Annotated in this window: 55 protein-coding genes; 21 read left to right on the top strand and 34 right to left on the bottom strand. The window is 62.8% G+C overall.

Annotated elements, in window-relative coordinates:
- Positions 1-253: 253 nt before the first annotated feature.
- The 3 genes from A39O_RS41080 to A39O_RS42800 all read right to left on the bottom strand — a co-directional run bounded on the left by A39O_RS41080 (position 254) and on the right by A39O_RS42800 (position 1,141).
- Positions 254-700 (bottom strand): hypothetical protein, encoded by a 447-nt coding sequence (locus A39O_RS41080; protein WP_020506608.1) that lies wholly within the window; start codon positions 698-700, stop codon positions 254-256.
- Positions 701-833: 133 nt separating this feature from the next.
- Complete coding sequence (locus A39O_RS0120825) at positions 834-1,061, bottom strand: hypothetical protein (RefSeq protein WP_020506607.1); 228 nt, start codon at positions 1,059-1,061, stop codon at positions 834-836.
- On the bottom strand, positions 1,058-1,141 hold the full coding sequence (locus tag A39O_RS42800; protein WP_245561947.1) for a type II toxin-antitoxin system HigB family toxin: 84 nt from the start codon (positions 1,139-1,141) through the stop codon (positions 1,058-1,060). Before A39O_RS42800 ends, A39O_RS0120825 begins: the two co-directional genes overlap by 4 nt.
- A 431-nt stretch (positions 1,142-1,572) precedes the next feature.
- On the opposite strand from A39O_RS42800, the gene A39O_RS38940 reads away from it, so the two are divergent.
- On the top strand, positions 1,573-2,076 hold the full coding sequence (locus A39O_RS38940; protein WP_211211657.1) for a DUF6399 domain-containing protein: 504 nt from the start codon (positions 1,573-1,575) through the stop codon (positions 2,074-2,076).
- Here the strand turns inward: A39O_RS38940 and A39O_RS0120815 are convergent.
- The 6 genes from A39O_RS0120815 to A39O_RS0120800 all read right to left on the bottom strand — a co-directional run bounded on the left by A39O_RS0120815 (position 2,052) and on the right by A39O_RS0120800 (position 9,344).
- The gene (locus tag A39O_RS0120815) at positions 2,052-2,777 is read right to left on the bottom strand and encodes a hypothetical protein (RefSeq protein ID WP_040528324.1); all 726 of its coding nucleotides are present in this window, start codon (positions 2,775-2,777) and stop codon (positions 2,052-2,054) included. The genes A39O_RS38940 and A39O_RS0120815 overlap by 25 nt on opposite strands.
- Before the next feature lies 1 nt (position 2,778).
- The gene (locus A39O_RS0120810; protein ID WP_020506604.1) at positions 2,779-3,489 is read right to left on the bottom strand and encodes a hypothetical protein; all 711 of its coding nucleotides are present in this window, start codon (positions 3,487-3,489) and stop codon (positions 2,779-2,781) included.
- A 342-nt stretch (positions 3,490-3,831) separates the two neighbouring features.
- Positions 3,832-4,515, bottom strand: coding sequence for a hypothetical protein (locus tag A39O_RS41075; RefSeq protein ID WP_157640306.1), 684 nt, complete (start codon positions 4,513-4,515; stop codon positions 3,832-3,834).
- On the bottom strand, positions 4,505-5,500 hold the full coding sequence (locus tag A39O_RS41070) for a hypothetical protein (protein ID WP_157640305.1): 996 nt from the start codon (positions 5,498-5,500) through the stop codon (positions 4,505-4,507). Before A39O_RS41070 ends, A39O_RS41075 begins: the two co-directional genes overlap by 11 nt.
- Before the next feature lie 551 nt (positions 5,501-6,051).
- Positions 6,052-8,181, bottom strand: a complete 2,130-nt coding sequence (locus tag A39O_RS0120805; RefSeq protein WP_157640304.1) for a vWA domain-containing protein — start codon at positions 8,179-8,181, stop codon at positions 6,052-6,054.
- Positions 8,181-9,344: a hypothetical protein gene (locus tag A39O_RS0120800; protein ID WP_020506602.1), complete on the bottom strand. Its 1,164-nt coding sequence runs from the start codon at positions 9,342-9,344 to the stop codon at positions 8,181-8,183. The genes A39O_RS0120805 and A39O_RS0120800 overlap by 1 nt, the downstream gene beginning before the upstream one ends.
- 661 nt (positions 9,345-10,005) lie before the next feature.
- Here A39O_RS0120800 and A39O_RS0120795 point away from each other — a divergent pair.
- Positions 10,006-12,435: a vWA domain-containing protein gene (locus A39O_RS0120795; RefSeq protein ID WP_020506601.1), complete on the top strand. Its 2,430-nt coding sequence runs from the start codon at positions 10,006-10,008 to the stop codon at positions 12,433-12,435.
- Positions 12,432-14,819, top strand: a complete 2,388-nt coding sequence (locus A39O_RS0120790) for a vWA domain-containing protein (protein WP_020506600.1) — start codon at positions 12,432-12,434, stop codon at positions 14,817-14,819. The genes A39O_RS0120795 and A39O_RS0120790 overlap by 4 nt, the downstream gene beginning before the upstream one ends.
- A gap of 190 nt (positions 14,820-15,009) precedes the next feature.
- On the opposite strand, the gene A39O_RS36905 is transcribed toward A39O_RS0120790, so the two are convergent.
- Positions 15,010-17,100 carry a pentapeptide repeat-containing protein gene (locus A39O_RS36905; RefSeq protein WP_020506599.1) on the bottom strand — a complete coding sequence of 697 codons (2,091 nt, stop codon included), beginning with the start codon at positions 17,098-17,100 and terminating at the stop codon, positions 15,010-15,012.
- 351 nt (positions 17,101-17,451) lie between these two features.
- Entirely contained in the window at positions 17,452-18,111 is a 660-nt protein-coding gene (locus tag A39O_RS0120780) for a hypothetical protein (protein WP_085954711.1), read from the bottom strand.
- A 428-nt stretch (positions 18,112-18,539) separates the two neighbouring features.
- On the opposite strand from A39O_RS0120780, the gene A39O_RS0120775 reads away from it, so the two are divergent.
- The 4 genes from A39O_RS0120775 (at position 18,540) to A39O_RS0120760 (ending at position 21,917) form a co-directional block, all read left to right on the top strand.
- Complete coding sequence (locus A39O_RS0120775) at positions 18,540-19,457, top strand: YkgJ family cysteine cluster protein (RefSeq protein WP_020506597.1); 918 nt, start codon at positions 18,540-18,542, stop codon at positions 19,455-19,457.
- A gap of 13 nt (positions 19,458-19,470) precedes the next feature.
- Complete coding sequence (locus A39O_RS0120770) at positions 19,471-20,076, top strand: D-sedoheptulose-7-phosphate isomerase (RefSeq protein ID WP_020506596.1); 606 nt, start codon at positions 19,471-19,473, stop codon at positions 20,074-20,076.
- 313 nt (positions 20,077-20,389) lie between these two features.
- Positions 20,390-21,106: a hypothetical protein gene (locus tag A39O_RS0120765; protein ID WP_020506595.1), complete on the top strand. Its 717-nt coding sequence runs from the start codon at positions 20,390-20,392 to the stop codon at positions 21,104-21,106.
- A 4-nt stretch (positions 21,107-21,110) separates the two neighbouring features.
- Entirely contained in the window at positions 21,111-21,917 is an 807-nt protein-coding gene (locus tag A39O_RS0120760; RefSeq protein WP_020506594.1) for a DnaJ domain-containing protein, read from the top strand.
- 501 nt (positions 21,918-22,418) lie between these two features.
- On the opposite strand, the gene A39O_RS0120755 is transcribed toward A39O_RS0120760, so the two are convergent.
- The 11 genes from A39O_RS0120755 to A39O_RS0120705 all read right to left on the bottom strand — a co-directional run bounded on the left by A39O_RS0120755 (position 22,419) and on the right by A39O_RS0120705 (position 32,036).
- Positions 22,419-23,027, bottom strand: coding sequence for a V-type ATP synthase subunit D (locus tag A39O_RS0120755; protein ID WP_020506593.1), 609 nt, complete (start codon positions 23,025-23,027; stop codon positions 22,419-22,421).
- A gap of 32 nt (positions 23,028-23,059) precedes the next feature.
- Complete coding sequence (locus A39O_RS0120750) at positions 23,060-24,460, bottom strand: V-type ATP synthase subunit B (protein ID WP_020506592.1); 1,401 nt, start codon at positions 24,458-24,460, stop codon at positions 23,060-23,062.
- Entirely contained in the window at positions 24,445-26,232 is a 1,788-nt protein-coding gene (locus A39O_RS0120745; protein ID WP_020506591.1) for a V-type ATP synthase subunit A, read from the bottom strand. The genes A39O_RS0120750 and A39O_RS0120745 overlap by 16 nt, the downstream gene beginning before the upstream one ends.
- A complete protein-coding gene (locus A39O_RS0120740; RefSeq protein WP_020506590.1) occupies positions 26,229-26,861 on the bottom strand; it encodes a hypothetical protein in 633 nt (210 codons plus the stop codon). The genes A39O_RS0120745 and A39O_RS0120740 overlap by 4 nt, the downstream gene beginning before the upstream one ends.
- Positions 26,858-27,166 carry a V-type ATP synthase subunit F gene (locus tag A39O_RS0120735; protein WP_020506589.1) on the bottom strand — a complete coding sequence of 103 codons (309 nt, stop codon included), beginning with the start codon at positions 27,164-27,166 and terminating at the stop codon, positions 26,858-26,860. Before A39O_RS0120735 ends, A39O_RS0120740 begins: the two co-directional genes overlap by 4 nt.
- Before the next feature lie 11 nt (positions 27,167-27,177).
- A complete protein-coding gene (locus A39O_RS0120730; protein WP_020506588.1) occupies positions 27,178-27,534 on the bottom strand; it encodes an ATP synthase subunit C in 357 nt (118 codons plus the stop codon).
- 59 nt (positions 27,535-27,593) lie between these two features.
- Positions 27,594-29,411, bottom strand: a complete 1,818-nt coding sequence (locus tag A39O_RS0120725; RefSeq protein WP_020506587.1) for a V-type ATP synthase subunit I — start codon at positions 29,409-29,411, stop codon at positions 27,594-27,596.
- Positions 29,411-30,196, bottom strand: coding sequence for a hypothetical protein (locus tag A39O_RS0120720; RefSeq protein WP_020506586.1), 786 nt, complete (start codon positions 30,194-30,196; stop codon positions 29,411-29,413). The genes A39O_RS0120725 and A39O_RS0120720 overlap by 1 nt, the downstream gene beginning before the upstream one ends.
- Positions 30,187-30,546, bottom strand: a complete 360-nt coding sequence (locus A39O_RS0120715) for a hypothetical protein (RefSeq protein ID WP_020506585.1) — start codon at positions 30,544-30,546, stop codon at positions 30,187-30,189. Before A39O_RS0120715 ends, A39O_RS0120720 begins: the two co-directional genes overlap by 10 nt.
- A gap of 111 nt (positions 30,547-30,657) precedes the next feature.
- Positions 30,658-31,098, bottom strand: a complete 441-nt coding sequence (locus A39O_RS34425; RefSeq protein ID WP_020506584.1) for a hypothetical protein — start codon at positions 31,096-31,098, stop codon at positions 30,658-30,660.
- Positions 31,099-31,130: 32 nt separating this feature from the next.
- A complete protein-coding gene (locus tag A39O_RS0120705; RefSeq protein WP_020506583.1) occupies positions 31,131-32,036 on the bottom strand; it encodes a selenium metabolism-associated LysR family transcriptional regulator in 906 nt (301 codons plus the stop codon).
- A 401-nt stretch (positions 32,037-32,437) separates the two neighbouring features.
- On the opposite strand from A39O_RS0120705, the gene A39O_RS0120700 reads away from it, so the two are divergent.
- Entirely contained in the window at positions 32,438-33,727 is a 1,290-nt protein-coding gene (locus A39O_RS0120700; RefSeq protein WP_020506582.1) for an OmpP1/FadL family transporter, read from the top strand.
- Between the two features lie 165 nt (positions 33,728-33,892).
- Here A39O_RS0120700 and dsrE2 read toward each other — a convergent pair whose 3' ends face one another.
- From dsrE2 to phaE, 4 genes are all read right to left on the bottom strand, one after another.
- Positions 33,893-34,372, bottom strand: a complete 480-nt coding sequence (gene dsrE2 / locus A39O_RS0120695; protein WP_020506581.1) for a sulfur carrier protein DsrE2 — start codon at positions 34,370-34,372, stop codon at positions 33,893-33,895.
- Between the two features lie 139 nt (positions 34,373-34,511).
- On the bottom strand, positions 34,512-34,739 hold the full coding sequence (locus tag A39O_RS0120690) for a sulfurtransferase TusA family protein (RefSeq protein WP_020506580.1): 228 nt from the start codon (positions 34,737-34,739) through the stop codon (positions 34,512-34,514).
- A gap of 287 nt (positions 34,740-35,026) precedes the next feature.
- Positions 35,027-36,100: a class III poly(R)-hydroxyalkanoic acid synthase subunit PhaC gene (locus A39O_RS0120685; RefSeq protein ID WP_020506579.1), complete on the bottom strand. Its 1,074-nt coding sequence runs from the start codon at positions 36,098-36,100 to the stop codon at positions 35,027-35,029.
- A gap of 72 nt (positions 36,101-36,172) precedes the next feature.
- Complete coding sequence (gene phaE, locus A39O_RS0120680) at positions 36,173-37,246, bottom strand: class III poly(R)-hydroxyalkanoic acid synthase subunit PhaE (protein ID WP_026199589.1); 1,074 nt, start codon at positions 37,244-37,246, stop codon at positions 36,173-36,175.
- Positions 37,247-37,479: 233 nt separating this feature from the next.
- Between phaE and A39O_RS0120675 the strand changes: the two genes are divergently transcribed.
- The 4 genes from A39O_RS0120675 to phbB all read left to right on the top strand — a co-directional run bounded on the left by A39O_RS0120675 (position 37,480) and on the right by phbB (position 40,668).
- Positions 37,480-38,664, top strand: a complete 1,185-nt coding sequence (locus A39O_RS0120675) for an acetyl-CoA C-acetyltransferase (RefSeq protein WP_020506577.1) — start codon at positions 37,480-37,482, stop codon at positions 38,662-38,664.
- Positions 38,665-38,817: 153 nt separating this feature from the next.
- Positions 38,818-39,282 carry a polyhydroxyalkanoate synthesis repressor PhaR gene (gene phaR / locus A39O_RS0120670; RefSeq protein WP_020506576.1) on the top strand — a complete coding sequence of 155 codons (465 nt, stop codon included), beginning with the start codon at positions 38,818-38,820 and terminating at the stop codon, positions 39,280-39,282.
- Positions 39,283-39,381: 99 nt separating this feature from the next.
- Positions 39,382-39,747, top strand: coding sequence for a phasin family protein (locus tag A39O_RS0120665; RefSeq protein ID WP_020506575.1), 366 nt, complete (start codon positions 39,382-39,384; stop codon positions 39,745-39,747).
- 180 nt (positions 39,748-39,927) lie between these two features.
- Positions 39,928-40,668 (top strand): acetoacetyl-CoA reductase, encoded by a 741-nt coding sequence (gene phbB, locus A39O_RS0120660; RefSeq protein ID WP_020506574.1) that lies wholly within the window; start codon positions 39,928-39,930, stop codon positions 40,666-40,668.
- A gap of 227 nt (positions 40,669-40,895) precedes the next feature.
- Here phbB and A39O_RS0120655 read toward each other — a convergent pair whose 3' ends face one another.
- The 3 genes from A39O_RS0120655 to A39O_RS0120645 all read right to left on the bottom strand — a co-directional run bounded on the left by A39O_RS0120655 (position 40,896) and on the right by A39O_RS0120645 (position 43,661).
- Positions 40,896-41,543 carry a L,D-transpeptidase gene (locus A39O_RS0120655; RefSeq protein ID WP_020506573.1) on the bottom strand — a complete coding sequence of 216 codons (648 nt, stop codon included), beginning with the start codon at positions 41,541-41,543 and terminating at the stop codon, positions 40,896-40,898.
- Between the two features lie 54 nt (positions 41,544-41,597).
- On the bottom strand, positions 41,598-42,176 hold the full coding sequence (locus A39O_RS0120650) for a DUF302 domain-containing protein (protein WP_020506572.1): 579 nt from the start codon (positions 42,174-42,176) through the stop codon (positions 41,598-41,600).
- A gap of 360 nt (positions 42,177-42,536) precedes the next feature.
- Complete coding sequence (locus A39O_RS0120645) at positions 42,537-43,661, bottom strand: S1C family serine protease (protein WP_020506571.1); 1,125 nt, start codon at positions 43,659-43,661, stop codon at positions 42,537-42,539.
- Between the two features lie 48 nt (positions 43,662-43,709).
- Here A39O_RS0120645 and A39O_RS0120640 point away from each other — a divergent pair, with 48 nt between their 5' ends.
- The 6 genes from A39O_RS0120640 to A39O_RS0120615 all read left to right on the top strand — a co-directional run bounded on the left by A39O_RS0120640 (position 43,710) and on the right by A39O_RS0120615 (position 48,862).
- On the top strand, positions 43,710-44,462 hold the full coding sequence (locus A39O_RS0120640; RefSeq protein WP_020506570.1) for a Nif3-like dinuclear metal center hexameric protein: 753 nt from the start codon (positions 43,710-43,712) through the stop codon (positions 44,460-44,462).
- A gap of 406 nt (positions 44,463-44,868) precedes the next feature.
- The gene (gene petA, locus A39O_RS0120635; protein WP_026199588.1) at positions 44,869-45,462 is read left to right on the top strand and encodes a ubiquinol-cytochrome c reductase iron-sulfur subunit; all 594 of its coding nucleotides are present in this window, start codon (positions 44,869-44,871) and stop codon (positions 45,460-45,462) included.
- Positions 45,463-46,716, top strand: a complete 1,254-nt coding sequence (locus A39O_RS0120630; RefSeq protein WP_020506568.1) for a cytochrome b — start codon at positions 45,463-45,465, stop codon at positions 46,714-46,716.
- Positions 46,713-47,438, top strand: a complete 726-nt coding sequence (locus A39O_RS0120625; RefSeq protein WP_020506567.1) for a cytochrome c1 — start codon at positions 46,713-46,715, stop codon at positions 47,436-47,438. Before A39O_RS0120630 ends, A39O_RS0120625 begins: the two co-directional genes overlap by 4 nt.
- A gap of 288 nt (positions 47,439-47,726) precedes the next feature.
- Positions 47,727-48,329 carry a glutathione S-transferase N-terminal domain-containing protein gene (locus A39O_RS0120620; RefSeq protein WP_026199587.1) on the top strand — a complete coding sequence of 201 codons (603 nt, stop codon included), beginning with the start codon at positions 47,727-47,729 and terminating at the stop codon, positions 48,327-48,329.
- Positions 48,330-48,370: 41 nt separating this feature from the next.
- Positions 48,371-48,862: a ClpXP protease specificity-enhancing factor gene (locus tag A39O_RS0120615; protein WP_026199586.1), complete on the top strand. Its 492-nt coding sequence runs from the start codon at positions 48,371-48,373 to the stop codon at positions 48,860-48,862.
- A gap of 45 nt (positions 48,863-48,907) precedes the next feature.
- Here A39O_RS0120615 and A39O_RS0120610 read toward each other — a convergent pair whose 3' ends face one another.
- Both A39O_RS0120610 and A39O_RS0120605 read right to left on the bottom strand, forming a co-directional pair.
- The gene (locus A39O_RS0120610; protein ID WP_020506564.1) at positions 48,908-49,222 is read right to left on the bottom strand and encodes a DUF3301 domain-containing protein; all 315 of its coding nucleotides are present in this window, start codon (positions 49,220-49,222) and stop codon (positions 48,908-48,910) included.
- Positions 49,219-50,793, bottom strand: coding sequence for a bifunctional aminoglycoside phosphotransferase/ATP-binding protein (locus A39O_RS0120605; RefSeq protein WP_020506563.1), 1,575 nt, complete (start codon positions 50,791-50,793; stop codon positions 49,219-49,221). The genes A39O_RS0120610 and A39O_RS0120605 overlap by 4 nt, the downstream gene beginning before the upstream one ends.
- 98 nt (positions 50,794-50,891) lie before the next feature.
- Between A39O_RS0120605 and A39O_RS0120600 the strand changes: the two genes are divergently transcribed.
- Entirely contained in the window at positions 50,892-51,092 is a 201-nt protein-coding gene (locus A39O_RS0120600) for a YgaP family membrane protein (RefSeq protein WP_020506562.1), read from the top strand.
- 98 nt (positions 51,093-51,190) lie between these two features.
- Here the strand turns inward: A39O_RS0120600 and A39O_RS0120595 are convergent, their stop codons facing one another.
- Positions 51,191-51,613, bottom strand: a complete 423-nt coding sequence (locus A39O_RS0120595) for a universal stress protein (protein ID WP_040528321.1) — start codon at positions 51,611-51,613, stop codon at positions 51,191-51,193.
- A gap of 5 nt (positions 51,614-51,618) precedes the next feature.
- On the bottom strand, positions 51,619-53,070 hold the full coding sequence (locus tag A39O_RS34420; RefSeq protein ID WP_211211655.1) for a citrate transporter: 1,452 nt from the start codon (positions 53,068-53,070) through the stop codon (positions 51,619-51,621).
- 448 nt (positions 53,071-53,518) lie between these two features.
- Here A39O_RS34420 and A39O_RS41065 point away from each other — a divergent pair, with 448 nt between their 5' ends.
- Together A39O_RS41065 and A39O_RS38925 are read left to right on the top strand one after the other, a co-directional pair.
- Complete coding sequence (locus A39O_RS41065) at positions 53,519-53,743, top strand: addiction module protein (RefSeq protein WP_026199584.1); 225 nt, start codon at positions 53,519-53,521, stop codon at positions 53,741-53,743.
- Positions 53,740-54,033: a type II toxin-antitoxin system RelE/ParE family toxin gene (locus A39O_RS38925; RefSeq protein ID WP_020506558.1), complete on the top strand. Its 294-nt coding sequence runs from the start codon at positions 53,740-53,742 to the stop codon at positions 54,031-54,033. The genes A39O_RS41065 and A39O_RS38925 overlap by 4 nt, the downstream gene beginning before the upstream one ends.
- A 349-nt stretch (positions 54,034-54,382) precedes the next feature.
- On the opposite strand, the gene A39O_RS0120575 is transcribed toward A39O_RS38925, so the two are convergent.
- Positions 54,383-55,075 carry a dynamin family protein gene (locus tag A39O_RS0120575; RefSeq protein ID WP_020506557.1) on the bottom strand — a complete coding sequence of 231 codons (693 nt, stop codon included), beginning with the start codon at positions 55,073-55,075 and terminating at the stop codon, positions 54,383-54,385.
- Between the last annotated feature and the right edge of the window lie 306 nt (positions 55,076-55,381).

Raw genomic sequence — 55,381 nt, 5'->3', positions numbered from 1 at the left:
GCGCAGCGCCGATTGTTGCCTACCGGCGGGACAAAACCGTCGGCACTCACCAACCAAAACTTTCGGGGCTCAACACCTTCAGGGTCGGCATCACCCGTTCCCTTTGCACCTCGCCTGCTTTCGTGCCGACGCATCGACGTACCCGTTACCGGTCACGCCGCAAGGCTCGATACGGGGCTCGCGGCTCACGATGACCCAGGCGGGACTCTCACCCGCTAGAACACGCGGCCTTGCCAGACCGCACTGTTTCCTATTATTCCTTTACCCCATTATTCAATTTCAAATTCTGCGTCACCCGCGGTGCCGGTTCACCACTGCGTTCGGCGATTGCTGGGATGGGGGCAACTAAATCGCCTGCGGCAATTTCGATTGCCAGCAGCGAAGGGTTTTCGTCAGCCGTCGCGTCCAGTCGCAGCCATGGATTGCCGGTGATGCCGTGCTGCCGAAACACGTCGATCACATCTTTTCCGGTTAAGGGGTTTGTATAATCAATGCCATACAAGATGGCAAAGTTGCTGGCCAAGCCGTGCAAGGTGGTGTGCGGTTGGCATGACAGCGTACTCTTGGAGCGATCCAACATCGCCAACCAGACAGCCAAAATGTATACGTCACCCGGAAAGTGAATCCGAATATTTTTGAAGGCACTGACATCTATCTCTTCATTGAGGAGGCGGCGCTTCTGCGTTGTCGTTCGTTTCATTTCATCGTATCCGAAAGGGAGGCGGGGACACACGATAAAAGTGCGGCCGTCATTTAAACGATCTTGGATAAGAAGCCATTCGTTCCCTATTATTCTTCTTCCAAGTTTTCCTTAGTCGCCTTGACCGACCTGACTAAATTGGCTCATGATCGATTTCATATGCCTCTACGAGATCGCCAACCACGGAAACGAGTGAGTAAAGAGGGTGTCCGGCATCGTCTCGGACAACATCTAGCAAGTTATGGAGGAAAGCCGTGATCTGCTCATAATCAAGTTCTGACTCAATATGAGAAATTGGTGCCGCCGACCTGAGCGCTTGCCAGGCGGGAACGAGCTTTTCAACATCAAGCGCCGCGTTCATTTCTGTCTCCAGTCATTTCTGTCGTACTCCGCATGGGTCATGACTTGGTGAACATAAAGCCGCCGCTTATCATAGTGAATGACAGTAACGATTCGCTACTTGTTGCCACCCACATCGAACACTGTGAATCCATCCACTTAATCTGCGGAGCGGAATGATTGCCGCAGCTCGGGATAAAGACTCTGCTGCGAGTTGACCGGCTTTTCTAAACCACTCATCCAAAGCGGGTCGAGACTCCGGATGACGTTCCCAGAATTCACTTATGGGCTTCTTTGAGATGACGCGCATAGTTATTCCTGAAGAAAAAAGGCTCTCATCCCTTCTCCATTAAGTAAACTGTCACCGGAACTCCTCACGAGTACCCAGGCGGGACTCTCACCCGCTAGAACACGCGGCGCAATGACCCCTTTACCCCTTTATGCGTTTCTTGGTTCTGGAATTAAGTAATTAGCGCATTTAGTAAGCTGTCACCGTAATTCCCACCTTGCAGGCCCGCGTCGAGGCCTTGGACATGGCGCCCGAGGTGGAGGAAGCGGTGCTCACCCAACTGATTCCGGCCCTGTATCTGGACCGGGTGGCGGCGCGCAGTCCCCAGGCCGAGCCCCGTCACCGACTGGCGGCGCTCAGTGCGCAGTGCCTCGAACCGTTACGCCAGCCGACCCATCCACTCCAGGCCCTGCCGCCCGCCACCCGAGCCCACATCGAAGCGGTCGCGACCGGCTGCGCTGATCTGTTCCAACGCAGCAGTTCCTGCGTGGAAGGTCGTAACGGCCAGATCTCTCTCTATCATCACGGCTGTCATCGGCTCAGTGACCGCAAGCTCGCGGCCCTGACCGCCATTCACAACTATCATATCCGCCGTCCCGACGGCACTACCGCTGCCGAACGCTTTTTCGGTCGCAGCCACCCGCCATTGTTCGAGTTGGTGCTGGCCCGTGTCTCCCGGCTCCCACCCGCGCGGCGCCGACGACCGCGTGTCCCCAAGCCCGCCTACCTGACGCCGCTGGCGGCGTGACCGGGGTGGGCGGATTTATGATCAAGGCCGAAGAAATCCACCAAGCCCTCGACGACCGTTTCCGCCAACGACAGGGTGCCGATAATGGGGATGAACCGCCCGGCGATACCGACCAAAGCCTTTTTGCTGAGCTGGGTTGCTGCTACCCGCAGCTTCGCGCTTGCCCCGCGAGCGGCCGCCACGCGCTGGCGAAGCTTGTTGTACTCGTAAGCATCGGCGGCCAAGCCAGCCGCGTTCCGCATGGCCGCAAATTCGTCATAAGAAAGGTCCGCCGCATTGGCGGCCTTATCCACAAGGCTGGCGTAGGCGCTCAGCTTTGTGGCAATCAGACCCATATTTCGCTCCAGCGTCCCCAGGTCGCCCTCTGCCTGGCGCTCCGCCGACTGCATATTCTCAAGCTGGCCATGCAACTCGGCCTGCAATCCCTGAATCTTGCGATACTGGGTACGTAAATCCGCAAGCCTCTGCCTTGCATTGGCGAGGCGCTGCCGATTGTCGCGTATCTCCGCCTTAAGATCCCGTTCGTGGCTTCGCTCTTGCTCCAGTTCGTCGCGAAGGCGATTTTCGCGTCGATCATACTCGTCGGAGCAAACGAAAAAGTCGAGAAATCCGGCGGTCTCCGGATTGCATCGCGCCACCGCAGCCGGGGTGCAGAAGAGGGTAAGTGCCGTTGCCAGGGCACGTATGAAGCCAGACCCCATCTCAGGTATCCTCCCGCCCATTGGACAGATCCTCAAGCCGACTTTCCAATTGCGCAATCTTCCCTTCAACTGCGTCCAAGCGCCCGAGGGTCTCCTCGATCTGCCCCGCGAGTTCCGAGGCGCCGCGATCGCGGGCGAACTGCAATTCCTCCTGTCCTCTGTCTCGCGCCCTGGCAATCTTGCCCTTCAGTCTCTCAAGACTGCGGGTCTTCCGGGTAATGTGCCTGGAAGTGAGCCGCACATCCGATCGAGTTATCTCGATTTGTTCCTGTTGGCGGGCAATCGCAACCTCCGTCTCCCTGATGTCCGCGTCCAACTTGGAGTTGATGGCAACCAGATCTCGATTCGTGTCCTGTAGGTCGCGAATTTGCCGCGCAAGCGCCTTCTCGTTCTCGGCCTTCTCGGTTTGCGCTTCATCCGCGAACGCGGAGGCAACCACGCCCAAAACCGCCCCGGCGGCAATATAGGGTGCGGCCCGCACACCCACGGCCACCGCGACCAAGCCACCGGCCGCAGCCCCTACAACGGTTCCTTCTACGTAGGTCCGCGTCGTCCCAGCCCGGTTTCCGCACCCGGCGAGCAGCAGGCCAAAGCAAGCCAGCGCAAGGAAGCGAGCACTCTGACGCGCCGCGAATCTTCGTGCCAGCTTATAAGTACTTAAACTGAAATATTTGTAGGCGTCAATAATTGCAACACTCTGAATCTTAGACAAATGTCAATTCTTAGCGGCTTATAGCATATATATTGATGTACTTACATGGTCGCCGAGCCTTTCCATATCCAGGTATGTTGTCGCACTCGAATCTGGGAATCTGGGGCGGGAATCTTGGGACAGTTTATTCGATTCCGTTGCCACAGCCAGCCAATAGATAAGTAAACTGTCCCCGGAACTGCGGAACTGCGGAACTGCCGGAACTGCCACAAGTGACTGCTTGTCGAACTGTCTGTAACCCGCTGATTTATAGATGTCTCGGCTTAAGTCCGTGCCATTCGAGCCTAGCCCCTTTCCCGCACCTGAATTACGGCAATTAAGTAAACTGTCCCCGGAATTCCGTTAGCTTGCATTATATAGTAACCACGATATGAGTTTACTTCTGTTGATTAGGTACGGGAAGTGACCTGTGAAGCCTCCATTTGTGAAGGTGGCTGCAATGCCCTTACTCGCAAAATTGGAGGTAAAAGTCTTTTGTTTTTGTATTCCGCCGGAAATAAAGTCCAATCTTCCACTATAAATGTGGACTTTTTTGCAATTTACCGCTTTGCAAATGAGATCAGAGTAGTTTTCACTAATCAGTTCTAGTAGAGGATTCTGAGGATTAGAAAATATTTTTCCTCGTAAGAACAGCGGAAAGAATGAGCGATTACGAGAACTTAATAACTTATGGAGAAAGAATGCGATATTTTTTCTTACTCTTATAAGGCTTGGAGCATTAATTAAAGGAGTAGAGACTAAAAATAGCTCAATTTCGTAATTTTTACTTAAGCGCTCACTCGTGGTTAAAGCTGCTATAGCGCCAAGTGAAAAACCAACCAAGCGTATATGAGTTCCATGTTCCACATGATTTTCTATCAGATAATGAAAATCTTTGTATTGATCCAAATGTAGTAGTAAGCATGAATACCCTTCTTTTGATTGTAACTCGTCTATGACATAGCTCCATGCCCACGGTGAGTCATATGCGCCATGTATAAATGTATAGACAATATTCTTGTTTCCTGATGATAGGTTAAAGATCATTTCGTTTCAAATGCGTATAGATGCTTATAGGAGAAGTTACCATTACAACCAATATAAAACTTGGCATTATCCACGAGTGCTTTGCATATGAAGTGGTTGCGAATCTAACTTTCGATAAGCGTTTTGAAAGCATCGAAAATGAGGAAAGAAAGGTGACTATATTGAATTTTAGTCCATTGATTTTGAATAATTTATGGTGTTTTCCTAACTCTACTAAAAAGCAATTTTTTCCAACATCTTCTTTTGTCCAATAGTAGTCCATCCAGTCGTCAATTACATTTCCGGAAAAGGCAAAGTTGTACAGGTTGTTTCTTACGTTGTGGTTGTCGATTTTCTTCTTGTATATAAAATAATTAATTGTTTCGTACAGTACTACTGTGACTCTTGATATTCTGTATAGTGATTGCCAAGAGCCAACCAAAGAAGCGGATGATTTCGCTTCTGAAAGATATGCATTTTTCACTAAGTTTATAGACTTTGAGAGTTCCTCTTTGTACTCAATTTTCCATAGATCTATGTATTCATCCACAAAATAAGCGATTTCCAAGTTGAATTCTGACGATATTTTTATTTCTGAGTGTTGTCTAGGATTTAATATTAATTTTTCAATATTCTTGAAGGTGGTATTAATTTTATTTTCTTGATCAGTTTGATCGTTTCCATCTATAAAGTTGTCTGTTATTACAACTAAAAAATAAAGATCGATTATTGCCACAAACTCACGCCTGGAACATAAGTCAGATGCGCTATTGTTAATAATGTCAGACAATAGCTTTGCAGTTAAAGATGCATATGTTGTTGCTATGAGAAGTTTTGCATATGATTGTTTTTTATATGTATGAGGACTTCTTTTGATTTGAAAATCGAGTCTTTTTTTGACAATTTTCTTTATTATAAAATAATTGTTCAAATAAACTCCGCCTTTATATAAAACAATAAAAGGGTGAATAAGTAGATAATAAATTGTAATAGTTATGAGTTTCACCTAGTTTCCCCTTCTTCCTAAGTTAATGTGTTCTTGATCGCAGCGGGCCAGTTGCCTGTTACCCAGCCACGGACCACTAGGATATTAGATTGAATTCCGCAGATTGGCTAAGCACCTCAAATCCCCTCGCGCTCCTTGGCCGCCGCCCCACATGGACGCGGCCAAGCGCTTCCCCGCTGTACGGCGGTGCGGGTTTTTCCTGGGACGCGGGATTCGCCTTGCGGCTAAACCCTGTCATTCCGTGTCTATATTCTTCGACGCGTGACTGTTTTGCAAGGTAGCCTTTGTGATCTGGATCACGGTTTTGTACAAAAAGTGGATGCGGACGGTCGATGTCCGCTGAACGCACCCCCATCTGGACGTGCTGCCGCACTGTACTCGGTCGGGCGCCAGAACGGCACGGGCCGTTTGTGAACTAGACTGGATCGGGCCGTTTGTGAACTGGACTGACACGGGCCACTTATGGATTAAACCGAATTCTGTCGAAGACTTGCGTCAGCCCTTGGTCAGTGTGCTCCGCGCCTCTCCCGGTCGGCCCAGCGCGCCGCTCCTCACGGCAAATCACCAAGCGGAATAGGATAAACCTGCTCAGCAGGATCCGCCGCAGCCCGCTGAGCCAGATCAACCCAGCGCCCCTGATCCGCATAATAAACGCTGTAACGCCGAATCTTCTTCTTCAACTGGTCGATGAATTCGACCTGCCGCATGGTGCCCCAGCGGGTCCAGGTGTCTTGGGTCAGGGTGAGCACGTCGCTCTTGTAGGGGAGTCCCTGGAGGTATTCGCCGAGCAGACCCAGGTCTGCCAATTGGGTGGCTTTGTCGATGCCGCCGGCGGTCGGGTCGACGCTGAATTTGGCGGCGACCGAGGCGAGACGGTCGAAGAAGCGGCGCGAGCTGTCGTCCGCGTTCAGATCGGATTCGGCGGCCTCGACGATGCTCTTCAAGACTTGCTGCAGGTCTGAGAGCTGGTCTTTGGTCAGCAGGACGCGCACGTCGACCGCGCTGATAGAGGGGTCGGCGAAGTCCTTGTCGCTGATCCAGGCCTGGAAGACTTCCGGGGCTCGCGTGCCCTGGACCTGGCCCAGATAGGCCAGCCGGGCGGCATGGCCCAGGCTGTCGACGATGGCCCGGATGCGCGCGGCCTGGTCGTCGTCGGGTGTTGCCGCGGCGCGGGCCGCTCGGGTCGCGGTCTGGCCGCTGCCGGGCGGCTTGGGCTTGGTGTCCGGGCTGCCGGTTGCGCCGGAGAGGTTCTCGATCAGGCGCCCGGCATAGACATCGATGGCTTGGCCGAAGGCGGCGACGCTGCCGTCGGGGATGGGGAAATAGGCGCTCTGCTGATTCAGCGCATTGTCCGACAGGGTCTGGTACTGCGCGGCGGCGCGCTCGGTATCGTTTTGGCGGCGCGCCTCCGGGGTGAGCAGATGCAGGACGGCGATCGAGGTGCCGGCCTCGGCGGCGATGCCGCGGATTTGGTCGGCATTGAAGCCGGTGCTGGACTGGACGGGTTGCCCGGTGGTCGGGTCGCGCTGGGTGCCGTCGAGCGCCCCGGCGTCGGTGATCAGGATGAGATGGCGCTCGGCGAAGCGTTGTTTCCAGTCGGGTGTTTCGAGCGCGGTCTTGAGACCGGCGTAGGCGTCCTCGTCGAAGTGGTCGGTGGAGATCCGCGCCTCATCCAGGTCGCGGACCCTGGTCAGGAAGTCCTGTCCGCCCTGCACCTGGGCCGGATTGACATAGGTGCGGGCCACGAATTCGAGTGCTTGTGTCTTGGTCGGGTCCTGCGAGGCGGCGCGGAAAGCGACCAGGCCGAAGGCGACCCGATCACCCAGCCCGGCCTGCTGGATTTGCCGATAGAAGCGCGCGATGGCGGCCTTGGTCTTGGCGATATAGGGTCCCATCGAGACCGTGGAGTCGATGACGAAGAGGACGGCGGCGCGATAGTCCGTGCCGGCCAGGGGCGCGGCGCCTGGTGCTGCGGTTCCAGCGGGTGCGACGGCCGGATCGGGCAGGGTGACCGAGGCGACCTTGAGTGCCCGTACTTTATCGCCGGTGGCGGCGCGGTACTCGGCGAAGTCGAGGATCGGCAGCAGGTAGAACTGTTTGCTGAAATCGATGAAATTGGCGGGTTCGACCGCCAGGACCCGCGGGTCGGGTTGGCCCTGGGCGACGCTGGTCCGCAGGGCCTGCGCCGCCGGCCCCGGGCCGGGGCTGTCGAGGATCGCCCGCAGGTCATCCCAGTCGCGCAGGAACAGCATCGGCTCGCGTCCGGCGCCCTGGTTGGTGAAGGCGAGTGTGAGTTGCTGTTTCCAGGGCACGGTCTGCGCCGCGGGCAGCCAGCCGAGGATGCTCTGGTCCTGAATGCCCGTGCCGACCTGCAGCCACTCCTGCCCGGCGCTGTCCTGCCGGGCGAAGACATAGAGCCGGGACAGGGCCTTGATCAGCTCCTGCCCCGAGGCGCCTGGGGTCGCGGCGAGCATGGCGCCCGGTCGGGTCAGCACTCGCTCATAGATATCGCGTTTGCCCTGGGGGTGCAGCGGCTCGGCGGCCGTGGCCGGTGTGCCGGCCCCGATGGCGAGCAGGCCGATCAGCAGCCAGGCGAGCCCGTGGCGTGCCCGGACCGGGGTCCGCGGCTCCCGGTCAAGGGTGATCATGCGGTGTCCGTATCGATCCGTTTGGCCGTTCATCAGCGTTCTCCAAGTGCCTCAAGCCGCCGTTGCGCCGCTGCATCGCCCGCCGCGGCAGCTTTGTGCAGCCAGTCGAGCGCATCCTGATAGATGGGCCCCGCGGCCGCCTCGCCGAGTAAGAGTTCACCGTAGCGCCGCTGTGCCCTGGGGATCGCCTGCTCAGCCGCCCCTTGATACCAGACCAGCGCGCTGTCCGGCTTGGGTTCGGGGAAGCAGGGGGATGACTGAAAGCCCTCGGGGTCATAGCGTCGACCCAGACGCTCGGCGAGCCCCGCGTCGCCCTTGGCCGCGTCCATGAAGAGCCGGATGGCGGCCTCGCAGTCGTTGGCCTGTTCCGCCTGCTCGGCGCGGGCGAAGAGGTCTGCCGCGGGGAGGCCCCGGCGTTTCAGGTCCAGGTAGAGTGCTTTGCCGGCCCCAGCGGCACTTGCTGATGTGTCGGTGCGCCCGGTCGCGATTTCCGTTCCCGCCGGGGTCGGCTGCACCCGGTCGATCTTCAGATAGGCCCAGAGCAGGCCCCCCAGACCGATGATGACGAGGGCCGACAGCGCCAACCGCCACGTGATCCAGAAGGGGATGGGGTCTGGGTCCGGCACCCTGGCATCCAGTGTCCCCGCCGGCGTCCGCGGGGTGGCCGGCACCGCGTTGACGGCCTTGGCCCAATAGAGCGAGGGTCCAGGTTCGTGAGTTGACGGCGCGGTGCGGTCGGTCAGGTGCTCCAGCGTGTCCGGCGATTCGCGGGCACCCGTGTCGGGAATGGTCGGCGGGCCCCAGTCCGGGATCGCACTAGCACTGGGCTCCGCTGCCTGGCCCTGGTCGGCTGTTTGCATCGACAGGATTGGCGGCGTGGGCAGGACCACGAGCGGTAGGATGTCCGCGAAGTCGCCGCGCCGCAGATGCACCCGCAGCGGGGTTACGCCGGCCGCACGGATCCCCGCGGTCAGCGCCGGGCCCGCGTCGAATCGGGTTTCCGCGGCGCCGCCGTCCAGCCGGGCGCAGGGATGCCAACTGGGGGCCTGAGCCCAGAGCCGGTGAACGGTCAGGTAGCTGTCGTCATCGCCGCGCTGCACCGCGACCAGCACCTCGGGCCAGTCCTGCGGTAAACCGTGAACGACCAAGGTCCCGCGGTCCGGCGGGTCGGCTGAGAATGCGATCGTCAATGGCATGGTGCGAATACTCCGTGATGCTCGTCAGCGGTTCCTTACGCCAGGCTAGGATAGACGTTTACCGCGATAAACCGGATGTGGGGCGGGTTTCAAACAGCAATTCCAAATTTGGGCGGCCTCGCACGACCTCTAGTATACCGAAACAGGAATGTCCCCCGTGGGAGCGGCGTCCCGCCGCGATGGGTGCCGCGGTGACCTCTCGGGCTTGCGGCTACGTGCCCGGCCCGTCGCGGCGGGACGCCGCTCCCACGGGGNCGCTGCGCGACTTTCACGTTAAGCTTCGACCAGTGTGCCACGGTACTGGCCGGAACGATGATCAAGGCCCGTTGCGCGCTGCGGCGGCGGTCGACTCAGCGCCGCGCGGGGAGCAAAATCAGCGCACGGGATCGATGCAGGGCCGACGTGCCTTGACCAGCAGAGACGCGATGACTCAGATGAACCGAGTGATGACGACAAGAAAACCGGAGGTCGAGGCTTTAGCCGGTCGACATCGCGTCTGGGCCTTGAGCACGGTTCCGGCCACGGGCCATCGTAGGGTGGACAAGCGTAGCGCAGTCCACCAGCGGCGGCGCGGGGTTCGGTGGACTGCGCTAGCGCTTGTCCACCCTACCGCCGGAACGATGATCAAAGCCGGGGTGGAAGCATGAGTCGGGTATTTAGGATGATCATCTGCGCACTCCTGCTCCATGGTGGCGGCGTCATGGCGGCATCGCGCGATCTCGGCTCGACCGGCGACCATGTGCGCGTCATCATCGATACCTCCAAGTCGATGTGCGGCCCGGCCTGCGGCTGGCCGGAGCCGGCCAATGACCCGGGCCGACTGTCGATCCTCTCGACCATCCTGCTGCATGACTTGCTGAAGCCCGATCCCGATAAGGCGGACAATCCCGACAGCTTTGCGGTCATTCCATTCGACAATCAGAAATGGACCGGCGCTCAGCCGCCGCTCAGCACGGCGACGCCGCGACGCGCCGGGGGCATGGCCGCGCGCCCGGCCTTCATCGCCGAATTGAGCGCGGCGCGGCTGCCGTTCGATACGATGAATACCTATTACGCACCGGGCATCGCGCGCGCACTCGCCGACCTGCCCCCCGTATCGAGTCGGGACAGTGCGGCCATCACCCGGACCATCGTGCTGATTACCGACGGCAAATCGGTCAATCCCGAGGGTGACCGGGCGACCATCGAGGGGCCGTTGCTGCCGGCACTCGCGGCCAAACAGGCGCGGCTCTATGTCATCATGTTCGGCCCGGAAGCCGAACAGTCCGGCCGGCCGTTCTTCACGGCGATCGAGCAGGCGGATGAGGCCAATGTGGCGGCCGGCCGCTATGCCGAGCGCGCCTTTCCCGGATTTTTCATCATCCGTACCGGTGATGAACTGCCCGCGACCATGATCAAGCTCTTTTCGGAGAGTTTCGGCTATCTGCACTTTCCGGACGACCGCAAGGATCGGATCGGCACGGCGACGCTCGGTTTGAATCTGCACCGCAATGTCGGCCCGGCGGAGGCGGCGGTGGTGGCGCTGAAACTGGATCCGGTCGGGCTCTCCACGCCGGCACCACCCGGCCTGGTATTGCTGCCGCCGCCCGGCGGAAGCCTGATGAAACAACACCAGCTTGCGGCCAGTGAGGCCGGCGGCAGCTACACCTTGCGCTGGGAGTTGACGCCCTCGCCGGGGGACTATCCGGTGCGGATCGAGGGCGGCGGCGACGTGTCGCTCTTCGTCTTGCGTCCGACGAATCTGACCGTGGCCCTGCGTGAGCATCGGGAGCCGCCCGGTGCACGGGAGGGCGGCGCGGTGTCCTGCCTGGCGGCGGGGGCCTTCGTCACCATGGCCGAGCGCCCCTGTCTGCTCGATTTTTTCGTGACTTCGGCCGCCGGTACCCAGGGCATCCCGGCGACACTGAAGCTCACGTATTGGCTGAAACAGCCGCGGCCGGATGGCGGGGCGCCCTGGAATATCAATGACGCCGATGGGACCGGCATCGCCGACAGCCATCATTGGGACGATCCGGCGGCCGGCGGGCGGCGCTATTGGTCGCAGACGCAATTCACCAAGAACCAGCTCGCCGGGTTGGAGACCGAGCCTTATACCGCGCATGTCACGGTGAATGTCGACCGGCAGAATAAGACGGTGGCCATGCGCGGTGCTGATGATCCATTCGAGGTGCTGGTCTATCCGCGGCTGGGGATTGCCGTGCAGCCGCCGAGCGGTACGCTCAAGAATCAGGCGAGCGGTGCGCTCGGACGCGGTGAACGGGCCTGTACGCGTTTCATTCTGAGCGAGGATTATGGCACCCGTCTGGAGAGCGCCAAGGGCAACCCCGGCTTCAATGTCCGGGCCTCGCTGATCGCGGACCCCGGCGCCATCACCGGCGACCTGCGCGGTGCGCGCTTTACACTGGACGGCGAGGGGATCGGCTTCCAATCTGTTCAACCCCAGCCGCGGGATGAGTGGTCGCAGAGCAAACAGCGGTCGCTGGAATCGTTGGTGCGTCGCGGCGGTGTCGGCGGCGAGCATGAACTCTGTGTGACGCTTGGCCCCTATGCGGATGGGGACCCGCTCAAACCGCCGGCGGTCAAGCTGCGGTTCATTCTCGATCATGCACCCTATGATCATTTCGACGTGATCGACGAATTCCAGACCACGGTGCTGGTCGCGCGGGCGGCGGATTTGCGCTGGACCTCGTTGCTGCCGTTCCTGTTATTGGCGCTGGGTCTGCTGCCGGCACTCTTGCTGCTGCGCCCGCGGTTGGCCTTGCCGGAGGACTTGGGCTATGCGGTTGCCGGCGCGGCCAATCCGCAGCGGTTCGTGGCACAGCCCCTGCCGCGTGCGCATCCGCTGCGGCTGTTGTTCGCGCGCAAGGCGGAACGCCAGGTGACGGACGGCCAGGGCGCCCTGCTGGGTTGGGTCCGACCCGAGGCGGATGCGCTCTATGGGCTGCGGCCGGTGCGCGGGGTCAAGGTGAGCAGCAGCGACGGCGTGCTCTTGGAACCCGACCGGGCCGGCATCTACCTGCTGCAGGTCCACCAGGCCTATCAATTGACGACCAACGAGGACAGTCTGTGGTTCCGGATGCAATTCATATGATCCCGCGGTTATTGCTGATCCTGTTCACGCTGACCCTGCTGCCGACCGCGGCGTTCGGACAGGCCGACACCGGGGTCAAGCCCAAGCCGCAGCGGCACCTGGCCGTTGTCCTGGACACCTCGACCTCGATGCGCGAGGCCCGCAACGATCGGCCGCGGCTGGCCATTCAGGCGATCAAGATCCTGGCGGACATGCTGGGTCCGGATGATGACCTGACGCTCGCCTGGATGCCCGACAGCCCCGACTGCGTACTGCAGCCGGACCCCAGTCGGCGTCTTGATTTGCAGGCGGGTGATCTCGCCGGTTTCAAGCAGGCACTGGATGAGCGGGCGACCTATGGCGGACCGACCAACTTCATCGTGCCGCTGCTCAGTGCCAAACAGGCGCTCGAACAGTCGCGCGCGCCGGAGCGGCTGCTCATCGTCATCGCCGACGCCGGCCGCGACTCCTGCCGGGCGGAGAGCAATCAGGTCCTGCAAGGGCTGCGGGAGGCCGGGGTGCATACCGCGTTCGTCGGTCTCGGCATCGGCGGCAAGCTGCCGCATAGTGAGTACGACATCCCCACGACGGCGCAGACCCCGACCGAACTGCTCGCCGCCATCGGCCTCATCTACCAGCGCTTCCTGGGTGCCAAGGCCCCGGATTCGGGCGAACTCGCTCCCGGCGCGACGACCATTGCCGCCAAGGTGGCGCCCTTCGTGCGCGAGGCTTTCCTGCTGGTGGCGGCGCAGGGGCCGGTGGGCGACATCAGTGCCGAGGCCGGGAATCCGTCGGCCGCGGCGGTCGAACTCGACTACCGGTCGGGCGAGACCCGCGGTCGCGATGACCTGACCCGCGGCTATCGCATCGTGCGGCTGGTGCGGCCGGACGCGGGGACCTGGCGCTTCACGGTGCCCGGGCTGACCAGCCCGGCCGGCTGGTACCTGATTCAGGACTTCTCGGTCAGTCTGCGGGTCAACACCCCGCCCACGGCGGCCCAGGGCGAGCCGGTGCCGTTGACGCTCGAACTGATCGACGACGGCACCGGTCAACGCATCCCACGGCCGGGGGAGATCCCCGGACTCGCCGTGGAGGCAATGATCGACGGCACCCGCTACGCCTTCCGCGACGATGGTCAGGACGGTGACGCGAGCGCCGACGACGGCGTGATGACCGCCCGGGTCCAGTTCATGAAATCGGGTGCCTCGACCTTCTCGGTACGGCTCGCCAGCCAGTATCTCGAAGCCGAGCAACAGCAGCGCACCCAGGTCGCCTCGGCCGCCTGGAAGCTGGCGGTGCTGACACCGCCGCAGGCTTTCATCGGCGGGACCATCCAGGTAGCGGTCCAGATTCAGCCGGCCGGTGTGGCGGCAGCACTGGCACCGCCCGATCTGGTGCGGGCGCGCTTGGGCGACAGTCAGCTCCAACTCGGCGATGACGGCCGCGACGGGGACCAACTGGCCGGTGACGGGATCTACGCCCGCGACTGGACCCCCACTGCGGTCGCGGCACTGGATGTCACTTATACCCCGGTGGGCGGCAGTGAGTCGGCGGCGGTTGAGTCCCGGCTGGATGTCAAGGGGACCATTCGCTTCGGTCCGCCCGGCGCGCTGGATCTGGGGCGGCTCACCAGCCGGTCGGTCGGTCAGGCGACACTCGATCTGCGCTTCGTCGAAGTCCGCGGCCAGTTCGACTTGAAAGTCTCCAGCGACTACGCGCGCGGCCGTTCGGTACTGGAAGTCGACCTTGGTGAGGGTTTCACCGAGTTGAAAGCCCGCGGACTCGATCTGCGCATCCAGGAAGGCGGCAACCAGCGCTATCCGCTACGGCTGCGGGTCAACCACTGTCCGGAAGGCGTGGCGGCGGGAGCCGAGCCCGCCGGGCGCGTGATCCTGGAGACGACGGATCAGATGGGCCAGGCGTTGCGTGCCGAAATCCCGATCCGCGTCGAAATCATCGCCGATGCCTGGCTGCATTGCTGGTGGCCGGTGATCGCCGCCATCCTGCTGGGGCTGCTGGCCGTCTTCATTCTCTACGGCATCCTCAGCCCCGCGCGTTTCCCGCGCAACCTGGCCGTGATCCTCTCGCCGGAGGCCGACATGGACGAGGGCTACCCATTCAACATCCGCTCCCAGAAGGGTGCGCGCAGCGGCTTCTACCGCAATGCGCGGATGCATATCACCACCGACTTCCAATTACGCCGTTCGGCGAGCGGTGCCCTGGCCCGACTGCGCGCCGATCGGCTCGGCGTCTTCATACAGCCGCTCCCCGGCAACAGTGTCCTGCACCTCGACGAAGACAACCGGTGGGAACCGCTGAGCACGGAACAGGAGACGCGGGTGCGTTTTTCGACACTCTACAAGAACCCGTCGGAGACCTTGTTCTTTGAGTTTCGTAATCTCTGAGATGTCGCGTGGCCGAAACCCTGATCAAGGCTCGGTGCGGCCTTGATCATCGTTCCGGCCGTAGGGTGGACAAGCGCTAGCGCAGTCCACCGAATCCCGCGCCGTCGCAGGCGGACTGCGCTGCGCTTGTCCACCCTACGAGGCCGCGTGGCCGGAACCGTGACAAGGCCCGCGGTCCTTTTGCACTGCGCTATTTGCTATAACAGGTCTTATTCGCTGAGCAGGCCAACCAACGGGCGATGTCATTACGCAGTTCCCTGGGTTGAGACGAAGCCACCGCGTGCCCGGATTTTCCGTAGTGTGGGTAGTAGAGGTTCACCTTTTTGTTGCCGTAGTCTCTATTGTAATAGATGGTGAACTGCCCCAGTGAGGAGTCCCCGGGTGTTGACTGTCTAACGACCTTGGATACAAAGCCCCTATGGTATTTATTCAGCGCTTCGGGCAAGGCCTCGGAAAAGAGCACGAGATCGAAATAGGCATCCGTCAGAAAGGTCTCTACCAGCAGCGCGTTTTCAAGGAAGAAGTCTCCGTAGGTGGTGTTCAGATCTGGAGACAACGGCAATGTTGGGAACAACGCTTGCCCAAGCCAGAAGCCGTTGTAGACCTCGGCGTTCCAGGCCATGAAGTAGCGGTCGAACTCGCCAAGTTCGCCGAATTTCTGTTCAAGCGATCCTTCGTATGGAAACGACGCGACCTGATCTTCGATGTATTCCTGCGAAGCAATGATTCCGGGCAATAAACTCCTTGCCGCGGATTGATCTTCACTGCCAAAAATAATCGGTAGGTCAAATACTTTGTACGCCGTCTGATCAGGGCCTAGGGCGACACGCCGCAGCGGCTTGATATCCGCGAGCGTGTTGATGTCGACACCCAAGACAGCATTCAGCTTTCCGAGCTGGTGTAATTGTTTGCTGGCATTGGCTTCGAGATCATCAGTCCAGTGGAGATTCCTATTCCAATTATAGCGGTCCAGCTCCAAGAACGGCAGCACAGATAGAGTGACACACTTGGATGTACGCCATAAATCTTTCTTACACGCTTTATCCCAAAATTTGCGATCGAATGTCTTGCGCACCGATTCGGCAGCCTTATCGATAATCGATGGTTTCTTCCAGTAGATCTCGGCCTGTTCGCTTATTTGGAAGGGGGTCAGCTGCGGCTGAATAAGAACCTGACGGCCAAATTGGGCAGCGACCGTCTCACTGCGCAGCGGCTCGACCGGCTTACCGAGAGCCCGGAAATGCGCTTTGATGGCTTCAACAAGGGGAGCATCGCGATAAAAATTATTGAGATCGTCATCGTACTTTGCACCCAGATTATAGCGATCACTGAACAACAACAAATTGAGCATCGTCGAGACGCGTATCCCGCCATAGCTTTCGCCGACTAAAACAACGGGGTTACCCTGCAGTTCTTCATGGTTATCGAGAAAGCGCAGTACGACGCGCAAGACCTGCGCTGCGTCAATAAAGGGGTTGAAGTTGCCGCGTCCGAGAAGCTCCCCATATCGTGCATCCTTACTCGTATTTAGATTCTCGGAATTGATGGCGCTCGGACCGATGTTATAGGAGAATCCAGTCAATGGCGGATCGATATAGAGTAGATGGCCGAGTCTGGTCCACCGATGCTCGTTCAGTTGATAGCCGGGGCGGTCCGTTATGGGTTTTTCGTTGGTGGTGACCGTGTAGGGAGCAGTATTATTCGCGAAGAGATTGGCACTCGTCGCTCCACCCGGTCCGCCATTGAGCATAACGAAGATGGGCGTTTGCGACGGATCATCTCCCTCGTATTCGGCCGGATGAAATGAATACCAGATCATCGCCGGCGTCGTTCCGGTTTTATTGAAGTAATCGACCCAGAAGGAGCGAAAAGAATAATGAATCGACTCAACGAATGAAAAGCCCGACTCGGAGGCCGCGATGCCCAGTCCGCAGGGGATTCCGGTCATCACCGTGCCATTTGGGCATGTCGTATTGGACCAATCAGCGCCGTTGAGCTGCGCATCAGTGAGATCAGCGCCCCTGAGGTTCGCATCCGTCAAGTTCGCATCAATCAGGATCGCTCCTTTCAGGATGATTCCGGTCAGGTCAAGACCGACAAGATTGGCACCGTGCAAGTCAGCGCCGGTGCAATCTGCATAAGGTGCGAGGGTGCACCCACTTGAGTCGGCTTCGTCAAAATCAGGGCGATACGTATTTTGGGTGTCGGCGACACTCAGACCACCGACCAGCACTGACAGACCGAGACCGAGACCGATACTGAAAAGACTTTGCTTTGTCATTTTTCATAACTCCTGCACGCTTAGCAAACGTTATTATTGTTGGTCATCCTGGTGTTGCCTTGACCTGCGCAAGACCGGAGACAAACTGTCGGACCCAAGCGTCTCTCCCCCTGAATCGTCGCTTAGGACTTCAAGTAGTGAATTTATAGAATGCGTGCAAGTTGTCGATTGTGATGTGGGTCACGGTGCGGCTTTGCGAAAAGTCAAAGGTTGCGGAGGATGACCTTGATCGTCGTTCCGGCCGTAGGTCGCGTAACAGCACAGCAAGCGACCGCGGCCGACCCGACCGGATTACCGGCCGCGGCGGGCCAGCCGGGGCCGCCATCCCTGGCGGCGCAGACCCGTGTCCGATCAGGCGGCGTTGCGCGCCGCAGACGCGCGCTTGCTCATCATCGCGGCGCGCATCATGACCAGCACGAACAGGCTTGCAACGAAGCCGATGCCGGCGACCCACAGGCTCGCCGTCGTGGGATTGGTTTGCGCATCGGCGATGTGGAAGATGTCGCCGACCAGCGCCAGCGCCGGATTCGCCGTGGGAACTGCGATCACGTAGGCACAGAAGGCCAGGAACAGTCCAAAAACCAGCAGCTTGAGGTCCATGTGCAGGGCGGCCAGCACGGTGCCGAACGCCAGCAAATAGATCAGCACCGCGGTGTACTGCTGCGCATTCATCAGCGCGCGGATGCCATGGGTGTTCAGGACATAGAGCAGTGCGATCAAAGCGCCCCAATGCACCGCCTGCTTCACCACGTACCAGATCCTGGAGTTGCCGGCGAGATAGGCCTGGCTCCAGCCGGAGACCAGCGACACGACCGCGACGATCGGGATAAAGATCTCCCAGTAACGGAAGGCGCCTTCCATCTTCGATTCGCTCAGCCAAAACAGCAGAACGGCAGCGGCAAACAACACCAGTAGCGGGAAGGCCGCCAGGATAAAAGGCATTGAATGATCGGATCTGCGCTGCGCGCTTGCCGGCTTGTGGGCTTTTTCGGGGACTAGGGTTTCGGACACGAGTGTTTCTCCAAATCGACCTGTGGTTGGGTAGAGACCGACGGTCGGATCAGCCAGGGCACAGGACGACCAAGGCTCGGAATCGCGCCACCAGCGGGCACGTGACCGTCAGGGCAGATGATCTCAGCGATATGTTGCGCGTTGTTCCTAATAGCAATTTGCGGGCAGTGGGCGTGCCGGACAGGCACCACGGCAGGCCGCCGCGATATCAAGTATAGAGACCTAACGTTCGCACGGTTAGTCTCATTACAACAAGAAGGGTTGCGGCGGTCTGTGCGGCAGCAAACAGGCGTCCAACTTCACCGGTTCCCGCGCGGGTCGACGGTGTGTCGGCGCCGCTTCGGCACGCCATGTCGCCGTGCGTTCATTTGCGGACCGCCCCCTCTCCTCTTCATACTGGTGGCTATGCCGCCCGACTGGAGCCCGCCATGACCGATACCACGTTCGACATCCCGTTCAAGAGCCCGACGATCCCGGCCGCGCTGACCGCGGACACGCGGATCCCGTTCCGCTGTTACCCCGGGATTTCGTGTTTCAACGCCTGCTGCAAGCAGGCGGATGTGACCCTGGCCCCCTACGATATTCTGCGCCTGAAGCGGCGGCTGGGGCTCACGTCCACCGAGTTTCTGCGCGACTACTCGGTCCCCTTCCAGATGGACGGGGACGGGCTCCCCGGCGTCAAGCTCAAGACACAGGATAACGGCACTTGTTTACAACTCGATGGTGACGCGGGCTGCGGGGTTTACACCGACCGCCCGACGGTATGCCGTTACTATCCGGTGGCGCTGCTGGCGCTGCGAGAGAAGGGCTCGGCGGAGTCCGAGGAGCGCTACTCACTGGTCAAGGAGGACCATTGCAAGGGGCACGCCGAGGATCGGGAAGTCAGCATCGGCGACTACCGGACTGAGCAGGGTTGCGCCGAGTACGACGATCACAACCGGGAGTGGTACCAACTGCTGCTCAAGAAGAAGTCCGCCGGACCCACGGTGGGGAAGCCGCCGCAGACCAGCCTCCAGCTCTTTTTCATGGCCTCTTACGACGTCGACAACTTCCGCAAGTTCGTCCTGTCCGCGGGCTTCCGGCGCACCTATGTGTTGCCCGACGCCTTCTACACCGCGATCGAGCAGGACGACGAGGCCCTGCTCGCGTTCGGTTTCCGCTTGCTGCGTCAGGTGCTGTTCGGCGAACGCACGCTGGAAGAGGTCGCCAACGCCTGGGAGCAACGGGTGGAGCAGCGCCGGGACGTCTGGGATGCGCGCAAGCAGGCGGAGATCGAGCGGCGGCTGGCGGACGAGGACAAGAAATATGCCGGTGACGGGTGTGAGACGCAGTGCGGCGACAACTGACCGGAGCGACGGCATGAGCGATGCCATGAGCGAGACACCGGACCTTCAACGGCTCCTCACCCAACGGCTGGCGGCGACCGCCGCCCTGCTGGAGCAGGTGCGGGCGGACGCGCCGCTGCTTGCCGCCACGGTGGACGCTGCCGCCAGGACGGCGCGCGCCATCCAGGCCGGGGGCACGATTTTCATCTGCGGCAATGGCGGCAGCGCGGGCGAGGCGACGCACCTCAGCGGCGAGTTGATCGGCCCCTTCCTGAACAAGACCCGGCGGCCGCTGCCGGCCATCGCCCTGGGCTTCGACACCAGTGCGACCAGCGCGGTGGCCAACGACTTCTCCTTTGCCGAGGTCTTCGCCCGCCAACTCGCCGCGCTGGCCCGGCCGGGCGATGTGCTCTGGGCGCTCAGCACCAGCGGGCGTTCGCCCAACATCCTGCGCGTCCTGGAGACGGCCGCGGAACGCGGCTGCCTGCGCGTCCTGATCACCGGTGAGCGCGGTCGTGACCTGACCGGGATCGCGGATATCGTCCTGGCTGTTCCGTCCGGCGAGACGCCGCGTATCCAGGAGGTCCATCTGATGCTCGGGCACTTTCTGTGCGAGGCGGTAGAGGCCCTGGCCAGTTGAGGTCCGCCACTGATGAGCCGACGACCGTGATAACCGGACGTAGGGGCGGGTTTCAAACCCGCCCCTACACCAAAGCTCGGTCTGGATCGCAGGTGTGAAGGCTCTATCAGGGGTTCGGCAAAGGTGCGCGGCAACCCTGTGGGAGCGGCCTGGGGCCGCGATGGAGTCTCGGGGGTACTCGCATGTAGGCGTTCATCGCGAGGCCCCGTCGCGGCCGGAGGCCGCTCCCACGAGGGGGCAAGAAATCTGTAAAAACGTCCCTATTCATTTGTCTCCATCCGCGGATTCCAGAATCACCAGCGACCATCGCCCCATGACTTCCGATCGCAAAGACCTCGACAGCACCGGTGCGGTGAATGACTTCCTCCAGCAGGTGGCGGCCACCCCGCGGGTGGGGCCGACGGGCGGCCGCGGGCGCCTGATCTTCGCCATGGACGCCACCGCGAGCCGCGAGCCCACCTGGGATCAGGCGGCGCGCATCCAATCGGCCATGTTCGCCGACACCCGCGCGCTGGGCGGACTCGAGGTCCAGCTCTGTTTCTATCGGGGCTTCCAGGAGTTCGAGTCATCCGACTGGATCGGGGAATCGGATCTGCTCCTGCAGCGCATGAATCGGGTGTTTTGTGCGGCCGGGCTGACCCAAATCGGGCGGGTCCTGGATCACGCGATTGCGCAAGCCGGGCGCGGGCGGGTCAATGCACTGGTCTTCGTGGGTGATTGTATGGAGGAGGACCGGGAGCGGCTGGCGGATCTGGCCGGACGGCTCGGGTTGCTGCACGTGCCGGCGTTCGTGTTCCAGGAAGGCCGGGACCCCATGGCGGAGCCCAGCTTCCGGGAGATCGCGCGGCTGAGCGGCGGTGCCTGGTGCCCGTTCGACGCCAACAGCCCCGGGTTGTTGCGCGATCTCCTGGGGGCGGTTGCCGTCTACGCGGCGGGCGGGCACAAGGCGCTCGCGCGCTACGGTCAGGCGCGCGGCGGGGCGGTGCTGGCGCTGACGCATCAGGTCAGCGGCCGGGGCAAGGGAGGCTGAGGGCGTGATCCTGCGCGTCCTGATCGTTGCGCTGCTGCTGCTGGGGGTCTTCTGGTTCCTGCGGTGGTTCCGCAGTACGCCGCCGGCGCGCGTCGCCCGGGTGCTGCGTAAAGTCGGACTCTGGACCCTGATCGGGGTGCTGGTGCTGGCGGTGGTCACCGGGCGGTTGAACCCGATCTTCGCCGCCTTCGCCGCCCTGGTTCCCACCACGATGCGGCTCCTGCATCTGGTCCAGATGTTGCCGGCCCTGCAACGGTTGTTGCGTGCGTTGGGTGTAGGGTTGCCGGGCGCCGGCGGGACCTTTGGCGGGGGGGCCGCGACCGCCGGCACCGGTGGTGGTGCGGCCGGGATCTCGTCGATCCGCACGCGGTTCCTGGTGATGAACCTGGATCACGCCAGCGGGGCCATGGACGGGGAGGTGCTGGAGGGTCCCTTCGTGGGTCGACGGCTCAAGGATTTGGGGCTCGATGAACTGCTGCGGATGCTGGAGCTTTATCGGGAGGCCGATGCGCAATCGGCCGCCGTGCTGGAGGCCTATCTGGACCGGGAGCGGGGCGCCGAGTGGCGCGACCGGGACCCGGGTCCGGGTGTCGGCGTCAGCGGCGGCAGCCCCGGCGGGGGACCGATGAACGAGGCGGAGGCCCTGGCGATTCTGGGGATCGATGCCGCGGCCGATGCGACCGCCATTCGGGACGCCCATCGCCGGTTGATGCAGAAGCTGCATCCGGACCGGGGCGGGTCCGATTATCTGGCGGCCAAGATCAATGAGGCCAAACAGGTGCTGCTGAAGAAAGTGACGAGTCAGAAATAAGTGAAACAACGAATAAGATCGTTGTCGTTGTCGTAATCGAGTTCGGTTGCATGATCCCCGCGAGGGCCTTGATCACCGTTCCGGCCGCACAAAAAAACCGGAGGTAGAGGCTTTACCGTGAAAGTCGCGCAGTGACTCCGTGGGAGCGGCGTCCCGCCGCGACGGGGCCCGGCGCGCAGCCGCAGCGTTCGCGGTTACCGCGGCACCGCATCGCGGCGAGACGCCGCTCCCACGGGGGGCCATTCATCGTCCGGGGCGGCTGATGCTCCTTCCATGGTCGTTAGCCGGTCGACGACTGGCCCTCGTCCGGCTAAAGCCTCGACCTCCAGTGCGGGATGCCCGTATGTCGGCCGGAACAATGATCAAGACCGCCTACAGATTACATGACTACGCAATCGCTTATCCGAATCGGAATCCGATTACGACAACGACCGAGACCCCAAAAGCGTTCCCGAAAGGACTTGTTTCGCTGATTAGTGAATTGTCCCAAAGAGTCCTGAGTCACTGCCCGATCCGCCGGGCGCGGACCGACTCCTCGCGCTCCAGCTCTTCCAGCGCGCCTTCGAGCCGCCGCAGGGTGTCGTCGATCTCGGGCAGCAAGACCTCTTCCAGGGCACGGGCGCGGCGTGCGGTGCGGGCATAATCGGCGCGCAGGCGCTCGAGGTTGGCGGCCGCGGCCGCCAGGGCGGCGGCACGCGGCAGCAGAGCGCGAAACAGCGCGCGGCAGTGCCGGGCCTCGGGACTCGCGAGCGGGGTCTCCGCGGGCGGCTCCGGCGGGTCCAGAGCACAGTTCAGGTCGTACAGGGTGACTCCCAGCACCGAGCGCGGCTGCAGGTGCAGCGCGCCGGCGATGGCTGCTGCCGCCGGATACAGACGCAGGCCCTCGACGCCGTGACGGGCGACCGCCTCGCGCAAGGCGCTGACCGCGTCTTGGTAATCCCGGCTGAAAGCGGTGAGCGCGGCCTCATACCGGGCCAGTTCAGCCAGGCATTCGGCGGCCAGGATGTAGCGCTTCTCGTCCAGGAAGTGATACCCCTCCTGCATCCCCTGACGCTCGTCCTTGAGTGCCAGGAAGGCGCTCTGGGTGGGAGTGACATCAGGGTCAGCCATGTGCGTTCAGGTGCGATGCAGGCGTGGATGTATCATCCGGGCACGCAATGCGCGCGGATTTGCTGGTCGCTCAAGCGGTGGAGTTCGCTCTCCGGCAGGCCGCGCAGCGCCGCCCAGCCGGTGGCCATGCTCTCTTCCAGGGTGCGTGCCGCGGTGCCCTGATGAACGACGTTTTGCTCAAAATCGTCGCCGAAGGCAAGAAACTTGCGGTCCGTGGCGGAGAGCCCGTCGTCGCCCACGACACTGGCCAGCAGCCGGGTTTGCTGGGCCTGGCTGTAGGAGGCATAGAGTTGGGCGGCCAGGGCCGGGTGATCGGCGTGGGTCAGTCCTTTGCCGGTCCCGTCCTTCATCAGGCGCGACAGGCTTGGCAGCAGCCGGATCGGCGGGTAGATGTTGCGCCGATGTAACTCAGGATCCAGGACGATCTGGCCCTCGGTGATATAGCCGGTCAGGTCCGGGATCGGGTGGGTGATATCGTCGTTGGGCATGGTCAGGATCGGCATCTGGGTGACCGACCCCGGCCGGCCGTGGATCCGGCCGGCGCGCTCATACAGCGTCGCCAGGTCCGAGTACATGTAGCCGGGATAGCCCTTGCGGCTCGGAACCTCGCCGCGGCTGGCCGAGACCTCGCGCAGGGCCTCGCAGTAATTGGTCAGGTCGGTGAGGATGACCAGGACGTGTTTGCCCTCGGTGAAGGCCAGGTATTCGGCGGCCGTGAGCGCATAGCGCGGTGTCAGCAGGCGCTGGGCACTGGAATCGCTCGCCAGATTCAGAAAGAGCACGGTTCGCGCCAGTGCCCCGCTTTTTTCCATCTCATTGCGGAAGAACTCGGCACTGTCATGCGGGATGCCGATGCCGGCAAAGCAGACCGCGAAATCCCGCGCGCCGGCGGCGTCCGCTCCAGCCCGGCCCGGCAGCCGGGCATTGCAGGCGATGTCGACGGCAATGCGGTCGTGGGGCAGGCCGCCGCCGGAAAAGAGCGGCAGCTTCTGGCCGCGTACCAGGCTGTTCATCAGATCGATGGCCGTGAAGCCGGTTTCCAGGAACTCGCAGGGGGCCGCGCGGGCCGATGGTTTGATGGGGAGTCCGTCGACCCGATAGGACTGGCGGGCGGCGAGTGGCGGCCCGCCGTCCAGGGGCTTGCCGACCCCGTTGAAGACCCGCCCCAGGAGCCCCGGTCCGACCGGAAAGTGCAGCGCCTCGCCAAGAAAGCGCACCCGGGTGCCGGCCAGCGCCAGGCCGGCGGTATCGTCCAGCAGTTCGATGGTGACCGTGTCCTCGTCCAGCGCGGCGATCCGCCCGAGTCGGACGGCGCCGTCGGCCCCTTCGACCTCCACCGCCTCATTCAGACCGACATCGACGCTGCGGCGCAGGAACAGCAGCGGCCCCGCGGCCCGTTGGGCGATCGCTTCACCGATCAGTCTGGCGTACATCGTTGTTCCTGGTTCAGGCCATTGGTCAGGCGCCGTACGGTGGCGGCGAGATCCTGTTCCAGGGCGGAGAAGCGTTCCCAATCGCCCTCGGGGATCTCCTCGCCCATGCGCATGAGCGCGCGGAAGATGGGTTCGGCGGCGATCGACTCGGGTGGGACGCCGGTCTCCAGCAGCCGCTCCGCCGATTCGATGAAGGTGCCGATGAGCCGCATCATCACTGCCTGGCGGGCGGGCGAGGCGTAACGGTCGTTCTCGGAGAAGGCGGACTGGCGCAGAAAGCACTCGTTGACGAGCCGGGCACAGAGCAGCACCAGACGCTGCCGGGCGGGCATGGCGTCGCGGCCGATGATGCGGGCCATCCGCTCGAGTTTGGCCTCTTCCTCCAGCAGGGTGAGAAACCGGCGGCGCAATTCCTCCCAGCGAGTGCAGCCCTCGCGGTGCCACCAGCGCGCCAGTTCGCCGGCCACCACGCTGTAGGATTGCAGGGGATGAATGGCCGGATAGAAACGGGCCTGGGCACGGCGTGCGTCGAGCCCCCACAGACAACTCACATAGCGTTTGGTGTGGGTGGTGACGGGTTCGGAGAAGTCGCCGGAGGGCGGGCTGACCGCGCCCAGGACGGTCACCGAGCCGGGCGCGCCGCCCAGGGTCCGCACCCGTGCCGCGCGCTCGTAGAAGGCGGCCAGCCGGCTGCTGAGATAGGCCGGATACCCGGCCTCGCCGGGAAGTTCGCCGAGTCGGCCCGAGACCTCCCGCAGAGCCTCGGCCCAGCGGCTGGTGGAGTCCGCCATCAGGGTGACGTTGAGTCCCTGGTCGCGGAAGTATTCGGCCACCGTGATGCCCGTGTAGATGCTCGCCTCGCGCGCCGACACCGGCATGTTGCTGGTGTTGGCGATGATGACGGTGCGCTCCATGAGCGGCCGGTCGCTGCGCGGATCCTCGAGCGCGGTGAATTCGGCGAGCATCCCGGCCAGTTCGTTACCGCGCTCCCCGCAGCCGACGTAGACGATGACGTCCGCGTTGCACCACTTGGCGATGGTCTCCAGCAGAATGGTCTTGCCGGTGCCGAAGCCGCCGGGGATGGCGCCGGTGCCGCCGCGCGCGATCGGGAACAGGCAGTCGATGAGGCGCTGACCGGTGAGCATCGGCTCGTCGCGGGCCAGGCGCTCGGCGACCGGCCGGGGCTGGCGCACCGCCCACTCGTGGCTCATGGCGATGGCGTGCAGGGTGCCGTCCGCGGCGCGCAGCCGGCACACCGGCTCGTCGTGCCGGTAGCGGCCGGCCTCGGCGATCTCGGCCACCTGGCCCGGCGGCAGATCCGGCGGCACCAGGCAGCGCAGTTGCAGCGCGCTGGCCCGGCCGCCGCCATTGCCGATCGAGCCGATGGCGGCGCCTGGCGTCAATTGAGCGCCGACCTGTACGTCGGGCGAGAAATGAAAGCGCTGGGCCTCGGCTTCGTCTTGCAGGCCGGGGGTGACATAGGGGTCCCGCGGGTCGCCGATGGGACGCAGCAGCCCGTCGAAGATGCGGCCCAGACAGGCGGGACCGACGCGGATGGAGAGCAGCCGTCCGGTGCCCGCCACCGTGACGCCGGGACGCAGTCCGCTGGTGTCCTCGTAGATTTGGACGGTGATGCTGTCCAGGGCGATGCGGATCACCTCGCCCAGGAGGCGCCGCTCACCGACCTGCACCGCCTCGCGCAGGCGGAAGCTGCCGTCCGGGCGGGCGCGCAGGACCGAGCCGGTGATCGCCGTCGTGATGGCCGTGCTCACCGGGCGATCCTCTCACCCGCAGCGGGCTCCAGGGTCAGGAGCGCCAACAACCGCGCCTCGAGGCGGGCGCGATCTTTGAGCAGGCCCTCCAGGCTGACGTCGAGCAGCGCCCCGCCGCTCGCGATGGTGAGACCCGCCGTCAGGGCGCCATCCGCGATGAAGCGCGGCTCGGCCGTGCGTTCTTCGGCCAGGGCCGCGGCCAGGGGTTGCCATTCGGCGGCGCTCCAGCCGGGGGCATGGCGGATGGTCCAGAGCCCGTCCGGCAGCACCCGGCGGGCTTGATCGAGGGCGCTGACCGCCCAGTCCCGGCGCGTGTCCGGTGCCGCCCAACGCGCCGCGAGGCGTTGCCGCAGGCGCGGCCAGGCGCTGGTCAGCAGTCGGGTCGTGGCGCGCTCGTCGCCGGTCCGCGCCCGGGTGTCATGCTCGGCGCGGGCGGCGTGGATCCGCGCCCGTGCGCCGGCGCGCTCCGCGACGATGCGGGTATGCAGGCGATCACGCTCCGCCCGGTAGGCGCGGCCCACCACGGCACCGGCTTCAGCGCGGGCGGCCTCCAGCAGGGTGCGGCAGGCGTCGTCCCGATAGACATTGATCAGCGCGATGAGCCCCGCCTCACGCTCGTCCAGGTTCATTCGCTCATCCCCAGTTGGTGGCGCATTGCTGCCGCGCGGTCGGGGGCGGCGACCCGCTGCCGGACATCGGGGATGACCAGGATCAGCGGGCGTTCGGCCACCTCGGCCCGGCGCAACAGGTCCGCGGGCAGGCGCGCGGCGATTTCGGCGGTGATGAGCAACAAGGCGACCTCCCCGCGCAGACGGCGAAACAGTGCCGCAAGCTCCGTGTCGGGCCGCGTCGGGTCGGGGCAATGGCAGTCCACCCCGGCGAGTCGGAACCCCAGCGCGCTGAGGTCGTCACCCATGAAGGCACAGAGCGTCATCGTCCGCTGACTCAGCGCAGCCGGTTGAGGATCAGCACTGAAATGATGATGCCATAGATCGCGATCCCCTCGGCCAGGCCGACCAGGATCAGGACCCGGCCGAAGAGTTCAGGCTTCTCGGCCAGTGCCCCGATGGCTGCGGCGCCCACGCTGGCGACCGCGTAGGCGGCCCCCAGGGCCGAGAGACCGGTGACCAGTGCCGCCGCCATGTAACCCCAGCGCAAGACGCCGGGATCGATGGCGGTCGCGGCGCCGGCCGCCGTCCCCGCGGCCAGTGCCGGGGCCTGCCAGAGGAGCAGGCTTCCGACCCCGGCCAGCAAGGCCGCTCCCAACACCATCAGGGCGACGAGCAGGATGCGACGATTCATGATGCAACTCCCCACAGTCAGCAAGGCCGCGATACGCCTCAGCAAGCATTGTTCACCTTTCAGCCGACCGCTTCCACCACCGGCGGCGGTGCCGGCAGGGGCTTGAAGACCCGGCCGGTGCCGCGCAGGAAACGGTTGAAAAACTCGAACAGGACCAGCCGGGTCGTCTGGACCCCGACCACCAGGCCTTCGAGCGCGATGATCAGGAGATTGCCCGCAATCAGAATCAGGGCGGCGGCCCACCCGGGTGCCGGCTGCGCCATGGACACGACGGCCGCGGACAAGGCCGCGTGGGCCAGGGCGAAGGCCCCGACCCGGGCGAATGAGAGTGTATTGACCATAACCTGTATGCCTGATTCCAGCAGGTGGCCGATCGCGGCCAGGGCGCCGATCAGGTTACGCTGCACCAGCAACGCGCCGAGCAGATACCAGGCCGCCCCGACCGGGGCGAGCCAGCCGAGCGCGGTGCTGAAGGATAGGCTCGCCAGGCCCAGATACATGACCAGAAAACCCAGGTCGCGCAGCAGCCAGCGCCCCAGTTCGCCGCGTCGCAGCGCGCCCAGTCCGTCGAGCAGTTGGCCGAGCGAGAGCAGTCCGACGGCGAACACCAGGGGGACGGCCAGCACGGTGATGGGCTCCTGCAAGGGATGCAGCCACAGCGCCGGAATGAGGTCCTCCATGCCGAACAGGCTGCCGAACAGGAGACCGAAGCCCATCGCCGAGGCCCCGCACAGGATCAGCATGCGGGCCAGCTCGAGGCCCTGCCGCGCGAACCACCAGCCCAGCCCGAGCAAGACCGCGCCTTGTCCGAGGTCGCCGAACATATAGCCGAACAGCAGGGGTACGATGACGGCAACCACGGGGGTGGGGTCCGCCTCGTCGCTCCCCGGCACGCCGAAGGCACGGGCGAACAACTCGAATGGGCGCATCCAGGGCGGATTGTCCAGGACCTGGGGCGGGCGCATTCCCGCGGGCGGCGGGCGGAAGCGCAGCAGGGCGTGCGTGCGGGCGTGATCGAGTGCGTCGGCGAGCCGGTGACCGCGCAGATCGTCAGTCCACCCGGTGACCCAGACCAGGTGCTCTCCCGCCAGTTGCAGTCCGCCGACATGGGTGGCGAACCAGGCGAGTCCGCCGACCTCGCCGAGCACGTGGTCGAGGTCATAATCCTCGAACAGGTTGTCCAGTTCGGCGTAGAGCAGCACCACCCGGGTCGACAGGGCGAGGCGTCGCTGCCCGATCAAGTCCAGACAGTGGCGGGTGTCTCCCTGGAGCCAGGGCGGGTGCTCGATGATGCGGCCTCTGAGCGCCTGGACCAGGTGCTTGACGTCATCGAGCCGGTCGGCGGGACTCAGGATCAAGAAACACAGGCCGCCCTCCCAGGGGATACCGCGGGGGATCATCCAGGGGGGGAATCGGGGGTCGGCCTCGGGCGGCAGGATGCAGCAACAGGTCCCGAGTACCGGACCGCCGTGGGTCACGGCATCGAGATCCAGCCGTGATGGGGCGATGCGCTCGAGCACCTGGGCCAACCGCTGGAGTCGGGTCAGCTCTTCTTCGCAGGATTGCAGGGTATCGATCAGCGGGTCGGCCTCCCGCCGCCAGGCGTCGATCCGCAGCAACGCCCGCTGCAGGACCAACGCGGGCGATTCCGCCAGCGCCTGCCGGTGCAGGCGCCCGCGCGCCCAGTAGCGCCCATAGCGGATCAGAAGGCTTTGATAGGCGCCCAGCGGGGCGGCGAGATGCTGGATCGGGAAGGCCTCATAGGCCCGTATTTCGAGTTCCACGGCACCGGTCGCGGCCAGGGCGGCGACCGCGGCGACACTCTCGGCACGCGGGCACAGGACCTCGAACCAGCGGGTAGAGGCGCAGCGCAGCATCAGTGGCCCTGCCCCGTGTCAGGTGAGGGAGTGAACAGGGCGCGACGCAACAACTCGGCGCGCAGCCGTTCCAGGTCGAGCAGGATCAGGGCCAGATAGATGTGCACGGTGACCGGGGCCAGCATGGACTGATGAAACTGGAGCCGCAGGCGTTCGCGCAGCGCCTGGCGCAGGTTCCAGGCGTCGGCGGGGTCCGCGTGCCGAAAGGCGCTGAGGTGGGCCACCAGGCGGGCGGTGAACGCCTCCAGGTCGCGCGTCCAACCCTGTCGAGCGGGCGGCCAGCGGTTCCGCCACTCGTCCGCCCACCGGGCCGGGATCTGGTCGGGTCGCGGCGCGTCGCGCAGCATCCGGAGTCCAGCCCGTTCCAGTGCGTCCGGGTCCGGCTCCCCCGCGTCACTGACCAGGGCGCGCAGGCGCGGATCCGCGCTTGCCCAATCCGCGTGGCGCTTGGGCTGCGCCGTGTCGGCCAGGTGTTCGAACACGGGCAGATAGGGCAGCCAGGCTGTCCAGGCGACTGTCGCCCGCCAGGGCCGGGGGACCCAGCGCGCTGCCTCGTCCGCCAGTTCGGCGGCCAGCGTGCGCAGACCCCGCTCCAGGACCAGGGCGTCACTGGTGGCGGAGAGCCGCTTGACCCAGGGCCGCAGGGGGCCGCGTCGGGCCTCTTCGAGGAACGCGGCGAGGGTGCGCACACCGGCCAGGCGTTGCCACTCCGCCGCGTCGGGCAGATTGGCATAGCGTGCCTGGAGCCGCGCCTGGCAGTAGCTGAAGTCTTGGTTCAGGTACATCGGGGGGCTCGCGCCGGCCGGCTGAGGGCTTCATCGACCAGGATTTCGATCGCCGCGTCAAGACCGGGGGCGGTCTCCTGATCGGCGTCCTGGGCCGCCGGCGCGTCCGCGGGCAACAAGGCGTGCAGCGCCTGAGCCACGCGCGCATCGGCGATGGTATGGACCAGGCGCAGCCGTCGATCCGTGCGCTCAACGATTGACCTGGCCTGTTCCTCGGCGGCAGCGATGAGCGCGGCGGCCTGGTGCCGACAGGCCTCGACCTGCGCGCGGGCCTGCGCCTCCGCCGCGAGGACGCGGTTGAAAGCCGCATCGATGCGGTCGGTGTCGCCGAGTTTGGTCAGTTTACTCATACGCCGAATAACGAACACAACGACCGAGTGACCGTATCGCCCCGGATGCTCTGGCAAACCTTAGTGTAGACGCTCCAGCGCGGATCGGGCGGCGCCGCTTGCTGCCGGCGGTCAGTCAGGTCCCGCGGCCGGCGTGTCGGTACCGGTGCGACCCTCGTCCCCGGATGCGGCCTGCAGACGCGCGCGGTAGTCCGTAAAATGACGTAAGAACAGCGCTTCCAGGTCATCGATGACGACCGCCGCGTCCCGGCCCTGGAGCACATGAGCGGACATCAAGGCCGAGGTTTCGTTGAGCATGGGGCCGCGATCGAGCATGGTATAGGTGCGGGAGAGGCGGCGGATGGCGGCGATGACCGTCTCCTGTTCCGGTCGCGGTAGCGGTGTGGGTACAACGGGCGGGGCCGGCGCGGCGGCCGGTTGCCGACCCGCGGCGAGGAACTCGGCAAAGGCCAGCAGGGTGCGCCGATCGTCTTCGCCCAGGGAGCGGAACAGTTGCGTCAGGCGGGGCTCGTGGCTGTCACTGCCATGTCGCAGGGCGCGATGGTCATTCATGGCGATCACTCTAAGGGTATCGTCCCGGCCGCTCAAGGCTCAGCGCGGGAGCGGCAGTAAGCGCGGGCAAACTCCAGGAGTTCCTCCATCACCCGCAGGCGAAACTTTTGCTTTTGGTGCACGAATGAAAAGGGTCGATCCAGGGGCGGGTCCAGATTCACCGCCACCAGGGTACCGAGCCGCAACTCTTTCTGGATGGTCGCCCGCGATACGACCGACACTCCCATCCCGGCCTCTACCGCACCCTTCACGGCCTCGGGGCTGCCAAGTTCCATGGCGATTTTGAGGACGGCATGGCACGCGGGCAACTGCCCCAGGTAGTCGCTGATCACCTCGCGTGTGCCCGAGCCCTCCTCGCGGCAGATGAAGGGGTACTCCAGGAGGCGGGCGAAGGTGAGTTGTTCCGCTCCGGCCAGGGCATGCCCCGGGGGCAGGATGGCAACCAGTTGATCACGCTTGCAGTTTTCCACCACCAGGTTCTTGTTGCTGACCGGCGCCTCCACCACGCCCAGATCGATGGTGTTGTTCTCGACCATGGAGACAATACCCTCGCTGTTGGACACCTTGAGGTGAATGGTGACGTCCGGATAACGCTCCTTGAAGTCGCCGAGCAGGGTGGGGAGCATGTACTCGGCGATGGTGGTGCTGGCACCGATGGTGAGCGCTCCGCTGATCTCGCCGGTGATCGCGCGCACCGCGTTCTCCATTTCGGCATAGAGCTCGAAGATCCGATCCGCGTAGGAGAAGACCTGACGGCCGGCATCCGTCAGGCTGATCCGGTTGTGGGTGCGGTCGAACAACCGGGTATTGAAGTGCTCCTCCAACTGGCGGACCTGAAAGGTGACCGCCGGCTGGGTCATGTGCAGGCTCTCCGCGGCCTTGGTAAAGCTCAGGAGTCGCGCGACGGTGTGGAATACCTGGAGTCTGCGGTCCGCCATCCGGGTCGATCTCGGTGAATGCATCAATAAAAAGCGCTTATATCACACAAATCTGATGTTTGGTGAGTTTCACCGTAATTTCAACGGCATTGTCGTATTTCCGGAGCTGTTGATACAGATCCGGCAGACGTTGCTTTCGCACAACTGCAATTTTGTTGCAACAAGTGGTGGAAATCGGCCGTCGCTTGGCCTACAGTTCCAGGCGGTCGTCAATCGTCGCGAATAGACGGATTTACATGGTATTTCTTCTTGAACGCAAGGGCTTGGCAGGCTTCTCCCAGGGCTGCTCGCCTGGTCGCAACCGCACAACTCGCGGTGGCCGGCAGAGGCCGGAGTGGGGCGCTGGACAGGGCGATCGAACCGAATTTGCAACAGGCAATCTTGTTTCAGGGGGATCTCTCATGTACGAAAAAACCGCAGGTTCAGTCGCGATCGTCCTGGTCGCCGCAGTCATCGGCACCTTTGGTGCCCATGGCGGTGCTCAGGCGTCCGGCTTTCTGTTACCCGAGGCGTCGACCGCGGGTATCGGTACGGCCAACGCGATGGTTGCCAACCCCTCGGAGGTCGGCGCGATTCCCTACAACGCGGCGGCCATGGGGTTCCAGGACAAATCCAGTCTCGCGCTGGGCGCCTTGATGATCGGACCGTCCTTCTCGGTGACCAACGCCACCGGCACCCACGACAGTGAAGGGGCCGAATGGGTCGGCGCACCCCTGTTGCAGGCGGCCATCAAGCTCAACGACCAGTGGCGGGTGGGGGTCGGGCTGAACGCGCCCTACGGTCTGGAGACGCGCTGGGCTTATGGGACCTTCCCGGCGCTGAGCCAATCGCGCACTGTCCCAGGGCTCGGCACTGTCCCGACCGGCAATCACCCCACTGCCAGCAAACTGGAAATCCTGGACCTGGTGCCGACCGCGGCCTATCGGGTCAACGACTCGCTGAGTCTGGCCCTCGGCCTGGATATCTACTCGGCTCAGACCGCGCAACTGGACTCCAATCTGGGACAGATGGAAGGCAGCGGCTATGGGCTCGGTTTCAACCTGGGTGTCATGTACCGTATCAACGCTTTGTCACTGGGCCTGACCTATCGTTCTGCCGCTACCCTGGACATCGAGGGTAACTACACGCCGAGCAACATGGCGCTGGTCGCGGCGGGGCGGCTGCAGCAGGGGCAGCGTGCCAGTGTGGACCTGAACCTGCCCTGGCGTCTGCAACTCGGGGCGCGCTATGCGTTCACCGATACGATCGCGGCCGAGTTCGATTGGAGCTATACCGGTTGGGAGGAGTTCGACCGCCTGGAGATCACCGGCAATCGCACCGGTACCCTGATTTTTGCGGATACCAATGCCTGGAGCAACTCCAACGCCTACCGTTTGGGTCTGACCTGGCAGGTGCAGCCGCAGACTCAGTTGCGCGTCGGCTATGCCTATGACGAGACCGGTCAGAGTGACGATCACTTCAGTGCTAGGGTCCCGGACAGCGATCGCCAGCTTTTCGGTATCGGCATCGCGCAGGAACTCGGCAACGGGTTTTCGGTCGAGGCGAGTTATGCTTATGTCCTGGGCGAAAATCGGACTGTGGTCGCGGCGACGCCTTATACGGGCGGCGAGGTCAACGGGACCTCGGCGCTCGACGGCGAATACGAGATGGATGCAAACATCATCGGGATCGAGCTGGTCAAGACCTTCTAAACCGCGCCTAGCGCGGTATGCGATGTTTATGGATGAGATCGGCCCCGGCAGACGCGCCGATTGCTGGAGCCGGCGCGGTTTAATGCGATTGGCGGGAAATCTTTTACCAGGATGAGCCGCCCGCCCGGCCCCCCGCAGGCGATTATCGGCCTGCGGGGCGCCCGGTCAGATGTAGAGACAGATGTCGCTCTGGCCGGCAAATTCGAAAAAGGCCGCGGCCCCGGCGTACTCGATTCCGTCGATGAACTGGGTCGAGTCCATGTCGAACAGGTCCACGGTCATCTGGCAGGCGATCAGCTTGACCTCGGCCTCCTGGCAGAGTTCGCGCAGTTGTTCGATGCTGGCGACGCCCTTCTTCTTCATTTTGGCCTTCATCATGCTCGTCATGACACCCTGCATGAACGGCAGGGCCGTGACGATGACCGGCATGAACTTCTCCATGCCGCCGGGCATGGGCATTCCGGGATTACCCAGGGGCGTGACCTGCAGGTCCAGCTTCTTCTTGAGCAGTTGCAGTCCGTAGAAGGTGAAAAAGATCTGCACCTCGTAGTCCAGCGCGGCGGCGGTCGAGGCCAGGATGAAAGGGGGATAGGCCCAATCGAGCGAGCCCTTGGTAGCGATGATGGCGAGCTTTTTCTGAGCCATCGGTTCCTCCGGAAAATTGTTGTATGTTCAGTCGCTGACCGGAAAGTGGTCGCCGACTGGAGACGTTCAGCTTGGTTTGATCGGAACCGCTGTCAAGACCGCGGCAAGCCGATGGTCATCGTGGGCCGAGTGGCGAGGCTCAGCACTTCTTGATCAGGAAGTGGAATTTGCCGCCTTCTTCTTTGGATTCGATCAGATCGTTGCCGGTCTGCTTGGCAAAGGCGTCGAAGTCCTTGACCGAGCCGGGGTCGGTGGCGATAACGTGTAAGACCTGACCCGGGGTCATCGCATTCAGGGTTTTCTTCGCGCGCAGGATGGGCAGGGGGCAGTTCAGACCGCTGGCGTCGAGTTCTTGATCATGGGCCATGGGGAACCTCCGGAGTTTCGCTGTTTTAGAATATGTGAAAACACTAGAGCACGTATTTTTAAGCGAAAGCTGGACAAAAGGCAAGGAAGAGGCGGCCGGACGGCCAACGTTCGATACCCTGGGGAACGGGCACTGGTGGCGAATTGCGCTCAAACCTCCGCGATCGGGAGAATTCGCCACTCGTGTCGGGAGCGCGCCGACGTAGCCGCGCTGTCCCGCGGCGGGCTCACGCGAAATAAAACCCGCGCGGCCCAAGGGGCCGCGCGGGCTGGTCAGTCACTGACCGATCAGGCCGCTGAGCGCTCGTTGAGCCACTTGCCGATGGAGGGGGTGACCTCCTTCTGGGCCTTGCCGCTGACGTAGATACCGATGTGCCCGCCGGGGAAGGCGAGTTCGGAATAGTCACTGCTCGAGGTCAGTGTTTTGAGGGCGCGCGAGGCATCCGGCGGAACCAGATGGTCTTGCAGGGCGTAGATGTTGAGGATCGGGCAGGTCAAATCCTTGAGGTTCACCTCGCGGTCGCCCAGGACCACGCCGCCGTTGATGAAGCCGTTCTTCTGAAAGAAGTCCTTGGCAAATTGCCGGAAGGTCTCGCCCGCCTGGTCGGGGCTGTCGAAGATCCATTTCTCCATCCGCAGGAAGTTCTTGACCTTGTCCGGGTCGTCCAGCAAATCGACCATGTTGACGTATTTCTGGCCGGTGAGGCTGAACGGCTTCAGGGACAGGAAGGTCCAGTTGAGCAACTCGCCGGGGACGTTGCCCATGGTATCCACGGCCAGGTCGATATCCATGGCACGCGTCCAACTGGCAAGCAGGTTGCCCGGGGCCTCGAAATCGACCGGGGTTACCATGGTCACCAGATTCTTGACCTTCTCCTGATGCATGGAGGTGTACATGAGGCTGAAGGCGCCGCCCTGGCAGATACCCAGGATGTTGATGGCGTCAAGCCCATGCGACTCGCGGATGAAGTCGACGCAGTTGTCGATGTAGCCGTTGATATAGTCGTCCAGGGTCAAGGACCGATCGGCCCCGTCCGGATAGCCCCAGTCGATCAGATAGACATCCTGGCCGGTGGCCAGCAGGCCCTTGATGGTCGAGCGATCCTCCTGGATGTCGGCCATGTAGGGCCGGTTGACCAGGGCGTAGACGATCAGGAGCGGCACCGGCTTGGGCGTGATGCCCTCGGGGGTGTCGTAGCGATACAGCACCAGCTTGTCTTCCTTGTAGACCGGGTGCTTGGGGCTGACGCCCGTGTCGATCTTGTCCGCGTTCAGCAGGTTCTCCATGCCCTGGCCAAGCTTGCGGGTGTAGTCCAGCATTTCTTCGGCCAGTTTGTCCGGCCGGATGTCGATTGGAATCACTTGGTTCTCTCCTCGTTTGATGGGTTCTGCCTGAGGTCCCCGGTGCGGCTGGGGACTGGAATCCGGCATGTGCTACTTGATGGCGGGCTTGGCCGCGACGGGCTTGGCTGCCGTGCTCTTCTTGCTGTCCGGCCCTTCGATCAGCGCGGTCCGCAGCCCCGTCACCAACCCCTTGGGCGCTTCGCCGCCGAGCAGTGTCTGGACCTGTTGCTGCAGGGCGTGCAGGTCACGGCGCATCCGCTTGTTCTCGCGGCGGGTCTCCTGGAGGCGGTCCTGCAGCGTCCGGATCTCGGTGCGCGTGGGCATGTTCATGGCGCCCAGGTTCTCGTCGACCATGACGGCCATGCGGTGCTTCAACGCCATCTGGGTGTTGACGAGCTTGCCGTGCAGCTCGGCGTAGTGCGGTGTGCTCACCTCTTCCGCGTAGACGGCCTCGCAGCAGCCGACCCAGTTGTCATAGATGGCGCGGGCCGAGTCGATGGTCTTGCCGCTTTGGATCAGGTCCTGCATGTAGCTGCGCATGCGCTCCACCGCTTTCAACCCGAGCTTGGAGTTGAAGGCCAGATAGTCCTGAAGGGCTTTCTGATAGTCGATGGAACAGCGCATCAGCGCCTGGTATTGGGCCTGTTCCTCGCGGTGGTAGCCGAGTCCGGGGGCCGACAGGAGTCGATCCACGCTCCCCTGCATGTCCCCGTGAGGCATGTTGCGCAGGAAATCACCGGGCACCGGCGACATGGAGGAGACCATGCGCTGCCAGTTGTCATACGGCAGTTCCCAGAAGGCCATCAGGCGATGCAGGGTGTTGCCGCCATCATCCACCGAGCCGCGGAAGCCTTTCTGCATGTCTTCCAGGGTCTTGGTGAAGGCGGACCAGCCGTCGACGCCCCCGTTGGCGCCCGGCAGGAAGGTCTCGGCCATCTTGAAGAAGGCCTTGCCCTGATCCATCATCCGCTCCATGAACTGCTTGGAGGCGTCCGGGGCGGCCGGCGAGAGCGCCTTCCACCAGTGATCCAGGGCTGCCTCCCAGGGAGCGGTCGGGCTTCCGCCCGCGACGCCCATGGCCTTGCGGCTCATCGCCATCCAGTTCTCCCAGTACTTGCGCTGGGTCTCCATCCAATCGTTGGAAAAAAAGCTATCGTTGTTCACGTTGTAACCTCCTCTGGTGTAAGTTCCGGAACGCTAACACGGAAATTTGTGCACTGCAACAATCTCCGCTATGATGCACGACTAGGAGGACTCAAGGGGCATTCGAACCCCGTCATAGACCGCTTCGCCGCTGCCTTGACCGTCGGCGGGTGCACGGGCGCGCGTCGCCGCCTCGCGTGGTCCTCCGCAGTCAGACCATACCATTCTAACCAGCCACAGGGCAGACCACACCAATGAGCGAGAACATCGTCATCGTCGCGGCGGCACGGACCGCGGTCGGCAGCTTCGGCGGCAGCCTTTCCACCCTCACGGCGAGCGAGCTTGGCGCAACCGTACTCAAGGCTTTGCTGGACCAGACCGGCGTTGCCCCTGACCAAGTCGATGAGGTCATCCTGGGTCAGGTGCTGACCGCGGGAGTCGGTCAGAACCCGGCGCGCCAGACCGCCATCAAAGCCGGCCTGCCCCACCAGGTCCCGGCCATGACGATCAACAAGGTTTGCGGCAGCGGGTTGAAAGCGGTGCAACTGGCGATGCAGGCGATTGCCTGCGGGGATGCGCAGATCGTTATCGCCGGCGGCCAGGAGAGCATGAGTCAGTCGGCCCACATCCTGCCGCGCTCCCGCGACGGCCAGCGGATGGGCGACTGGATGATGGTGGACACCATGATCGTTGACGGGTTGTGGGACGCCTTCAACCAGATTCACATGGGCGTCACCGCTGAAAACATCGCCAAGAAATACGCGTTCAGCCGCGAAGCCCAGGACGCTTTTGCCGCCGGTTCGCAGCAGAAAGCCGAGGCCGCGATCAAGGCCGGCCGCTTTGTCGATGAGATCGTCCCGGTCAGTATCCCCCAGCGCAAGGGGGATCCGCTGGTCGTCGCCCAGGACGAATTTCCGCGTCCCGGCACCACTGCCGAGTCCCTGGCCAAGCTCAGGCCGGCCTTCGACAAGGCGGGTACCGTGACCGCGGGCAATGCCTCCGGCATCAACGACGGCGCTGCCATGGTCATGGTCATGACCGCGTCCAAGGCCAAGGAATTGGGTCTCAAGCCGCTGGCGCGCCTGGTCGCCTTCGCCTCCGCGGGCGTGGACCCGGCGATCATGGGCACCGGCCCGATCCCCGCCACCACCAAGTGTTTGGAGAAGGCTGGATGGACGCCCGCTGACCTGGACCTGGTCGAAGCCAACGAGGCTTTTGCCGCCCAGGCGATGTCGGTCAACCAGGAGATCGGCTGGGACCAGAGTAAGGTGAACGTGAACGGCGGCGCCATCTCCCTGGGCCACCCGATCGGCGCTTCCGGCGCCCGGGTGCTGGTGACCCTCCTGCATGAGATGCAGAAGCGCGATGCCAAGAAGGGCCTGGCGACCCTGTGTATCGGCGGTGGTCAGGGTGTCGCGCTGGCGGTTGAGCGCGACTAGCACTTGGGCGACCCTGGCCGCGACGCGCGGCGGCCAGGGAATGCCGGGTAACTGCGCAAGCGCGTTGGGACTGACCCGGTGGTCCGCGTTAGGATGCCCCGTTGCCGCACTGCGGTACACTTGGGTCCGCAATCATCCACTCAGGCAAATGCAATGAGTCGCGAGCGCATTATCAAGAAGTACCCCAACCGGCGTCTGTACGATACGGAGCTCAGTCACTACATTACCCTGGCGGACGTGCGTGCCCTGGTCATGGACTCCGCCGAGTTCCGGGTGGTGGATGCAGCCAACGACAGCGACATCACCCGCGCGATCCTGCTCCAGATCATGCTGGAGGAGGAGAGCGGGGGCGAACCGCTGTTCAGCGCCAACATGTTGTCGCAGATCATCCGTTTTTACGGCGGCACGGTCCAGGGACTGTTCGCCCGTTATCTGGAAAGTTCACTGGACCTGTTCGCCAAGCAGCAGAAGCAGTTGACCGAGGCGTGGGGCGACAGCCCCTTCGATGCGGTGACCCGCGTCACGAAGCGCAACATGGATCTCTGGTCGAACCTCCAGGACGAGTTCATGCGTGCGGCCGGTTTCCCGTTGGGTCAGGAACGTAAGAAAAAAGGTTAATTCGAAATATTGCGAAACTCTTCCTTGACAGGTACGGATCTTCCGACTATTGTGCACTGCAACAAATGCTGCATTGCAGCAAAAATGCCGGAGACTGAAATGACCTCTGCAGAAACACTGAAAACCGTCAACGAGATCACCAACAAGGGCGTGGCGCAGATGACCAGCCTGGGCGAGATCAACCTGCGCTACTTCGAGCGTCTGGCCGCGCGTCAGATCGATGCGCTCAATCTGTCCGTCGAGCACGGCAACCGGCTGATGAAGCTGGCCTCCGAGTCCGCGGACTTCGGCACGTTCGTGAAGGGCCAGGTGGCGGTCGCCAAGGAACTGAGCGAGCGCGTAGTGAGCGAATCCAAGGCCAACATGGCGCTTGCCGATCAGGCCCGCGACGACTATCGTACCTGGTTCGAGAAGAACATGGCCGCCGTCAGCGCGGATCTGCGCAAGGGTGTCGTCGCCGCCTGAGTTCTGGTGATAACATCCGTGCAGTCCACGGAGGGACTGCCATTTTCAACGCCTGGTCCGTGATCGGAGTCCGTGATCAGACCAGGCGTTGAAAATGGGGAAAAGGTAACCCCAACTCGTCGTCCGATCCAAGGGCGGCTTGATGAACTTCAAAAACCAAAGACCTGGAGGAGAGAGATAATGGCACGTATTGCACTGGTCACCGGCGGCATTGGCGGCATCGGTTCCGAGATCTGCACGCGTCTGGCGACTGACGGCGCGACCGTGATTGCCAACCATATCCCGCAGGAGACCACTCAGGCTGAAGCCTGGAAAGCCGAGCGCGTCGCCGCTGGTCTGAATGTCGACATCGCCGTTGGTGACGTGTCGTCGTTCGATGATTGCACGCGCATGATTGCCGAGATCACCGCCAAGCACGGCCCGATCGACATCCTGGTGAACTGCGCCGGCATTACCAAGGACGGAACCTTTAAGAAGATGGCACCGGCCCAGTGGAACGCTGTTATCGGCGTCAACCTGAACAGTGTCTTCAACGTGACCCGTCAGGTATGGGAAGGGATGTTGGATCGTGGTTTTGGCCGCATAGTCAACATTTCGTCGGTCAATGGTCAGCGTGGACAGTTCGGTCAGACCAACTATTCGGCCGCCAAAGCCGGTATGCACGGGTTTACTATGGCGTTGGCGCAAGAGGGTGCTGCGAAGGGCGTCACAGTCAACACCCTGTCTCCCGGTTATGTTGATACTCCGATGACTCTGGCGATGGACGAGAAGGTCCGTAACTCGATCATCAGCGGCATCCCGATGCGGCGCATGGCTCAGCCGGCCGAGATCGCCTCCGCGGTGGCCTTCCTGGTGTCGGACGCGAATGGTTATGTCACTGGCTCCAATCTCCAGGTGAACGGCGGCTTGTTCATGCACTGATTGGTTTCACGAACTGAGGGGAGCGGCAAATAACAACACGAACGCCGCCCCAGGAACTCAACAGAGTCCTCCTCGTCTCTCTCAAAATGAGACGTTCCAGCCCGGCACCCTGCCGGGCTTTTTTTTGTCCAGGGAAAACGACAACGACCGAGACAGCAAAGGCGTCCCCCCACCCTAAGGGATTGATTTAACGTATTCGTGAGCCGTTCCCAGGTTGGGAAGGGACACTAGAATACCGGGAACACATCCGGCCAGGGGTTTGCGGGACGCGCGGTTCCCGTTCCTTTCACCAGGATACGATCGCCGACCCTCATCCGGCTGAACAGGAGTTTCGCGTCCTCGTAATGCAGGCGCACGCAGCCATGGGAGTCGGGACGCCCGGGCACCCAGCCCTCGTGGACGAAATAGGGCCCGGTGAACTGCAGCGAGTAAGGCATCGGGGTGTTCTCGTCTAAGGAATTCGTGTATTTCCCGGAACGTTTGTTGATGTCCTTGCTGAGGACGCGAAAGTCCCCCGTGGGCGTCGGGTGCTGCGGGGTCCCCGTCGAGACTTGCCCGCTGGCGACGATCAGGTCATCTTCGACATAGTCGAATGACTGCGAAGCCAGATAGATGGTGAGCGCCCGCTTTCGGCCCGAGGGTAACCGATAACGCAGATCCTTTTCCGGTTTTACCGCGGGCTTGCCCGTTTCACCTCGGTTAGCGGCCGGGTTCTCTGTGGTCGCGGCCGTGTCGTCCGCGGTCTGGGGTTCTGCATCGGTCCGCTCGGGAGCCAGCCTATCGGCCGCGCCCGTGGGTTGATGGGCGCAGCCGGCGCTGATCAGCGTGCCCGTCAACAGGATCAGCGGTGGGATAAATCGTTTGGGGTTGTGCATCGGATCGTTCTCAGGTGTCCGTCCGCGCGGCGCGCGCCGCGCGCTATGCCGACATCAGAATTCGCCGGCCGCCGCTCCGTCCATGATGGCGCGGAGGGTGTCGCGTACCCGCAAGGCCGACGCCTTGAGGTCGGCGGGTAATTGGGTGCCGCCGTAGATCATCAGGTCGAGGTTCATGCTGTAAAGCCACAGCCGACCCTCCTTGTCCTCGACCAGGGCGATGCGGCAGGGCATGAAACCGCTGTATTGATCCCGGTACTCCAGCATCTGCTTGCCGACCTGGGCGTCGCAGAACGACAGGAAGTTGACGTAGCGGTACTTCTCGCCGGTAATCGCCTCGATCTGCTTATAAAATGGTGACTCGCCAACGAATAAAAAGTTGCGGGCGGAGGCGATGCTTTTCATGGCCTCGATCACGTCATCGGGACTCAACCCCTCTTTGACCGGGATCGCCCACATCATCGCCACGCCCGGGTCCCCGGTCGCCAACAGTCGCTGGGCAAAGTCTCCATAGGTCTTGGCGAACCCAGGGTCGAAGGAGGCCAGGCGTTGACCGTAACCCAGCGCGGCGGCACCGACCGCGAGCACGGTAGCGAGGCCGATGATGGCCAGTAGGTTTCTGATGAATTTCATGTTTGTGTCTTGTGTGTAAGGCGGTTTGTTAACGAGTCAAGAACGAGTGAAAACACTCGTTGTCGTTGTCGTTGTCGTAATCGGAGAATCGACTCAACTTTGGCATGAGCAGTCCGCTGCCGAGCGCTACTTGCAACGCAAGGACGGCGAAACAAGGCGGTGCGAGAGAATCCTCGCGGGTATCATAAACTCGACAACGACAACGACAACGACAACGACAACGACAACGACAACGATAGTATTCGTTGTAACTTATTTCTGACGCTCAGGACTAAGGGCGGGATCGGCAACGAGCCCGCCCCGGTCGTGGGCAAGGGTGATCTTGCCACCCGGTGCGGGTCGATTACCAGGGCATCCGTCTCACTTCGCGGGAACCGGCCGCCGCTCCGTTACGGTCCGGGTCTGGAGTCGTTCGCTGCCGCGCCAGACCTCCAGCGAGACGGTTTGATCAGGTCCGACGCCCGCAATTGCGTCCAGCAGGTCACGCGGGGTTTGGACGGGGTGCTCATCGACGCGGGTGACCACGTCGCCCGGTCGCAGACCCGCCTGTGCCGCCGGGCTGTCGGGCAGGGTGGATGACACCAGAATGCCCGCGGCGGCGCGCAGGCCGAAGGTTTCGGCCAGCTCTGGGGTGACGCTGCGTCCGCGCAGGCCGATCCAGCCGCGCGGAACTTGACCCCGCTCGGCGATGGTTAAGGCGACCGCGACGGCCAGGTCGGAGGGGATGGCGAAGCCGATGCCGTCGGCGGTGCCGGTCTCGGAGTAGATCGCGGTGTTGATGCCGATCAGTTCGCCGCGCTCGTTGATCAATGCCCCCCCGGAGTTGCCGGGGTTGATGGCGGCGTCGGTCTGGATGAAGTCCTCGATGGGAGTGAGGCCGAGTTCGGAGCGGCCGATTGCGCTGACGATTCCCTGGGTCACCGATTGGCCGACGCCGTACGGGTTGCCGATCGCCAGCGCGACGTCGCCCGCCCGCAAGACGCGGGGGTCGCCGAGTGGGACCGTCGGCAGGTCAGCGGCGTCGACCTTGAGCACGGCCAGGTCCGTGTCGGGATCCTCACCCAGTACGCGTGCTGCCAAGACCCTCCCGCCGGCCATGACCACGCGGATGCCCGTGGCGCTTTGCACCACATGGCGATTCGTCAGGATCAAGCCGTCGGCCGTCAGGATGACGCCGGCACCCAGACCGGTTGCGCGTGCGGCCGGCGGCGGGCCGGGTGGGTGGAGTGGCCGTGGGTCCGGTCCGGAATCGGCCGGCAACCCCTGCGATTTGTGTGCGGCATAAATGCTGACGACCGCCGGTGTCGCGCGCGCGACCGCGTCGGCGAATGAGGTCGCGTAAGACGCACGGTCCCCCTGCCGCGGGTGGGTACAGGTGTCTGGCCGTGCCGGAGCCGGTGCCGACAGCGACAAGGTCAGCAGCGCCCCGGCCGATCCGGCGGCAACGGCGGTGACCAGGAGTGGGATTGGACCGAAACTGCGCATGCCTTTAAGCTACCACGATTGGGCCAAGGCTCGGCGACCGGAGCGAATATGATCGAACCCCAGGATCTGACGGCCTACTGTGACGCCTTACTGGATGTTGCGGCCTTTACCGATTATGCCCCCAACGGACTCCAGGTCGAGGGTGTACGGCCGATTCGCCGGCTGGTGAGCGGTGTCACCGCCTGTGCGGCCCTGATCGATGCGGCCTGCGATCCGCAAGCCGATGCCTTGCTGGTTCACCACGGATGGTTCTGGCGGGGGGAGAGCCCGTGTCTGACCGGCGCCAAAGGTCGCCGCGTGCGCGCACTGATGGACAGCGGCATGAGCCTCATCGCCTACCATCTGCCGCTCGATGCGCACCTGACGCTGGGGAATAACGCGACCCTGGCGGTACGACTTGGTATCCTTGACGCGCAACCGACCGCCATCGGTCACGGGGTGGTGTGGTGTGGCCGACTGATGGACGCGTTGCCGCCCGAGGTCTGGGCGCGGGCAGTGAGCGAACGCTTGGGGCGAACCGGGACTTTGGTTGCCGCGGACGACCGGCCGGTGCAGCGCGTGGCCTGGTGCACCGGCGGTGGTCAGGGCTATCTCGAGGCCGCGGCAGCGCTCGGGATCGATGCCTTTTTGAGCGGTGAGATTTCCGAGCAGACCACGCACGCCGCTCGCGAGCTTGGGGTCAGTTTCCTTGCGGCGGGTCATCACGCCACCGAGCGCTTTGGAGTCCAGGCGCTGGGAGAGCATTTGGCCGAGCGTTTTACTCTGTCTCATCGGTATTTGGAGATCGACAACCCGGCTTGATTCGTACCCTGATAGACACCGGGACCAGGAGAGGACAGCGCAGCAATTCCAAATTTGGGCGGCACCATGCGACCTCTGGTGGATGCGGCGCGCGCGACCGCCGTGCCGGGTCCCCGACACCGAGCGGCGCGCCTTATCCACCCTACAACGGAGCTGGTTTCGTAGGGTGGATAAGCGCAGCGCATCCACCATCGGCCTCGCTGCCGACACGCTGTTGGCGGCGGCCACCCAAATTTGGAATTGCTGAGGACAGCGCTCTCTCCTTGACCGCGTATGCGCTGATCACGGAGAATGCCCGGTCGGTTTCGCAGAGATTTTGCACATTCTTATCTTTCATCTCAACACGTGCGTGGAGTCGGCTTAAGGGGAGTCGGCGGCGCTGGTGTCACCCGAGGGTTAGTCGCATATGAGCGCAGTAGGCGTAAATCACAGCAGGCGACGGATGCTCGTCGCCGCGACCAGCGCGGTCGGTGCCGTCGGCGCCGGTTTCGCGGCCGTGCCGTTCGTCGCGTCCATGAATCCGAGCGCCAAGGCCCGTGCCGCCGGCGCACCGGTGGAAGCGGACATCAGCAAATTGGAGCCGGGTGCGCTCCTGGTTGTCAAATGGCGTGGTAAGCCGATCTGGATCGTCAAGCGGACCCCCGAGATGCTCGCGGCATTGCCGACGCTGGATTCGCAGTTGGTCGATCCGGCTTCGATCGTCCCGCAGCAGCCCGAGTACTGCAAGAACCCCATGCGTTCGCTCAAACCCGAGATCTGGGTGGCGATCGGCATCTGCACCCACCTGGGCTGCTCGCCGACCTTCCGCCCTGAAATGGCGCCGAACGATCTGGGCGCGGGTTGGAAAGGCGGGTTCTTCTGCCCCTGCCACGGCTCCCGGTTCGATCTGGCCGGGCGGGTCTACAAGGGTGTTCCCGCGCCGACTAACCTGGTGATCCCGATCCATATGTATCTCAACGACACCACCATCCTGGTGGGTCAGGATCAAGGAGCCGCCTAAATGAGCGCAGAAGAGCAGACCACGACCGGCGTCCTGGGCTGGTTCGACAAGCGGTTCCCGGCCACCAAGGTCTGGAACGAGCACCTCGCCCAGTACTACGCGCCGAAAAACTTCAATTTTTGGTATTTCTTCGGGTCGCTGGCGATCCTGGTCCTGGTGATCCAGATCCTGACCGGCCTGTGGCTGGCCATGAGCTACAAGCCCTCGGCGGCCGAGGCCTATGCCTCCGTCGAGTACATCATGCGCGACGTGGAGTGGGGCTGGCTGATCCGGTACGTGCATTCGACCGGCGCTTCGGCTTTCTTCATCATCATCTACCTGCACATGTTCCGCGCCCTGATGTACGGTTCTTACCGCAAGCCGCGGGAACTGCTCTGGATCATCGGCGTGGTGATTTATCTGGCGATGATGGCCACGGCCTTCTTCGGCTATTTGTTGCCCTGGGGCCAGATGTCCTACTGGGGCGCGCAGGTCATCGTGAACCTGTTTGCGGCCGTGCCCGGGATCGGTGAAGACCTTTCCACCTGGGTGCGTGGTGACTACGTCATCTCGGACGTCACCCTGAACCGTTTCTACGCCTTCCACTTCGTGGTTCCCTTCATCCTGGCCGGTCTGGTGTTTGTCCACATCGTCGCGCTGCACGCGGTCGGCTCGAACAATCCGGACGGCATCGAGATCAAGGATGGCCCCAAGGGCAATCGCTGGAGCCCCAACGCGCCCGCTGACGGCATCCCCTTCCATCCTTACTATACGGTCAAGGATATCGTCGGCACCGTCGTCTTCCTGGCGTTGTTCTTCGCGGTGGTGTTCTTCGCCCCGACCGGCGGCGGGATCTTCATGGAGGCGCCGAACTTCCAGCCGGCAAATCCGATGGTGACCCCGGTCCATATCGCCCCGGTTTGGTACTTCACTCCCTTCTACGCCATGTTGCGGGCGATACCTCCGATGTGGGATTCGCAGTTCCCGGGTGTGGTGGTGATGTTCGCGGCCATCCTGATCATGTTCGCTCTGCCCTGGCTGGATCGCAGTCCGGTGAAATCGGTGCGCTACAAGGGGATCGTGACCAAGGTCGCCTTGGCCGTGTTCGCCGTGTCCTTCATCGTGCTCGCTTATCTGGGCCTGCAGCCCGCGAGTCCGCTGTCGACCCTGCTCGCGCAGATCTTCACCGCACTGTATTTCGCGTTCTTCCTGCTGATGCCGATCTACAGCAAGTTGGACAAGGTCAAGCCGGTTCCGGAGAGGGTAACCGAATGAAAAAGCTGATAGCCGCCTTCGCTTTATCGCTGCTGCCAACGCTCGGGTTCGCCTCTGCCGGCCCGCAAACACTGTCGGCGAACATCGACTTGCGTGATCAGGCTTCGTTGCAGAACGGCGCCAAGTACTTCATGAACTATTGCATGGGGTGCCATTCGCTGAAGTACATGCGTTACAACCGCATGGCCGCCGACTTGGGGATCGATGACATCACCCTGCGCAAGACCATCCTGGTCGGTGATGCCAAGCCCGGCGACCCCATGACGAACGCCATGCGTCCCGAGGACGGTGAGAAGTGGTTCGGGGTTCCTTCGCCTGATCTGACGCTGGTGACTCGCTGGCGCAGCCCGGATTGGGTCTACACCTATCTGAAGACCTTTTACGCGGACTCAACCCGGCCTTACGGCGTCAATAACCTGATGTTCCCGAGCACGGCGATGCCGCATGTCCTGGCTGATCTCCAGGGCCTGGCGCAGCCGATCATGGCCGAGCATCAGGGAGGGACACCGATGGCGGAGTCTGTCGGGCCCGCCGTCGGCGGCAAACTGAACGCGGCGCAGTACGATGCCATGGTCCGTGACATCACCGCCTTCCTCACCTACGCGGGTGAGCCGGTGCAACTGGAGCGGCAGCGTCTCGGCCTCTATGTCCTGCTGTTCCTGGGGCTACTATTCATCGTCGCCTACCTCATGAAGAAGGAGTTCTGGAAGGACGTGCACTGAGGTCCCGCCCCGCCCACGGCCCCCGATTCGCGGGGGCCGTTCCCCATCTTCGTAAAAAGCGCCATCGGTGCTCTCGCCGACACGGTATACTCCGGCAGATGCGCGCACCAACCCTTTCCGTAAGAGGGTGAGCACTGACCCTCAGGCCTCGGTCTGGGTCGGTCCCGCGTCGCTAACACGCTGCGCGGTCCGGAAGGGCCCGCAATTGGAGTTCTTCGGTCGCTGCCGGGCTCAGCCTCGGCGCTGAATGAGGGAACGAACGCAGTGGCCGTAAGCAGACGAGCAGTGATGACGTTATTTTCTGATCCCCTGTGTCCCTACTGCCATCGCGTCAGGATGGTCCTTGCCGAGAAAGGGATTGCGGTGGACGTCGTGGATGTGGATGCCCAGAGTCTTCCCGTCGAGGTGCTGGACTTCAATCCCTACGGAACCGTGCCGACCCTGGTCGACCGCGATTTGCGCCTCTTTGAGTCGCGCATCATTATGGAGTACCTGGACGAGCGCTTCCCGCACCCGCCATTGCTGCCGGTCGACCCCGTCTCCCGCGCCAATGCCAGACTGTTCATGTACCGTGTCGATCGGGATTGGTACGACATGATGGGGCGGATTTTCAAGGGTGTCGAGGCGGAGCAGATCAAGGCGCGTAAGGAGTTGCGAGACAGTCTGATCGCCATGGCGCCGGTCTTTGCTGCTCACCCGTTCTTCATGAGCGACGAATTTTCCCTGGTCGACTGCTGTGTTGCCCCCGTCTTGTGGCGACTTCCCGCCTTGCGGATCGAACTGCCGGATCAGGCGAAGGCGGTCCGGAACTACATGACGCGGATCTTCGCCTGGGAGGCGTTTCGCTCCAGCCTGACCGAGGCCGAACGGGAACTGGTCACCGACCTGTAAACCGCACAACCGACGTGGTCCAGCCGCCACAGGAGCCCCGGATGAACCCTGAAGACGGGTCCATGACTTCCACCAAACCCTACCTGGTCCGCGCCATCTACGAGTGGATTCTGGACAACCAGATGACCCCTCACTTGTTGGTGGATGCCCGCTATCCAGGCACCCAGGTGCCCACGGATTTCGTCGACGACGGACAGATCGTTCTCAACATTGCCCCGACTGCCGTGCAGGCGCTGGTCATGGGGAACGACTGGATTCAGTTCAACGCGCGGTTCGGCGGGAGCGCACGCGAGATCCAGATCCCGAGTGAGGCGGTGGTCGGCATTTTTTGCCGGGAGAACCACCAGGGGATGATCTTCCCCCCCTCCGAGCACGACGCGCAGACCGCTGCGCCGACGGCTGAAGACACCCCGGCCGCTACGCTGCCCAAGCGGCGCCCAGGTGTTCCTGCCCGTTCGACGGGTACCGGAAGCCCGCCGCGCAAGGGACCGGGCAAGGGTAAGGGCGGTCCGACGCTGAAAGTCGTCAAGTAATCTTTGACGACAGGTGTCCGCCATCGACCCGGAGATCGGGTCTGGTCACAGGTCTGTAGCCTGATCCGGTAGTCCGAAACTCAGGTCCTCCAGGTCGATGCCGCGCATGATCAAATACCCGACGCGTCGTCCCAGCCCTTCCTCGCTGAAATCGAAGCGGTAAACCCGGCGCAGACGCACCCCGTTGACGCCCCAGCTCAGGCCCAGACGCCGCAAGGCGACGGCCTGATCCAGCAGCTGCAGATCACGCTGCTCACACGCGGCCCGACAGATACCAAGGGCGATCTCGCGGGCGCGCAGGCTATCGAGCCAGAACCAGCCCAGCAAGCATAACAGGGAGACGGCGAACAGATTGGTCATGGGGTCAGTTCGGCGATCTGTCGCACAATGCTCGGCAGCGGCGGCAGATCGGTGCTGTTGATGATGATGGTGCTGCGACGCTCGGCAAGGCTCGGTCGCTCCCAAACGGCGCGCTGTTGCTCCAAGACCGCGATGCTGGCCTCCGACGCATCGCTGCCCGCGGCGAGTCGCTGCGCGACCCGCGTGCGCAGCAGCCCAAGCGGCGCCATCAGGGCAATGATCGCAAAACCAGCCTCCCATCGACGCGCCAGGTTTTGAAATGTCGCGCGGCCTGCCCGAGTCAGAAAGGTGGCGTCCACCACCACATCATAACCGCACGCGAGGATGCCGCCGGCCAGGCATTGAAGACGCAGGTAGGTCCAGGCGGTCGCTTGGGGAAAATAGATTCCGGCGCCGCGGCCGGCGTCCGACCGTGTCTCGCCAGGCAAGCCGAAGAGGCGTTTGCGCTCCACGTCGGAGCGTAAGTGAATCATGGGCAGAGACTCGCTCAAGCGGCGCGCGAGCGTGCTCTTGCCGGACCCGGACAGCCCGCAGGCGATCAGGAGGCGTGGGCGTCGGGTGAGTGTGTAAGACTCTGCCAAGGCCAGATAGCGGGCACAATCGCAGCGTTCCGTCGCACGCTCCGCGGCCGTCAGGTCCGCCTGATCGAGCCGAATGGCCAGCACTTTGGCGCGTACCATGGCCCGGTAGACCTTGTACAGATCCAAGACCTCGAGTGCGCCGAAGTCACCGGTGTGTTCCAGGTACTGGTTGAGCAGTCGGCCAGCCAGCCCCGGCGTTCCCGCTTCTTCGAGATCCATGATCAGGAAAGCGAGTTCGCTCGCGGTATCGATCCAGCGCAGACCGGGATTGAACTCGATGCCGTCGAAAAACAGCGGTTCGCCATGCGCCAGGGCGATGTTGGCGCGGTGCAGGTCGCCGTGGCACTCCCGGACCCGCCCCGTCTCGAGGCGGTGCACAATCGCCGGTGTGAGCGTTTGCCAACGCTCCAGCGTCCAGGTCCGGAGCCGGTCCAGTCGATCGGCAACAGCGGGGTCGTGGATCCGGGCGCGGACCTGCTGCAGGTTCTCCAGCATCGGGGAGAGTACCGCCGTGGGTGTGCCGAACGGGCCCAGCGGATCGGCACGCGGGATCTGCTCGTGGAAGACCGCCACCCGCGTGGCGATGCGATCGATCAAGTCCGGGGTCAGGGTCACCCGGGTAAGCAGGGTGTCCTGTGCGAAGCGGCCCATGTCCACGGCGTATTCCAGCACGGGACCGTCGCCGCCCATCCGCGGCTGCTCCGGGCTCCCGGTGATTGCCACCACCCCGCGGTAGAGGTCCGGGGAGAGTCGACGATTGAGTCGGACTTCTTCCTCGCAACAGAAGTGCCGCCGCTCCAGCGTCGAATAATCCAGAAATCCCAGGTCGATCACCTTCTTGAGCTTGTAGGCGTGATCCCCGCTCAGGAAGACGTGAGAAATATGGGTCTCGATATGGTCGACCGGCGCGGCGGTCGCGCCCGCGCGTTGCGGGTAGGCCTGCGGTTGCAGCAGTCCGGCGATCAGGCGGGGATAGGTGTCGGCGTCCATCGTGTCCGTCCCCTTGCCGACCGACGGCAGGCTTGAAGTGAGTAACTGCGGCGCTTAATATCCGACGATCGTTGTTTCAAATGCAAGTGGAGTCTTCCATGTCGATCGACCGTATCGTCTTCGCCGTCGCTGGCGCCTTTATCCTGCTGTCTGTCCTCTTGGCGGTGTATGTCAACATCAATTGGCTGTGGTTTACCGGCTTCGTCGGTGCCAACTTGCTCCAGTCAGCCTTTACCGGCTTCTGTCCGATGGCCTTGATCTTGAAAAAACTGGGCAAGCAGCCTGGTGCGGCCTTCTGACCTGGGCACGGGTACAGCACCGGCGAGGCCATGGCCGCGCTCGCCTGTGTCCCCCTTACCGATCCGCCGGATCGCATCCCGCGATCCGGCCGGTGAACCTACTTGACCAGGGTCACCGGAACATTGGCCTTCTCGACCACCTCGCCGGCCACTGAGCCCATCAGCAGCTTCGACAAGCCGCCCCGCCCATGGGTGCCCATGATGATGATGTCGCAGCCCTGTTCGTCCGCATAGCGGGCGACGGTTTCGGCGACCGGACCCGCCATCACCTTGACCTGATAAGCCAAGCCGGCGCTCTCGACCAGGGCGCAGTTCGCCCGAATCTCCTCCTCGCCCTCGTGGATCTGCATCTTCGCAATCTCGGTGTCGCTGAGGAAGCGGCGCACCTCCCAGGCATCAACCTGACCGCGCACATTGAGCAGGTGGATCTCGGGCGGGTCGCCGCGCCGGGCAAGCCGAATCACATGTTCGACTGCCCGTCTGGAACTCTCGGATCCGTCGATCGGCACAAGGAATTTCATCGTTTTTATGACTCCCGGCCCGAGTGGCACGGGCCAGCGATCGCTTGGGTGACTTGGCAGAATAAGGCCGAATGGCCGGAGTTGACGGCACCTACCGGCTGGGTCGGGGCCGCATCATGCGGATGCCAGCCCAGGGTCAGCAGCAGGACCATGAAGCCGACGACGTAGGCCAAGACTACGTGCCAACCGCTCTTGACCCAGGCCCCGACTGATTTGGCCTGAGGATAGAGATTAGACAGCGCGACTCCGGCGGAACTCCCGAACCAGATCATCGACCCGCCGAAACCGACCGCGTAAGCAAGCACACCCCAATCGAATCCACCCTGTTTGAGCGCCAGGGCCGTCAGCGGGATGTTGTCGAAGATCGCGGAGACGAACCCGAGTGACAGCGCCGAGTACCAGGAAGCGGGCGGTAGCCGGTCGACCGGCATCATGGAGGCGCAGAGCACCAGGGACAGCAGGAACAGGGTGCCTTTGAAGGTATCCGGCAACAGGCGCCATTCGGGTTCACGCAGCCCTCTGGTGAGCAGGATGGCGATCCAGACGGCCACTCCCAGGAAGGGAAAGCTGTCGGCCAAGTTTTTAAAGTATAGATTGACAAACAAGTTGGCAATGACCGCGGCCACCAGGATGATCGCGACGATGCCCACCCGTGTCCAATCGACTTGGGTCCCGACCGGCACATCCCGGATGACCGGCTGGAAGCGATGCTGCTGGATGGCGGCGGGGATGCCGAAGACGACCAAGGCCGTCCCGGCGGCCACGTAGGCGTGCAGCACCTCCAGCGGCCCGACGCCGGAGATCCACATCATGGTCGTGGTCGTGTCACCCACCACGCTGCCTGATCCGCCCGCGTTGGAGGCGGCGACGATGGCGACCAGATAGCCGATGTGCACCTTATAGCGGAAGACGCCGGCGGCGATGGTGCCGCCGATCAGCGCCGCGGCGATATTGTCCAGAAAGCTGGACAGCACGAAGATCATGGCAAGCAGGGTGAACCCGCCCAGCCAGCCGCCCGGCAGGTAGCGCGGCAGAATTTCAGGGACATGGCTGTCCTCGAAGTGGCGGGCCAGGAGCGCGAAGCCGAGCAGCAAGCCGAGCAGATTGGCCAGCAGCACCCACTCATGCCCTAGATGGCTAGCCAGCCCCAGGAGTCCGGGACCCGCGGTAAAGCCGGTGAACGCGAGCTTGAAGGCGGTAATCGTTGCGAGCCCGCCGAGTGCGACCTGGAGGGTGTAATTGTGGAACAGGGCCACACCGAGCAGGGTCAATGCGAAGAGGATGAATTCCACTGGGATACAGAGTTGAACGTCGGTCTGCCGATAACCCGGCTCGGTGGCCAGCAGGAGTCCGGAGACGATCAGCAAGCCCAGGAACAACAGAACCTGCAACGCTGGACGTGACGTTCGGAGCCGGTGGGACAAGGGGGTGTCATCGAGTTGCGTGAAACGGTGCACGGCGCCGCCGATCGGTAAATTGAAGATGCCTAATCATAAAGCGCGCGGCGGGGCGCGGGAACTCTTTTTCGTGAGGACTGTCGCTGCTACCAGCGCCGACCTGCCTCCATGCTGACTCAGAGCATCTGTGCCAACGCCTGCTGCAGGTTTGCAGCAGTTCCAAATTTGGGTGGTCGCTGCCAGCGGCGTGCCGGCCGCGAGGCCGATGGTGGATGCGCTGCGCTTATCCACCCTACAAAACCGGCTCCGCTGTAGGGTGGATAAGGCGCGCCGGGTGTCTGGGACCCGGCTCGTCGGTCGCGCGCGCCGCATCCACCAAGGGTCGTGCGATGCCGCCCAAATTTGGAATTGCTCGCAGTTTGCCACCGTACGCTCGACATGGTGCAATCTGTCGAGCCCGAAGAGACCGACGCGGAACGTCAGCAGAGATGAAGATCAGGAGTTCGTTATGTCCCCGACCGTTATAGACCTGGAAACACAGGCACTTCAACTATCCGTTGAAGACCGCGCGTACTTGGCGGACCGCCTGCTCAGCAGTTTGGCCGTCGATCCATCGGTCGAAGATGCGTGGGCGATCGAGGTCGATCGGCGAATCGCCGAGTTCGAGTCCGGCAGCGTGACCGATGTTCCTGTTGAAGATGTCTTAGCGCGTGCCCGCGCGGCCATTCGATGATCGTTGCAGTTCATCGCGACGCCGATGCAGAACTTCTTGCTGCCGCAGGCTACTACGCGGAACATGCGAGCCGTCAGGTCGCCGAGTCGTTTCTGGACGAGTTCGACTACGCGGTTTCGCTGCTTCAGGAATACCCGCAACTCGGCAATCCGTGGCGCGGCCGGACGCGGAGATTTCCTTTGCGGCGATTTCCGTATAGTCTCGTTTATTACGAAACCGGAACGCGACTTCGCATCGTCGCGGTCGCCCACCAAAGCAGAAAACCGGGGTATTGGAGCGGCCGGGCATGAGTGTCGCGGAGGCCTCGATCAAGATTCCAGCCGCTTGGGCTCGCCGGGTGCGTAGTCAGGCCATCCTGGCCTGACACCGTCAGGGCTGGAAGCCCTGACTACGCATGCCGTTGGCCGGGATTACGATCAAGGCCGTCGCGGACAATCACCGCAGCGCATCCCAATTTTGATGCCTGTTGTAGACCCCCGTAGGCGTTGCTCTCGCACTCATGAATCTTTGGTCAGCATCTCAGTGTGGTTCAACAAACGCCATACTAGATCGCGAAAAACGTTGTCTGCCTTCAAGGAGCGCGGACAGGAGATTTTTACCCCTAATCGTCCGAGTCAAATATCCGAACGACTGCCGACCTTAACCGTATTCCCTAGCATCCACACTGCTGAACGCGCAAATTCCCAACACGTCGATATCGTAAAGATCGAGAGTCGTTTGAATCGGCTCCATGATCTCCAGCACCTCGGATTCCGGCTTGGCGTCTGCCTGAAGCAGTGCCTCCGCTGTCGTCGCATCGTCCGCAACCGTTGTGCCCGCACTCCCAGGGTTGTAACCCGGTGTATCGATGAAACACAGATGCTCGAGTGGCTGTCGCCAAGGGCTTTCCAACACCATAAAAGGCAGAATCCGCCGCACGTCGAAACCGAGCGACCGGAGAAAATCATGATTCATTCGCACGAACAATTCGGGCGCAAATTCCACGCTTCCGCCGTGGCCTGGAAAACCGACCACCTGCGTCTCGTCGCAATGGGTCACATAGGTGGGAACCGCCGTGGTGGGATCGAGCCCGACGGGCAGTCTGATGTCAGTAACCGGATCGAGAAACGCGTTGAGAAACGATGATTTTCCGCTACTGAACCCGCCTGCCACAGCGATGATCGTCTTCTTCTGGAATAAGGGGACCCGACCGATCAGCCGCAGTTCGTCCTCCACCGCCTGTAATCGTAAAATGGCGGCAGCCTCCCGATCGTACAGACTCTCTTCGTTTGCAAATCGGACGAATTCTTCGCGGAACCAGTATCGGAACGCCAGGTACTTGGGGGGCTCCACGACCGGAGCGCCAAGGACCGAAATCACGAATTGCAGACGGCTCGCGGCATCGACGAGCCTTCCCTTAGTCTCGATCAGGTATAGTGGACCCCATGTCCAGGACAGTTTTCCCCCGAATTTAAGTTGTCGTGCCGACGTTCATCGCAGCGGTTTGGCGCTGCCCCAGCCACCGCGGAGCGGTCGTTAAGACGGCATCCGCGCAGCGATTAAGAAAAGATCTGTTGCTGTTGCGCCGCAGGCGTTCTCAGCCAGCTCCGGCGGCCGTGCGGCGCAGTGTGGGCAAAGGGTGAATGAGTGTGGGCAAGG

Source organism: Lamprocystis purpurea DSM 4197, from assembly GCF_000379525.1.
In the GTDB taxonomy this organism is placed as follows: Bacteria; Pseudomonadota; Gammaproteobacteria; order Chromatiales; family Chromatiaceae; genus Thiodictyon; species Thiodictyon purpureum.
The sequence above is the reverse complement of the archived record's forward strand: the minus strand, read 5'-3'. Positions and strand labels throughout refer to the sequence as shown.

Bases quoted from the DNA above. Each gene is read 5' to 3' on its own strand.
- A39O_RS41065 (WP_026199584.1), top strand. From the start codon at position 53,519: ATGTCCCCGACCGTTATAGACCTGGAAACACAGGCACTTCAACTATCC.
- A39O_RS0120700 (WP_020506582.1), top strand. From the start codon at position 32,438: ATGTACGAAAAAACCGCAGGTTCAGTCGCGATCGTCCTGGTCGCCGCA.
- A39O_RS0120605 (WP_020506563.1), bottom strand. From the start codon at position 50,793: ATGGACGCCGACACCTATCCCCGCCTGATCGCCGGACTGCTGCAACCG.
- A39O_RS0120740 (WP_020506590.1), bottom strand. From the start codon at position 26,861: ATGAACCTGGACGAGCGTGAGGCGGGGCTCATCGCGCTGATCAATGTC.
- A39O_RS0120795 (WP_020506601.1), top strand. From the start codon at position 10,006: ATGATCATCTGCGCACTCCTGCTCCATGGTGGCGGCGTCATGGCGGCA.
- A39O_RS0120600 (WP_020506562.1), top strand. From the start codon at position 50,892: ATGTCGATCGACCGTATCGTCTTCGCCGTCGCTGGCGCCTTTATCCTG.
- A39O_RS38940 (WP_211211657.1), top strand. From the start codon at position 1,573: ATGGCGCCCGAGGTGGAGGAAGCGGTGCTCACCCAACTGATTCCGGCC.
- petA (WP_026199588.1), top strand. From the start codon at position 44,869: ATGAGCGCAGTAGGCGTAAATCACAGCAGGCGACGGATGCTCGTCGCC.
- A39O_RS0120815 (WP_040528324.1), bottom strand. From the start codon at position 2,777: ATGGGGTCTGGCTTCATACGTGCCCTGGCAACGGCACTTACCCTCTTC.
- A39O_RS0120625 (WP_020506567.1), top strand. From the start codon at position 46,713: ATGAAAAAGCTGATAGCCGCCTTCGCTTTATCGCTGCTGCCAACGCTC.
- dsrE2 (WP_020506581.1), bottom strand. From the start codon at position 34,372: ATGGCTCAGAAAAAGCTCGCCATCATCGCTACCAAGGGCTCGCTCGAT.
- A39O_RS0120715 (WP_020506585.1), bottom strand. From the start codon at position 30,546: ATGAGTAAACTGACCAAACTCGGCGACACCGACCGCATCGATGCGGCT.
- A39O_RS0120640 (WP_020506570.1), top strand. From the start codon at position 43,710: ATGATCGAACCCCAGGATCTGACGGCCTACTGTGACGCCTTACTGGAT.
- A39O_RS36905 (WP_020506599.1), bottom strand. From the start codon at position 17,100: ATGACAAAGCAAAGTCTTTTCAGTATCGGTCTCGGTCTCGGTCTGTCA.
- A39O_RS0120790 (WP_020506600.1), top strand. From the start codon at position 12,432: ATGATCCCGCGGTTATTGCTGATCCTGTTCACGCTGACCCTGCTGCCG.
- A39O_RS41080 (WP_020506608.1), bottom strand. From the start codon at position 700: ATGAAACGAACGACAACGCAGAAGCGCCGCCTCCTCAATGAAGAGATA.
- phbB (WP_020506574.1), top strand. From the start codon at position 39,928: ATGGCACGTATTGCACTGGTCACCGGCGGCATTGGCGGCATCGGTTCC.
- A39O_RS0120615 (WP_026199586.1), top strand. From the start codon at position 48,371: ATGAACCCTGAAGACGGGTCCATGACTTCCACCAAACCCTACCTGGTC.
- A39O_RS0120645 (WP_020506571.1), bottom strand. From the start codon at position 43,661: ATGCGCAGTTTCGGTCCAATCCCACTCCTGGTCACCGCCGTTGCCGCC.
- A39O_RS41075 (WP_157640306.1), bottom strand. From the start codon at position 4,515: ATGATCTTTAACCTATCATCAGGAAACAAGAATATTGTCTATACATTT.
- A39O_RS0120770 (WP_020506596.1), top strand. From the start codon at position 19,471: ATGAGCGATGCCATGAGCGAGACACCGGACCTTCAACGGCTCCTCACC.
- A39O_RS0120675 (WP_020506577.1), top strand. From the start codon at position 37,480: ATGAGCGAGAACATCGTCATCGTCGCGGCGGCACGGACCGCGGTCGGC.
- A39O_RS0120765 (WP_020506595.1), top strand. From the start codon at position 20,390: ATGACTTCCGATCGCAAAGACCTCGACAGCACCGGTGCGGTGAATGAC.
- A39O_RS0120775 (WP_020506597.1), top strand. From the start codon at position 18,540: ATGACCGATACCACGTTCGACATCCCGTTCAAGAGCCCGACGATCCCG.
- A39O_RS0120720 (WP_020506586.1), bottom strand. From the start codon at position 30,196: ATGTACCTGAACCAAGACTTCAGCTACTGCCAGGCGCGGCTCCAGGCA.
- A39O_RS0120655 (WP_020506573.1), bottom strand. From the start codon at position 41,543: ATGCACAACCCCAAACGATTTATCCCACCGCTGATCCTGTTGACGGGC.
- A39O_RS0120665 (WP_020506575.1), top strand. From the start codon at position 39,382: ATGACCTCTGCAGAAACACTGAAAACCGTCAACGAGATCACCAACAAG.
- A39O_RS0120725 (WP_020506587.1), bottom strand. From the start codon at position 29,411: ATGCTGCGCTGCGCCTCTACCCGCTGGTTCGAGGTCCTGTGCCCGCGT.
- A39O_RS34425 (WP_020506584.1), bottom strand. From the start codon at position 31,098: ATGAATGACCATCGCGCCCTGCGACATGGCAGTGACAGCCACGAGCCC.
- A39O_RS0120805 (WP_157640304.1), bottom strand. From the start codon at position 8,181: ATGAACGGCCAAACGGATCGATACGGACACCGCATGATCACCCTTGAC.
- A39O_RS0120800 (WP_020506602.1), bottom strand. From the start codon at position 9,344: ATGCCATTGACGATCGCATTCTCAGCCGACCCGCCGGACCGCGGGACC.
- A39O_RS0120735 (WP_020506589.1), bottom strand. From the start codon at position 27,166: ATGACGCTCTGTGCCTTCATGGGTGACGACCTCAGCGCGCTGGGGTTC.
- A39O_RS0120825 (WP_020506607.1), bottom strand. From the start codon at position 1,061: ATGAACGCGGCGCTTGATGTTGAAAAGCTCGTTCCCGCCTGGCAAGCG.
- A39O_RS0120705 (WP_020506583.1), bottom strand. From the start codon at position 32,036: ATGGCGGACCGCAGACTCCAGGTATTCCACACCGTCGCGCGACTCCTG.
- A39O_RS0120620 (WP_026199587.1), top strand. From the start codon at position 47,727: ATGACGTTATTTTCTGATCCCCTGTGTCCCTACTGCCATCGCGTCAGG.
- phaR (WP_020506576.1), top strand. From the start codon at position 38,818: ATGAGTCGCGAGCGCATTATCAAGAAGTACCCCAACCGGCGTCTGTAC.
- A39O_RS0120755 (WP_020506593.1), bottom strand. From the start codon at position 23,027: ATGGCTGACCCTGATGTCACTCCCACCCAGAGCGCCTTCCTGGCACTC.
- A39O_RS0120690 (WP_020506580.1), bottom strand. From the start codon at position 34,739: ATGGCCCATGATCAAGAACTCGACGCCAGCGGTCTGAACTGCCCCCTG.
- A39O_RS0120630 (WP_020506568.1), top strand. From the start codon at position 45,463: ATGAGCGCAGAAGAGCAGACCACGACCGGCGTCCTGGGCTGGTTCGAC.
- A39O_RS0120650 (WP_020506572.1), bottom strand. From the start codon at position 42,176: ATGAAATTCATCAGAAACCTACTGGCCATCATCGGCCTCGCTACCGTG.
- A39O_RS0120610 (WP_020506564.1), bottom strand. From the start codon at position 49,222: ATGACCAATCTGTTCGCCGTCTCCCTGTTATGCTTGCTGGGCTGGTTC.
- A39O_RS38925 (WP_020506558.1), top strand. From the start codon at position 53,740: ATGATCGTTGCAGTTCATCGCGACGCCGATGCAGAACTTCTTGCTGCC.
- A39O_RS0120730 (WP_020506588.1), bottom strand. From the start codon at position 27,534: ATGAATCGTCGCATCCTGCTCGTCGCCCTGATGGTGTTGGGAGCGGCC.
- A39O_RS0120595 (WP_040528321.1), bottom strand. From the start codon at position 51,613: ATGAAATTCCTTGTGCCGATCGACGGATCCGAGAGTTCCAGACGGGCA.
- A39O_RS0120750 (WP_020506592.1), bottom strand. From the start codon at position 24,460: ATGTACGCCAGACTGATCGGTGAAGCGATCGCCCAACGGGCCGCGGGG.